At 42.3% G+C, this 57,671-nt stretch carries 53 protein-coding genes and 2 pseudogenes (1 of these 55 running past the window's edge); 30 read left to right on the forward strand and 25 right to left on the reverse strand.

The window, feature by feature from the left end:
- Positions 1-111: 111 nt before the first annotated feature.
- The 4 genes from V7K21_RS28410 (at position 112) to V7K21_RS28425 (ending at position 2,059) form a co-directional block, all read left to right on the forward strand.
- A complete protein-coding gene (locus tag V7K21_RS28410) occupies positions 112-606 on the forward strand; it encodes a phycobiliprotein lyase (protein WP_335179246.1) in 495 nt (164 codons plus the stop codon).
- Between the two features lie 266 nt (positions 607-872).
- Positions 873-1,199 (forward strand): RNA recognition motif domain-containing protein, encoded by a 327-nt coding sequence (locus tag V7K21_RS28415; RefSeq protein ID WP_190894729.1) that lies wholly within the window; start codon positions 873-875, stop codon positions 1,197-1,199.
- Positions 1,200-1,529: 330 nt separating this feature from the next.
- Complete coding sequence (locus V7K21_RS28420; RefSeq protein WP_190894804.1) at positions 1,530-1,754, forward strand: type II toxin-antitoxin system HicB family antitoxin; 225 nt, start codon at positions 1,530-1,532, stop codon at positions 1,752-1,754.
- Positions 1,754-2,059, forward strand: a complete 306-nt coding sequence (locus tag V7K21_RS28425; protein ID WP_335179136.1) for a type II toxin-antitoxin system HicA family toxin — start codon at positions 1,754-1,756, stop codon at positions 2,057-2,059. Before V7K21_RS28420 ends, V7K21_RS28425 begins: the two co-directional genes overlap by 1 nt.
- 343 nt (positions 2,060-2,402) lie before the next feature.
- Here V7K21_RS28425 and V7K21_RS28430 read toward each other — a convergent pair whose 3' ends face one another.
- Positions 2,403-4,115 (reverse strand): diflavin flavoprotein, encoded by a 1,713-nt coding sequence (locus V7K21_RS28430; RefSeq protein WP_335179138.1) that lies wholly within the window; start codon positions 4,113-4,115, stop codon positions 2,403-2,405.
- Positions 4,116-4,268: 153 nt separating this feature from the next.
- Positions 4,269-5,993, reverse strand: coding sequence for a diflavin flavoprotein (locus V7K21_RS28435; protein ID WP_335179140.1), 1,725 nt, complete (start codon positions 5,991-5,993; stop codon positions 4,269-4,271).
- Positions 5,994-6,103: 110 nt separating this feature from the next.
- Between V7K21_RS28435 and V7K21_RS28440 the strand changes: the two genes are divergently transcribed.
- The 3 genes from V7K21_RS28440 to V7K21_RS28450 all read left to right on the forward strand — a co-directional run bounded on the left by V7K21_RS28440 (position 6,104) and on the right by V7K21_RS28450 (position 7,993).
- The gene (locus V7K21_RS28440) at positions 6,104-6,955 is read left to right on the forward strand and encodes a pantothenate kinase (protein ID WP_335179142.1); all 852 of its coding nucleotides are present in this window, start codon (positions 6,104-6,106) and stop codon (positions 6,953-6,955) included.
- 82 nt (positions 6,956-7,037) lie between these two features.
- A complete protein-coding gene (locus tag V7K21_RS28445) occupies positions 7,038-7,520 on the forward strand; it encodes a hypothetical protein (RefSeq protein ID WP_335179144.1) in 483 nt (160 codons plus the stop codon).
- Positions 7,521-7,528: 8 nt separating this feature from the next.
- Positions 7,529-7,993, forward strand: coding sequence for a hypothetical protein (locus V7K21_RS28450; protein WP_335179146.1), 465 nt, complete (start codon positions 7,529-7,531; stop codon positions 7,991-7,993).
- On the opposite strand, the gene V7K21_RS28455 is transcribed toward V7K21_RS28450, so the two are convergent.
- Together V7K21_RS28455 and V7K21_RS28460 are read right to left on the reverse strand one after the other, a co-directional pair.
- The gene (locus V7K21_RS28455) at positions 7,985-8,827 is read right to left on the reverse strand and encodes an alpha/beta fold hydrolase (protein WP_335179149.1); all 843 of its coding nucleotides are present in this window, start codon (positions 8,825-8,827) and stop codon (positions 7,985-7,987) included. The genes V7K21_RS28450 and V7K21_RS28455 overlap by 9 nt on opposite strands.
- An 83-nt stretch (positions 8,828-8,910) precedes the next feature.
- Entirely contained in the window at positions 8,911-9,405 is a 495-nt protein-coding gene (locus tag V7K21_RS28460; protein WP_334797961.1) for an NUDIX hydrolase, read from the reverse strand.
- 339 nt (positions 9,406-9,744) lie between these two features.
- On the opposite strand from V7K21_RS28460, the gene V7K21_RS28465 reads away from it, so the two are divergent.
- Together V7K21_RS28465 and V7K21_RS28470 are read left to right on the forward strand one after the other, a co-directional pair.
- The gene (locus tag V7K21_RS28465) at positions 9,745-9,975 is read left to right on the forward strand and encodes a hypothetical protein (RefSeq protein ID WP_335179151.1); all 231 of its coding nucleotides are present in this window, start codon (positions 9,745-9,747) and stop codon (positions 9,973-9,975) included.
- 265 nt (positions 9,976-10,240) lie between these two features.
- Complete coding sequence (locus V7K21_RS28470; protein ID WP_012412073.1) at positions 10,241-10,408, forward strand: hypothetical protein; 168 nt, start codon at positions 10,241-10,243, stop codon at positions 10,406-10,408.
- A 70-nt stretch (positions 10,409-10,478) separates the two neighbouring features.
- On the opposite strand, the gene argH is transcribed toward V7K21_RS28470, so the two are convergent.
- The 6 genes from argH to trmD form a co-directional block, all read right to left on the reverse strand.
- Positions 10,479-11,867, reverse strand: a complete 1,389-nt coding sequence (gene argH / locus V7K21_RS28475) for an argininosuccinate lyase (RefSeq protein WP_335179153.1) — start codon at positions 11,865-11,867, stop codon at positions 10,479-10,481.
- An 89-nt stretch (positions 11,868-11,956) separates the two neighbouring features.
- Positions 11,957-12,163, reverse strand: a complete 207-nt coding sequence (locus V7K21_RS28480) for a hypothetical protein (RefSeq protein ID WP_334724762.1) — start codon at positions 12,161-12,163, stop codon at positions 11,957-11,959.
- Between the two features lie 107 nt (positions 12,164-12,270).
- Entirely contained in the window at positions 12,271-13,059 is a 789-nt protein-coding gene (gene larB, locus V7K21_RS28485) for a nickel pincer cofactor biosynthesis protein LarB (RefSeq protein WP_335179156.1), read from the reverse strand.
- A gap of 77 nt (positions 13,060-13,136) precedes the next feature.
- Positions 13,137-14,921, reverse strand: a complete 1,785-nt coding sequence (locus tag V7K21_RS28490) for an ABC transporter substrate-binding protein (RefSeq protein ID WP_335179157.1) — start codon at positions 14,919-14,921, stop codon at positions 13,137-13,139.
- Between the two features lie 452 nt (positions 14,922-15,373).
- Positions 15,374-15,859, reverse strand: a complete 486-nt coding sequence (gene ispF, locus V7K21_RS28495) for a 2-C-methyl-D-erythritol 2,4-cyclodiphosphate synthase (protein WP_335179159.1) — start codon at positions 15,857-15,859, stop codon at positions 15,374-15,376.
- Positions 15,860-15,883: 24 nt separating this feature from the next.
- On the reverse strand, positions 15,884-16,606 hold the full coding sequence (gene trmD, locus V7K21_RS28500; protein WP_335179161.1) for a tRNA (guanosine(37)-N1)-methyltransferase TrmD: 723 nt from the start codon (positions 16,604-16,606) through the stop codon (positions 15,884-15,886).
- Positions 16,607-17,144: 538 nt separating this feature from the next.
- On the opposite strand from trmD, the gene V7K21_RS28505 reads away from it, so the two are divergent.
- Positions 17,145-18,008, forward strand: coding sequence for a cyanophycinase (locus V7K21_RS28505; RefSeq protein ID WP_334797970.1), 864 nt, complete (start codon positions 17,145-17,147; stop codon positions 18,006-18,008).
- A 163-nt stretch (positions 18,009-18,171) separates the two neighbouring features.
- On the opposite strand, the gene V7K21_RS28510 is transcribed toward V7K21_RS28505, so the two are convergent.
- Positions 18,172-18,360, reverse strand: a complete 189-nt coding sequence (locus V7K21_RS28510; protein WP_335179163.1) for a hypothetical protein — start codon at positions 18,358-18,360, stop codon at positions 18,172-18,174.
- A 254-nt stretch (positions 18,361-18,614) separates the two neighbouring features.
- Between V7K21_RS28510 and cphA the strand changes: the two genes are divergently transcribed.
- Entirely contained in the window at positions 18,615-21,320 is a 2,706-nt protein-coding gene (gene cphA / locus V7K21_RS28515; protein ID WP_335179165.1) for a cyanophycin synthetase, read from the forward strand.
- Positions 21,321-21,389: 69 nt separating this feature from the next.
- On the opposite strand, the gene V7K21_RS28520 is transcribed toward cphA, so the two are convergent.
- The 3 genes from V7K21_RS28520 to V7K21_RS28530 form a co-directional block, all read right to left on the reverse strand.
- Positions 21,390-21,563, reverse strand: a complete 174-nt coding sequence (locus tag V7K21_RS28520; RefSeq protein WP_335179248.1) for a Sec-independent protein translocase subunit TatA/TatB — start codon at positions 21,561-21,563, stop codon at positions 21,390-21,392.
- Positions 21,564-22,045: 482 nt separating this feature from the next.
- Positions 22,046-23,131 (reverse strand): DNA-methyltransferase, encoded by a 1,086-nt coding sequence (locus V7K21_RS28525; RefSeq protein WP_335179167.1) that lies wholly within the window; start codon positions 23,129-23,131, stop codon positions 22,046-22,048.
- 383 nt (positions 23,132-23,514) lie between these two features.
- Positions 23,515-24,918: a serine/threonine protein kinase gene (locus tag V7K21_RS28530; protein ID WP_335179169.1), complete on the reverse strand. Its 1,404-nt coding sequence runs from the start codon at positions 24,916-24,918 to the stop codon at positions 23,515-23,517.
- Between the two features lie 94 nt (positions 24,919-25,012).
- On the opposite strand from V7K21_RS28530, the gene cbiT reads away from it, so the two are divergent.
- Both cbiT and V7K21_RS28540 read left to right on the forward strand, forming a co-directional pair.
- The gene (gene cbiT / locus V7K21_RS28535; protein WP_335179171.1) at positions 25,013-25,615 is read left to right on the forward strand and encodes a precorrin-6Y C5,15-methyltransferase subunit CbiT; all 603 of its coding nucleotides are present in this window, start codon (positions 25,013-25,015) and stop codon (positions 25,613-25,615) included.
- 149 nt (positions 25,616-25,764) lie between these two features.
- Positions 25,765-26,652: a phosphatidate cytidylyltransferase gene (locus V7K21_RS28540; RefSeq protein ID WP_335179173.1), complete on the forward strand. Its 888-nt coding sequence runs from the start codon at positions 25,765-25,767 to the stop codon at positions 26,650-26,652.
- Positions 26,653-26,941: 289 nt separating this feature from the next.
- Here V7K21_RS28540 and V7K21_RS28545 read toward each other — a convergent pair whose 3' ends face one another.
- Positions 26,942-27,655, reverse strand: a complete 714-nt coding sequence (locus V7K21_RS28545; protein WP_335179175.1) for an LmeA family phospholipid-binding protein — start codon at positions 27,653-27,655, stop codon at positions 26,942-26,944.
- Between the two features lie 134 nt (positions 27,656-27,789).
- Between V7K21_RS28545 and V7K21_RS28550 the strand changes: the two genes are divergently transcribed.
- Together V7K21_RS28550 and V7K21_RS28555 are read left to right on the forward strand one after the other, a co-directional pair.
- Entirely contained in the window at positions 27,790-28,548 is a 759-nt protein-coding gene (locus tag V7K21_RS28550; protein ID WP_335179177.1) for a pseudouridine synthase, read from the forward strand.
- A gap of 29 nt (positions 28,549-28,577) precedes the next feature.
- Positions 28,578-29,390 (forward strand): helix-turn-helix domain-containing protein, encoded by an 813-nt coding sequence (locus V7K21_RS28555; protein WP_335179179.1) that lies wholly within the window; start codon positions 28,578-28,580, stop codon positions 29,388-29,390.
- Between the two features lie 143 nt (positions 29,391-29,533).
- On the opposite strand, the gene malQ is transcribed toward V7K21_RS28555, so the two are convergent.
- A complete protein-coding gene (gene malQ / locus V7K21_RS28560; protein WP_335179181.1) occupies positions 29,534-31,042 on the reverse strand; it encodes a 4-alpha-glucanotransferase in 1,509 nt (502 codons plus the stop codon).
- A gap of 186 nt (positions 31,043-31,228) precedes the next feature.
- Here malQ and V7K21_RS28565 point away from each other — a divergent pair, with 186 nt between their 5' ends.
- The 3 genes from V7K21_RS28565 (at position 31,229) to V7K21_RS28575 (ending at position 33,615) form a co-directional block, all read left to right on the forward strand.
- Positions 31,229-31,660 (forward strand): NUDIX hydrolase, encoded by a 432-nt coding sequence (locus V7K21_RS28565; protein WP_335179249.1) that lies wholly within the window; start codon positions 31,229-31,231, stop codon positions 31,658-31,660.
- A gap of 98 nt (positions 31,661-31,758) precedes the next feature.
- Positions 31,759-32,949, forward strand: coding sequence for a Rid family detoxifying hydrolase (locus tag V7K21_RS28570; RefSeq protein ID WP_335179183.1), 1,191 nt, complete (start codon positions 31,759-31,761; stop codon positions 32,947-32,949).
- Between the two features lie 192 nt (positions 32,950-33,141).
- Positions 33,142-33,615, forward strand: a complete 474-nt coding sequence (locus V7K21_RS28575; protein ID WP_335179185.1) for a hypothetical protein — start codon at positions 33,142-33,144, stop codon at positions 33,613-33,615.
- A gap of 105 nt (positions 33,616-33,720) precedes the next feature.
- Here the strand turns inward: V7K21_RS28575 and V7K21_RS28580 are convergent, their stop codons facing one another.
- Positions 33,721-34,002, reverse strand: a complete 282-nt coding sequence (locus V7K21_RS28580; protein WP_335179188.1) for a hypothetical protein — start codon at positions 34,000-34,002, stop codon at positions 33,721-33,723.
- Positions 34,003-34,134: 132 nt separating this feature from the next.
- Here V7K21_RS28580 and V7K21_RS28585 point away from each other — a divergent pair, with 132 nt between their 5' ends.
- Positions 34,135-36,705, forward strand: a complete 2,571-nt coding sequence (locus V7K21_RS28585) for a tetratricopeptide repeat protein (protein WP_335179190.1) — start codon at positions 34,135-34,137, stop codon at positions 36,703-36,705.
- 645 nt (positions 36,706-37,350) lie between these two features.
- Here V7K21_RS28585 and V7K21_RS28590 read toward each other — a convergent pair.
- The 3 genes from V7K21_RS28590 to V7K21_RS28600 form a co-directional block, all read right to left on the reverse strand.
- Complete coding sequence (locus V7K21_RS28590) at positions 37,351-37,773, reverse strand: hypothetical protein (RefSeq protein WP_335179192.1); 423 nt, start codon at positions 37,771-37,773, stop codon at positions 37,351-37,353.
- 303 nt (positions 37,774-38,076) lie between these two features.
- Positions 38,077-38,730: a (2Fe-2S) ferredoxin domain-containing protein gene (locus V7K21_RS28595; RefSeq protein WP_335179194.1), complete on the reverse strand. Its 654-nt coding sequence runs from the start codon at positions 38,728-38,730 to the stop codon at positions 38,077-38,079.
- Positions 38,731-38,803: 73 nt separating this feature from the next.
- Positions 38,804-39,052: an Asr1405/Asl0597 family protein gene (locus V7K21_RS28600; RefSeq protein ID WP_298918066.1), complete on the reverse strand. Its 249-nt coding sequence runs from the start codon at positions 39,050-39,052 to the stop codon at positions 38,804-38,806.
- Between the two features lie 449 nt (positions 39,053-39,501).
- Between V7K21_RS28600 and V7K21_RS28605 the strand changes: the two genes are divergently transcribed.
- From V7K21_RS28605 to nblB, 7 genes are all read left to right on the forward strand, one after another.
- Positions 39,502-40,056: a Dps family protein gene (locus tag V7K21_RS28605; protein ID WP_335179196.1), complete on the forward strand. Its 555-nt coding sequence runs from the start codon at positions 39,502-39,504 to the stop codon at positions 40,054-40,056.
- A 609-nt stretch (positions 40,057-40,665) separates the two neighbouring features.
- Positions 40,666-43,932 (forward strand): carbamoyl-phosphate synthase large subunit, encoded by a 3,267-nt coding sequence (gene carB, locus V7K21_RS28610; protein WP_335179198.1) that lies wholly within the window; start codon positions 40,666-40,668, stop codon positions 43,930-43,932.
- A 557-nt stretch (positions 43,933-44,489) separates the two neighbouring features.
- Positions 44,490-45,446: an RNA polymerase sigma factor, RpoD/SigA family gene (locus V7K21_RS28615; RefSeq protein WP_335179200.1), complete on the forward strand. Its 957-nt coding sequence runs from the start codon at positions 44,490-44,492 to the stop codon at positions 45,444-45,446.
- 231 nt (positions 45,447-45,677) lie between these two features.
- A complete protein-coding gene (locus V7K21_RS28620) occupies positions 45,678-46,022 on the forward strand; it encodes a DUF760 domain-containing protein (RefSeq protein ID WP_335179202.1) in 345 nt (114 codons plus the stop codon).
- Between the two features lie 639 nt (positions 46,023-46,661).
- The gene (gene mutT, locus V7K21_RS28625; RefSeq protein WP_335179204.1) at positions 46,662-47,078 is read left to right on the forward strand and encodes an 8-oxo-dGTP diphosphatase MutT; all 417 of its coding nucleotides are present in this window, start codon (positions 46,662-46,664) and stop codon (positions 47,076-47,078) included.
- 212 nt (positions 47,079-47,290) lie between these two features.
- Positions 47,291-47,755: a CBS domain-containing protein gene (locus V7K21_RS28630; RefSeq protein ID WP_335131165.1), complete on the forward strand. Its 465-nt coding sequence runs from the start codon at positions 47,291-47,293 to the stop codon at positions 47,753-47,755.
- Positions 47,756-47,817: 62 nt separating this feature from the next.
- Positions 47,818-48,483, forward strand: a complete 666-nt coding sequence (gene nblB, locus V7K21_RS28635; RefSeq protein WP_335179206.1) for a phycobilisome degradation protein NblB — start codon at positions 47,818-47,820, stop codon at positions 48,481-48,483.
- Between the two features lie 160 nt (positions 48,484-48,643).
- Here the strand turns inward: nblB and V7K21_RS28640 are convergent, their stop codons facing one another.
- Both V7K21_RS28640 and V7K21_RS28645 read right to left on the reverse strand, forming a co-directional pair.
- Positions 48,644-49,255, reverse strand: a complete 612-nt coding sequence (locus tag V7K21_RS28640) for a PEP-CTERM sorting domain-containing protein (RefSeq protein ID WP_335179208.1) — start codon at positions 49,253-49,255, stop codon at positions 48,644-48,646.
- A gap of 549 nt (positions 49,256-49,804) precedes the next feature.
- On the reverse strand, positions 49,805-50,323 hold the full coding sequence (locus V7K21_RS28645) for a DUF456 domain-containing protein (protein WP_335179209.1): 519 nt from the start codon (positions 50,321-50,323) through the stop codon (positions 49,805-49,807).
- A gap of 215 nt (positions 50,324-50,538) precedes the next feature.
- Here V7K21_RS28645 and V7K21_RS28650 point away from each other — a divergent pair.
- Positions 50,539-51,453: pseudogene (locus V7K21_RS28650) on the forward strand (M48 family metallopeptidase).
- Between the two features lie 364 nt (positions 51,454-51,817).
- Here V7K21_RS28650 and V7K21_RS28655 read toward each other — a convergent pair.
- Positions 51,818-52,456, reverse strand: coding sequence for a cofactor assembly of complex C subunit B (locus V7K21_RS28655; protein ID WP_335179211.1), 639 nt, complete (start codon positions 52,454-52,456; stop codon positions 51,818-51,820).
- 76 nt (positions 52,457-52,532) lie between these two features.
- Positions 52,533-53,261 carry a response regulator transcription factor RpaB gene (rpaB, locus tag V7K21_RS28660; protein ID WP_273769721.1) on the reverse strand — a complete coding sequence of 243 codons (729 nt, stop codon included), beginning with the start codon at positions 53,259-53,261 and terminating at the stop codon, positions 52,533-52,535.
- A 170-nt stretch (positions 53,262-53,431) separates the two neighbouring features.
- Here rpaB and radA point away from each other — a divergent pair, with 170 nt between their 5' ends.
- From radA to V7K21_RS28675, 3 genes and pseudogenes are all read left to right on the forward strand, one after another.
- A complete protein-coding gene (gene radA, locus V7K21_RS28665; RefSeq protein WP_335179213.1) occupies positions 53,432-54,958 on the forward strand; it encodes a DNA repair protein RadA in 1,527 nt (508 codons plus the stop codon).
- Positions 54,959-55,054: 96 nt separating this feature from the next.
- A pseudogene (locus tag V7K21_RS28670) lies at positions 55,055-55,162 on the forward strand (Uma2 family endonuclease); the annotation flags it as partial.
- Positions 55,163-55,651: 489 nt separating this feature from the next.
- Positions 55,652-56,899, forward strand: coding sequence for a serine/threonine-protein kinase (locus V7K21_RS28675; protein WP_335179215.1), 1,248 nt, complete (start codon positions 55,652-55,654; stop codon positions 56,897-56,899).
- Between the two features lie 39 nt (positions 56,900-56,938).
- Here the strand turns inward: V7K21_RS28675 and V7K21_RS28680 are convergent, their stop codons facing one another.
- A protein-coding gene (locus tag V7K21_RS28680) for a c-type heme family protein (RefSeq protein ID WP_335179217.1) crosses the window boundary here: on the reverse strand, positions 56,939-57,671 show its 3' portion. 176 nt of this gene lie beyond the right edge of the window; only the last 733 of its 909 coding nucleotides appear in the window; its start codon lies beyond the right edge, outside the window — the gene reads right to left on this strand; its stop codon occupies positions 56,939-56,941.

The following is a 57,671-nucleotide window of genomic DNA, read 5'->3' on the forward strand; positions in this document are numbered from 1 at the left end:
TCTTCATATAGCTCGTGACTTCATTCTGGAACAGCTTAAACAACAGGTAGGCTTGAATGCACATAGTCAAATTTCTGTCAATGCGTAAGTCCTGCTACAGATGAATCCCAGATTTCGGAATTTTTCCAGGAATCAGCGGGTAAGTGGCGATCGCAACGACGCTATTACACCCTACCTCAGGGAGAAACCAAGGAGATGGAGAGTATAGTTACGATCAATTATCTAGAGCAGGGCTGTGATCAATTGCAAAAGCTAGCTCAGATGCACGATTTGCCTGATACAGTCAGTTTGATCTGTGGTGCAGCAGTTACATGGGATACGGATGTGCCCAAGGCCAGGAAAGAGTCGCAAGGTTCAACGATATTTGGGGCTATGGGAAACATTTTGTATCGCGATCGCGGTTTTGCCATATCGAAACCAGTCACCGCCCAGTATTATTTCTCCAACCCGAAAACACTGTGTTTGCGAACTGAATACAACGGTTCAGTGTTTGAAGAAGAGTTAAAGCTAATTGGCAGCAAATACCGCACCAGACAGACCATCATCTCCCGTGCTGGTGAGCAGTTGATGATTGGTCAATATTTAGAAAAGAGAGTGGAGGATTAGTTTATCGGGTGGGTGTGGCTGGCAGCTATAGCTTCACCCGTTTTGGTATTACCCAGCACTTAGCTATTAACTGCTATATAACTTTTTATAACATTTTGTCAAACTTTACTCCAGAAAATTAGTTGCCATGTCATCATGGGAAGTGAAATGAGAATTAATTCGGCGACAGTGTTTGTTTTTAGTATTGACAGGCTTTTTCCTCTTGGTATTACAGACTTCTCTCCGAAATCTAAATCTCTACAAACTTATGATTTTGGAGACATTTAATGTCAATTTACGTTGGTAACCTCTCCTATGAAGTTACACAAGATGCGCTGAGTGCTGTTTTTGCAGAATATGGTGCTGTAAAGCGTGTTCAGTTGCCTACTGACCGTGAAACAGGTCGTTTACGCGGCTTTGCTTTCGTGGAAATGAGTTCAGAAGATGAAGAAACAAAAGCCATTGAAGCTCTTGATGGGGCTGAATGGCTGGGTCGGGACCTGAAAGTAAATAAGGCCAAGCCCAGAGAAGACCGAGGTGGTTCCTTCGGTGGTGGTGGTAATCGTGGCGGTGGTGGCGGCGGCTACAACCGTGGCGGTGGTGGTCGCTACTAAGCTAAATAGGCGAAAGCAACTTAGTTGAATCTAGAAAAGGCTCAGGCAGCAATGCTTGAGCCTTTTCTATGCAAAACTTGAACTATGAATAATTTCGGACAGTTACTAATTATACCGCGTTCATCAGTGAGAGGTCAAGATAATTTTACTTTTGTCAATTAGAAATTATGCTGAAAATTTAGGATAAACACAGGTATGAAGTTAACTCTTGTATTAACTTATGCGGCAAGAATGAATCATGCGTATCAAGATTAAGCGTAGGCGTAGCCCGCCGCAGGCATCGCCTATAAAATATGCAAGTTAAATGAAATAGGACTACAAAGAAAATCAATGAGAGCAATCAAAATTATTGTTGAAAAACATAATGACGGTTACGTAGCCTATCCGTTGGGTATCAAGGGGGTTGTAGTTGGCGAAGGTGACAGCTATGAAGAAGCTCTAGCTGATGTTAAATCTGCTATCCGCTGTCATATAGAGACATTTGGTCAAGAGGTTTTAGAAGAGGAATCACCAGTGCTAGAAGCTTTTGTGGCGGAAGCTGAGGTTCCTATTTAATGGTTAAATTTCCAGTAGATGCACCTAAAGTTAAAGTAATTAAGACATTGGAATTTCTGGGATTTACTGTTATTAGAGAGCGAGAGCATATTGTTATGGAGCGAGAAAACGAAGATGGAAAAAAAACTCCACTGACTATGCCTAACCACTCTCAAATTAAAGGTTCGACGTTGAGATCCATCTGTACTCAAGCGGGTATCTCAAGAGAGGATTTTTGTCTGCTTATGAGCAAATCTGAAAGGCTGCATTCTGTCTTCACTCAAAACACTTTAAAAGATACAGTCACAAATAAATTTTTGAACTAGGCGATCGCATCTCTCCAGACAAGCTTACCAATAGGCGATTCGTGAAAACAAGATGATATGCGATCGCTCTCCAAACTTCTACTTTTTACCTAGAACTCGGAACTCCGAGTTCTGAACTCGACACTTCAAGCTGAGAACTCGGAACTTCAGTTTTATAGAGAGTACTGGAGTTTAGACCAGGACTTACGCAAAATCATGAAAAAACGAACCGCATTCGCGCAGCGTCTCGTAGAGAAGAACGCAAAGAAATAAGACTTTCAGAGGGTTATTGCCTAAGTCCTATAGACAATAGTTTTACACTACCCTCTAGCATCTCACTTCATGCCCCATGCCCCATTCCCAATTAATAATGAGTTGCCGACTTGCGATGATGTACGGCTGTAACGCCATCTTGATTTAGCACTTTGCCACTCTCAACGGTTGCATAAACCAACCAATGATCGCCAGATTCCATCCGGTTTTGTACGGAACATTCTAGATATGCTAATGCATCGGTAAGTATGGGAGAACCGCTTTCAGTTTCTTGGGTGGCGACATCTGCAAATCGGTCTTGTGCTGGGCCAAAAGGTTTGAGGAAATGCTTCATCAACCCCAAGTGATTACCTTCTTTAAGGATATTGAGGACAAATTTATTGCCGGAGTGTGTTAATGTTTCTACTGCGCGTTCTTTAGCTACAGCTATAGTTAAACCAGGTGGACTAAAGCTGGCTTGAGACACCCAAGAAGCTAACATGGCACTGGATCGATCGCCTTCTTTTGCTGTGAGAACACAAAGAGAACCGACAATCCGACCAACTGCTTGTTCTACACTTGTTGCAGGTTGCCTTGGCGATCGCACTTTTCTAGCTTTCTTCAGTGCTTGAGCAAAGTCGGTTCCAGCTTCTTCACATAATTGCAAGGTGGCATCGTTAGGTTTGAATTTTACGCGGATGGTGTCAAAACCAAACCGATAGCCAGCATCTTTCAATTTACCTTCGATTAAATCAACTGCTTCCCCACTCCAGCCAAAGGAACCAAAAACACCTGCGAGTTTATTATTAGTAGCGGTAGACAGCACAATTCCTAAAGCTGTTTGCACAGGTGTGGGTGCATGACCGCCAAGGGTAGGAGAACCCATGATGAAACCATCGGCTTTTTCCACAGCCGCCCGGATTTCTTCTGGTTCAGTAAATTCGCAGTTAATCGATTCTACGGCAACACCAGCTTTTGTGATCCCACGAGCGATCGCTTGGGCTAATGTGGCTGTATTCCCGTAAGCTGATGCATAAATCAACGCTACTGTCAAGTCAGCAGATGTTTGCTGTTGACTCCATTCCCGATAAGCTTTGGTCAGGTCGATTAAGCCATAGCGTACCAAAGGCCCGTGTCCATTGGCATACATTCGCACGGGAAAATCGGCAAGTTTATCCAGCGCTGTTTCAACTTGACGGGCATGGGGAGCCATCAGGCAATCAAAATAGTAGCGCCGATCTTCGTTATATATTTCCCAACCTTCATCAAATACCTGGTCACCGCAAACATGCGCCCCAAATAATTTATCTGTGTAGAGAATCTCTGTTTGCGGATCGTAGGTGCAAAGTTGATCTGCATAGCGGGGATTGGGGGTAGGAATAAATTGTAAATTATGCCCATTGCCCAAATCTAGAGTTTCTTCTCCCCGCATGACAAGAATTTGCAAATCTGGATTTTCCAGCGCCCCACGTAAATTTTTTGCCCCCGGATTAGAACAAACAAAAGTGATTTGCGGGGCAATTTCCAACAAAGCTTTTAAAGTCGCAGCGCGGTTGGGGTTGACATGTCCCAAAATTACATAATCTAACTCTTCGACATGGAAACGCTGCTGTAAAGCTTGTAAATAAATTTCAGTAAAGGTTTCCCCTGGAGGGTCAATTATGGCAGTTTTATTGCTTTCTATTAAATAAGAATTAGCAGTTGTACCCTTAGCAAGAGCATATTCAATTTCAAATCTCAGCCTTGACCAACTGCGCGATCGCAGTATTCTTGTATCTGTAGCTATTGGATAAACTTGAACGTCACGGGCTTTATTTGTTGACATGGCTGAAATAATTTTAGATTTTAGATTTTGGATTGTTAATTAAACATCAAAATTCTAGATATTAAGTAGAGAGTGCCATTTTACACAAATGCTTTCCTGAATGTTTATGGATTTGGGATTATTAATCTAAAATCCCAAATCCCAAATCCCAAATTAATAGTGGTTTCCGACTTTACGGTGATGTATAGCAGTCAAAGCATCTGGCTTAGAAACCCGTCCGGCGTAAACGGTGCTGTATACTGCCCAATGGTCGCCGCAGTCCATTCTACTGACGACTTCGCACTCCATGTAGGCGAGGGCGTCGTTGAGGATGGGGGCACCATTTTCGGCTGGCTGGGTTCTCACACCTTCAAAGCGATCAGCGCCAGGGGCGAACCGCTTCAAAAAGTGCTTCATTAGTGGTTGGAAATTACCTTGTTCTAAGATGTTAAGAACAAAGCGATCGCCTACTTGCATGAGTGATTCAATTGCCCGATCTTTGGCTACTGCAATGGAAAATCCCAAGGGTTTGAAGCTGGCTTGATTTACCCACGAGGCTAGCATGGCACTGGAAACATCACCTTTTTTAGCAGTGATAATATATAGTCCGCCGCTGAGTCTACCGAGTGCTTTATCCAAGTCAGCACCCAGAGATTTCATGACTTTGATACTGCGATCGCGTGTTACCCATTGACCTAAGTCTGTACCCGCTTCTTCACACAGCTTGTAGGTATTTTCTGTGGGTATTTGTTTAATCCGAATTGCTGGAAAAACTGTTGTCAAACCCAAATTTCGGAATTTACTCACCAACGGATCTATCGGCTCATCATCGCCACCGCCAGTTTCAAACACGCCGATGGCTTGCTTTTCTTTGGCAGATCCTAAAACTGTGCTGAGTGCAGCTTGGATGCTAGCAGCGCCAGAAGCCGGAGGTAGACCAACGACCAGTCCAGTACAGCGGCTAACTAGTTCCCGCAGTTCTTGTAAATCGACTTCAGATCCCAAATCGACAATTTCCACGGCGACACCAGTTTTCCCGATACCGTTGGCAATTGCTTGAGCAAGGCGATCGCTATATCCGTATTCGGAAACGTAAAATATCCCAATTGTTGTTTCTGCTTTGGTTTGTGTTTGGCTCCAAGTGCGGTAACGTCCAATTAGTTCCTCAACATTATGGGATAATAATGGCCCATGTCCTGTAGCAACCATGCTGATGGTTTTCAATTCCGCCATCCGCTTCAGGGCAGATAAAACTGACCGCGCATTCGGTCCCATCAAGCAATCGTAATAGTAATGAAAGTCCTCTTCGATAGCCGCCAAGTCTTCATCAAAGGTGCTATCTGAGCAATAGTGCAACCCAAAAGCATCGCAAGTATAGAGAATTTTAGTTTTGTGGTCAAAGCTGAAAATGGTATCCGGCCAGTGTAAATTTGGAGCAATCACGAATTCAAATTCATGACCATTGCCCAAATCTAAGCGATCGCCATTTTTCACAATCCGCCGTTTGAATGGCTGATGTATCAAATCTTCCAGAAACTGAATCGCCACCCTAGAGCCGACAACGGTAATTTCAGGAGCCATTTGCAGCAAATCTTTAACTAAACCGCTGTGGTCTGGCTCGGTGTGGCTAATAATCAAATAATCAATCTCTGTTGGCTTGATTAGTCCGGTAAGCGTATCAAAGTATAGTTGACGAAACTTTTCGTGGGAGGTATCAACTAAGGCAGTCTGCTCCCCACGGATGATAAACGAGTTATAAGTAGTACCGTTTTGCAGACCAAACTCAATATCGAAGCGATCGCGATCCCAATCTAATGACCGAATAGCCGTCGTCTCTTGAGCGATTTCCACAGTCTGTATGGTGAGCCGTTTTTCAGTTTTTTCGGTGAGCGCTACCATAACTCCCCTCCTTGACAAATTGAGTATTTATTCCCCTAGTTTTATTGTTACACGGCTTGAATGTTAATTTTTATTAAAAAACCTCTGACTGACTTAAAAAAGTTAAAACAGTGAAACCGCATAAGCACTCAGAACACACAGAGAATGTTTGGCTAGCTTTGGAAATTGGGAATTCTCGACTGCATTGGGCATTATTTCTAGGCGAGAAGCTTTCCTCAGCTTGGGATACCGACTATATACCAGAGTCTCTCATACAGCAGTTGACTAAGTGTCAAACCCTGAATGATTTACTAGAGAAAATTTTTCCAACCGAGCGGAAAACTGATGAACAACAAAAACATGCAGACAATTCCTTCCCTGCGTCACCACCTCCCCTGGTCCTTGCCTCCGTAGTTCCCAGCCAAACTGCTATTTGGCAAACTTATCCCAATGTTCGTGTTATTAGCTTAGATCAAGTACCACTAAAAGGTGTTTATCCTACATTAGGAATTGACCGTGCTTTAGCTTTGTGGGGTGCGGGGAAAACTTGGGGTTTTCCAATGTTGGTGATCGATGCTGGGACAGCACTGACTTTTACGGCTGCGGATGATAATCAGTGTCTGATTGGAGGTGCAATTCTGCCAGGACTAGGGTTGCAATTTGCGGCTCTCGATCAACAAACAGGACAATTACCATTAATAGAAATGCCAAATTTTGCCTCTTTACCACTACGTTTTGCGCTGAATACTACAGAAGCAATTCAGAGTGGAGTCATTTACACTTTACTAGCTGGAATCAAAGATTTTATTGAAGCGTGGTGGCAATTATTTCCTAATGGTAAAATTGCGATTAAAGGGGGCGATCACACTTTATTACTAAACTATCTACAAGCCTTATATTCTGAAATAGCAACACATTTAATTGTGGAACCAAATTTAATTTTTTGGGGAATGCGGGAAATAGTAATGGAGCATAAGGAATAGAAATCAGAATTTTCATGGCAAAGAGACAAGCCAAAGCCCAGAGAGCATAGAATTAAAAGAGAAGTTTACCCTTAAATAAAATATGCTCAAAACTTCACAACTAGATGTGATTATGCAGCAATTGGATGCCTTTTCTTCAGCAGAATTACTAGCAGTTAGGGCAAGAGTCGATGCTTTGATTGAGGGACAATCGTTGCCATTGGGCAAAGGTCAACCACCTTTGCTTCGTTGGCCTAACGTTCAGATTCCGGAAAGTACTACATATTATAGGAGTTTTAGTAGATTTACATTCATTCGTAATGAGAATAACGACGTAGACATCCTTGCTGCACCTGCAATTATAAACACACCAAGAACAAATGCAACAAATCCCTTGCCAACCTGGTTACGAGGATTAAGACAAAATCAAGTTGCCCAATTTTTGGAATCGGAATCAAAAGGAGATGATTCCTTAGAAAAAGTCATAGAACTGGTTGACGAATGGATGGCTGATGAATCGGGATATGATCAACAAACATACCCACAGATTGAGACAGGCTTGAATCAGAATCGGATGTCAGTGTAAAAACGCAGATGAGTAGAGCCGTATTGCTAGACACTCATCCTTTGAGTCAAGTAACGCATCCACAAGTAAACCTAAAAGTCCAACAGTGGTTACAATCGTTAAGGAAAACCGAAACTATTATACGTGTGCCGGAAATAGCCGATTATGAACTTCGGCGTGAACTATTGAGACAAGGAAAACAAAAGAGTATAGATCGCCTTAACAAACTTAGTCAAATTTGTCTCATACCACTGACTCCCGAAACGATGCGAAAAGCAGCCGAACTATGGGCATGGGTACGAAACCAGGGGAAGTCTACGGCAAGCAATGACAGCTTGGATGGTGATGTAATTCTTGCTACTCAAGCAATTCTCCAATTGAAGAGTTTTAATCAGGTGATAGTTGTGACAACAAATTTAAAACACATATCGCGGTTTGAAAGCGAAGGAATATGTGTATTAGATTGGCAGCAAACTCTGAATGAGCTAGTTTAATTGGTTAAAATTATGGCTTTTTAAGATAGCTTTAATAAACTCCCGAATCTCGATCGCCACAACCCCAGCACAAGATTCTGGTAAGTCGTTTCCAGCATGGGTAATCATTTTCAACTCGACTTTCGGCATTAGTTGAGCATAAACACGACTCTTTGCTAAAGCATCTGATGTGTCTTGGCCACCTTGTAAAATAAAAACTGGGACATCTATCATGTAAAGCCGCTTTTGCACTAATTCAGCTTCAATTTCTGCTTGTCGCCGTCTGAAAAGTAACTTGCAACCTATAGGATACGGCAATAGCGCTTGACGCAGCTGCAAATCTTGTGCACCTTTTTCATGCCAACCTAAGATTTTAGTCAAAGGAGTGAGCGATCGCAACAATTTAACTATTAGTGGTGGATAGTTCAGTAATCGGCGCATCTTTTGGTAATACTGTTCTTGTCCTGCTATTTCTACGCCCTCTGGTGCTAGCAGTACCACACCATCAACTTTCTCTGGATACTTTAAAGCATAGCTAGCAGCAATCCAACCCCCAAGAGAATGCCCTACTAAATACACCTTTTCTAGCTTGACAGCTTGGAAAAATTCAGCTAAACATTCCACTTGTAAATCTATCGAATGGTGGATATTAGGATTCTCTGACTCACCAAACCCTAATAAATCAGGTGCGAAGCAATGGAAATCTTGTGCAAGAGACTCCATCACAGATAACCATTGACTGCTCTCATTCCAGGCACCATGTAAAAAAATTATAGGAGTTTTTTCACCGACTTCACGCCAGAATATCAGCCCTTGAGAGAGCTTTATCCGGGAGTTACGGAATAGTATACCCATTTTATTTAATAGTTAACTTTTAGCACCATAATTAATAGTCATTAGCATCTGACAAAAGACAAATGACTAATGACAAAATATTATTATGCCAATGTTGTCAAGCCTTTTAAGTAGTCTTGCAACTGCCGAGTATGATCGTGAGACATTTGTCCTAAAGGTAGAAAATTGGGACAAAAAGCTTGGATTTCCATGACTTCTAAAGTATCCTGAATTTCCATTGTCCCATGTACCTCAGCTTCAACCACAATACAAATTGAGTGAATTCTAGGATCACGGTCTGGTGCGGAGTAAACTCCTACCAAACGGTTAATTTTCACCAATTCTAACCCGGTTTCCTCCATCAATTCCCGGTGGACTGTGTTGGGAATATCTTCTCCCCAATCTACTATCCCTCCAGGCAATGCCCAAAGACCATCATCACGTCGCCGGATCAGTACTATCTGACCATCGGGTAAAATTGGGATGATACTAGTGCCAGTAATGGGATGACGAAATATGATACCCAATACTGTTTGTCCAATACGCCATAAACTACGTGTGGACTGCACAGCTGCCGGAAAAAAAGCAATAACGTTCAATCTTTAAAATTTCTATGTTGTATTCTATAGTTCCCTACCACTTACATAGGCTCAACTAATAAAATTTTTGTTGAGTTTCGTTTTATACAAAAATGTCTGTGGTTTGAGATTTTATTCTGACGATTTACGTAGAATATTATTAATACTAACATCAAGTTTCAAGAGAAGCACTGTATTCATATATACATGATATTTTTTAATCAGAAAACTTTTCAGTTTATAACTAACATTAGCCTTGCCCAAATCAGCTATCACTAATAGTTTTTCAGTACACATTCAAAAAATTAATCTGAATAATAAGTCTAAATTCTGAATTCTGAAGAGACAATTAAGCGGCGTTTGACATTGCAACCTGTAGGGACTCCAATACCAGGAAACGAACCTTTTGATGTTGATAATTTAATTAGTCTGAATACTCAACAGTTAACAGGTGATGGTTTTGGGTATCCTACATCGGGGGGAAACTATTCTAATCCGCTTTTCGCTAGTTTCTTGCCAACAGCAAGTTATTTAGAGGTTTTTTCTGCGCCACCACTGACACCAAGGTTTGAAAATTTTGGGACGTCTTGATTGGTTTATTCTAAAAACAACAATTAGTTAGCTCATTTACATCTGTTTGACGTATTTTAATCTAAAAAAAGGTATTTTTCGTCTAGCTGGTGGGGAAAATTCTAAATCGTTATTGACATAACAAGTTGAATGCGGTAGACTAGTAAATTGTTTAAAGCGTATTGATTGCTGCACTAGGGTAAAAGTATATCAATAACATTGGTAGCTGATATTGCCTACGTGATGCCTAGTTGCTGCTTTTTTGTTGTTTATTAATGAGGTGAACATGGCCAAGCGCCGTAACCCGAAAAAAGAAAAGGCGCTACGGAACCAGGCGTATGCCAGAAAGTTTCGTAAACGGACTACTACAGGAAGAATGCAGAGAAGGTTCCAACAAAGACCACCAAAGAGTGAAGAAGAAGAAGGCGCAGCAACAGCTGCTGACACTGACTAAGCTGTCTGCTTAAATTCTTGTTATTTAGATTATTTATTTTTTAGGGCGTACATTTGTACGCCCTTATTTATTACTCGACAGCAATTTGAGTGCGGGCAGCTATGAGTGCTTTACTTACCTGTACAAAGCCAGTACCACCGTAACTATTACGGGCTGCCACAACTTGACGAGGGGATATAGCCTCATAAATATCTGCTGCAAATGCCGGATGTAGTTCTTGCCACTCTTGCAATGTCAAATCTTTCAGGAGTTTACCTGCGGCAATGCTAGTTTTTACCACCTTACCCACAAGGTTGTAAGCTTCCCGAAAAGGGACGCCCCGTGCTGCCAAATAATCTGCTACATCGGTAGCATTAGAAAAATCTTCTGCCACAGCTTCTGCTAAACGCTGGGTACGAAATTCTAAGCCTTCCCTGAGCAAAATCGTCATTGCTTCTAGAGAGGCTTTGATTGTGTTGACGCTATCAAATAGACCTTCTTTATCTTCTTGCAGGTCTTTGTTATATGCCAGGGGTAGCCCCTTCATAATCACTAACATCGCTTGGAGATGACCGAATACACGTCCCGTTTTCCCTCGCACCAATTCTGGTACATCGGGGTTTTTCTTTTGGGGCATAATACTGGAACCCGTGGCACAGCTATCTTTGAGGGTGACAAAGCGGAATTCTTCAGATGACCAAAGAATGACTTCTTCTGCAAGGCGGCTGAGGTGAACCATAATCAAGCTAGCAGCACACAAGAATTCGATCGCAAAATCGCGATCGCTCACTCCATCGAGGCTATTAGCATAAATATCGTCAAAATCCAAGAGTTTGGCTGTGTAGTGGCGGTCAATCGGGAAAGTAGTTCCTGCTAAAGCACCGCATCCCAAAGGTGAGATATTCACGCGGCGAGAAACATCTCCCAAGCGTTCCCAGTCGCGTTGCGCCATTTGAAAATATGCCAAGAGGTGGTGAGCTAAACTCAGGGGTTGGGCGCGTTGTAGGTGAGTATAGCCAGGAATCAGGGTTTCAACGTGCTTTTCGGCTATATCCAGTAAAACACCTTGAAATTCACGCAATTCGCTTTTGATTTGTTGGATTTGGTCGCGCAGGTAGAGTCTGGTATCGGTGCCAACTTGGTCATTACGCGATCGCGCCGTATGCAGCTTTTTACCCACATCGCCGACAATTTCTGTCAGTCGTCCTTCAACTGCAAAATGGACATCTTCAGCATCGACACCAGGCTGAAATTTCCCCTGGCGATACTCTTGGCGAATTTGTTCTAAACCTGCAACCAATTGCTCCCCTTCTTCTTGGGAGATAATGCCCGTGTGAGCTAGCATTTTGGCATGAGCTTGAGAACCAGTAAGGTCATATTCTATTAATTCAATATCGAAACCTATACTGGCATTAAAACGAGCGATCGCCGGATGCAAAGCTGATTCAAATCGCTGACTCCAAGTTTGTTCTTTGGTCATAAATATGAGGGGAGTGGGCATCAATTTTGGATTTTAGATTAATCATCAATCTAAAATCCAAAATCCGAAATCCAAAATCTAAAATTACTTTAACCGTAACTAGTTAAATTCCGAATCATATAGCCAATGAGTAAACCAATCAACAATGCCCACACTTGACCCGTTTGTATAAAGTGGCTCCAAGCTTTTTGCATCTGACCCATAACGTCTGGGTCGGTGATTGTTGGTGCTAGTGCTGTCAAATTTACAGGCAAATGCCAAAGTAACTGAGATGTCAAATCGCTGTAATTGCTCATCTTTGGTGATTAAGAAGTTAGGGGTGGCAAATTTCAGTATCAGTTTATTATTTACATTAATTACTGATATTTACTGAAATATTTGGATATAACTTCAATGTCTTAACTCAAGATGCAGGCGATGCCAACCGCAATTTCTCGGCAGTCCGCAAAATCTGCCCAGCCAAAACTGCTGCACCAAAACCATTATCGATATTTACTACGCCTACTCCCGCTGCACAAGAGTTAAGCATTGTCAATAAAGGTGCTAAACCACCAAAACTTGCGCCATAACCGATGCTGGTGGGTACGGCAATTACAGGACAACTTGCTAAACCAGCGACAACGCTGGGTAAAGCGCCTTCCATCCCTGCCACGACAATCAACACTGATGCTGATTCAATCAGGTGACGGTTACTTAATAAGCGGTGAATCCCAGCAACACCAACATCCCAGAGGCGCTGGACGCGAAAACCAGAAAGTTCAGCAGTGACAGCAGCTTCTTCGGCAACGGGTAAATCGGCGGTACCAGCAGAAAGAATGCCAATTTCACCCCAGAATTGCGGTTCGATAATAGGAGGAGCGATCGCACAAATTCGTGCCGATTCGTAATATCGCAAACCGCTAACTCTTGATTGCAGTGCGGCATAAACTGCTGGTTCAATGCGAGTTGCCATCACCACCGGATTACGGAGGCGCATCACCTCCATAATTTGAGCAATTTGATCAGGAGTTTTACCAGGGCCCCAAATCACCTCTGTGAAACCAGTTCTTAGCTGGCGATGGTGGTCAATTTTGGCAAACTCACCCACAGATTCATAAGCTAAATCTTTGAGTGAGTCTAATGCCGTATCTGGCGTAACTTTACCATTGGCAACCGCTTCAAGGAGCGATCGCAAAGCTTTTTCATCCGTCATTAGTCGTTTGTCCTTTGTACTTTGTTATTTATAATTAGCCATTAGTTAATGGACAACTAATGACTAATGACTAATGACTAATCAATTGCTTTAATTTCATAAATGTTCCATAATGCGCCACCAAGGGCGGAGAATCTGATACCTTCAAAACGATTACGTACAGCTGACAGTGACAAGGGGTTAACTAGATAAATAAACGGTAAATTTTCCTGGGTAATCCGTTGGGTTTCGGCATAAATTTCTTTTCGCTTCGCTTCGTCTAACTCCTTTGCTCCTTTAATATAAAGCTTACCAATTTCTGCTTCCCAAGCAGCCACCTCCCGACCCTCAATCGGCTTTTGCCCTGCTTGGGGTTTTTGATTAAACATATGCAATCCACCTTCGGGAGACCAGACGTTAGCCCCATCATTCGGTTCTAATCCACCTGTCAAACCCAGCATCGAAGCTTCCCAGTCTAAGGAGTTAGAAAGCTTATCTGTATAAGTATTCCATGCCAGTGGAGTGAAATCGACTTGAATCCCGATTTTACTCAAGTCTTGTTTAATCTGCGAGCCAATTGCTTCGCGGATCTTGTTCCCAGCATTAGTGAACAACGAGAAGCGGACGCGATTCCCCTGAGCATCTATTAGTTGGTTTTTGTCGTTATATCTGAATCCTGCTTTTAATAGTAGTTCTTTCGCTTTTTGCATATCGTAATTATAAACTTTTAGCCCTTCCTTACGTGAAAGGTAATAGGGGCTTTGCACAGAGATTGATGAATCTTGTGGAGTACCTAAACCGCGAAAAGTGTTGTTAATCATTGTTTGGCGATCAATAGCATAAGCTACTGCCTGCCGAAATTCCACAGTGTTGAACCAACTCGACTTGACTGGATTTACCAGGGGTTTTCCATCCCTTTTACCTTTATTCAAATTAAACAAAATAAACGTCGTACCAGTTGCTGGTCCACCATTGTAAATTTTAAAATTACCCTGCTTTTCTTGCGCCTTCAGCAAAGAAAAGTATTCTGGTGAAACTCCTTCAGTATCTAAACTGCCAGAACGAAATTGTAACAGTGAAGTATCTGTTGATTCCACTATTGGCCACACTATCCGTTCAATATAAGGTTGGGGTTCTCCTTTTGGTCCTTTGCGCCAATAGTAAGGGTTGCGTCGGAAAATCACACGTTGACTTGTGTCATAGCGCTCTAACTTATAAGGACCGTTGACAACAATTTGATCGGGAGGAGTATCAACGCCCCACATTGATAGAAATGTTGGCTTACCCTCCTGGTCTTTTGTCTTTACAGATTTTTCTAAACTATGGGCAGGTAAAATTGGTAATCCTATAGTCACCAAGAACGGCGCAAACGGTTCCGGATTAATGAATTCAACTTGCCGCGCATCAATTTTTCGCACCTTGGGTAATGCACGACTTTCACCAATCCGTAAGACATCTCTAGCATCCGTCGGAATTGCTTCATTGAGGTAAATATCATTAAAGGTAAACACCACATCATCTGTCGTTAATGGCTGACCATCAGACCATTTCAATCCCTCTCTTAGGGTAAAAACAAATCGCAATTTGTCGTCAGAAATTTGCCATGATTGGGCTAAGTCTGGCTCGATTTTCCCAGTTATAGGGTTTTGGTTAGTTAATCCTTCATAAGTCAGTCCAAAAATATTTGGTGACTCTTGGCTAAGAGGGTAGTTAAAGGTTTTGGGGTCACTCAGAATACTATCTACTAATTGAGGTACTTGAGCAGCCGAGGTTTTCAAGTTAGTTAGGTTACAGCCACTAACTGTAAGTGCTATAGCTGAAACCAGAATTATTACAAACCAAAAGCGTTTAATTAAAGAAATAATAATATTAGTAATTTTCATAGTTTGAATACATAAATACTGTAATTAATTTTCCTGATATTGTAACCAACAAAGAAAGTTTTAGATCGAAAAACTGAGTATCAGTATTCTGTAGAACCTCTACAACTTTCTCTTTACTGAATTTATTAGAACTTTTGTGTGCATATTTGCGGGATGATTTATCTCACACATAGGCACAGAGAGGATAAGAAGTTTTAGAATTCAATACATCAAATTTAATTCCTTGATCCAGCGAGCCAGAATTTATCCTACTTGTATTTATTCACGATGTAAATATGCATAGTTAATTATGCACTCTAAAATAAACTTATGTACAATGCTTTTTTCTATAATAGTTCTATTTAAGCTTTCATTCAGGATGCTAATAGATAATGTAATCATTTCTGCTTGGTTGTTATCTCATATCAATCTATTAATTTAAATCCTCACGATTATGATGCACCAAAAACAAGTTACTCAAAAGCAACTAGCAAGACAATAGCATAAGCACATATACCTTCTTCTCGTCCAACGGGCCCTAATTTTTCATTCGTAGTAGCTTTGATGCCAATTTGATTTGGTTGTAATTCTAAAACCGCCGCTAGTTTGTCGCGCATATTGTGAATATGCGGTTTTAATTTTGGACGTTCTGCTACTACTACCGAGTCAATATTTCCTACCTGCCAACCTTGATCCCGAATCAGTTGATGTACTTGAGTTAATAGTACTAAACTATCTGCTCCCGCCCATTTAGGATCACTAGGGGGAAAATAATGACCAATATCCCCCAAAGATAATGCCCCAAGCATCGCATCCATAATTGCATGGGTTAGTACATCAGCGTCACTGTGACCTAATAAACCCAGTTCATGGGGAATTTGAATTCCACCTAAAATCAAAGCGCGATCGCTTACCAATTGGTGAATATCGTAGCCGTTACCAATCCGAATTTTTGTCATTTGTTATTTATTATTGGGGATTGTTTAGTAGTTATTTTCAATCTCCTTCATCTTCCCCTGCTCCTCCTGCTCCAATTTTTTCAAAAGATCAGGGCGGCGATCGCGGGTTTTTTGAATTTGTTGTTCGTAACGCCACCGGGCGATCGCTGCGTGATTTCCACTGAGCAATACATCAGGCACTTTCAAACCGCGAAAATTGGCCGGACGAGTATATTGGGGATAGTCTAACAACCCCTCCTCAAAACTTTCTGCTGTCAGAGACTCTGTTTTGGCAACGGTTCCTGGTATTAGTCGCACTACACCATTAATCAAAGCCATTGCTGGAATTTCGCCGCCAGTCAGAATAAAATCGCCTAAAGATACTTCCCGAGTTACCAAATGCAGCACCCTCTCATCCACTCCTTCGTAATGCCCGCAAATAACTACTAACTGGTCATAATTTGTCGCCAATTCTTTCAAAAGAGGTTGATCAATTGTTTGACCCTGTGGACTCATCAAAATTATTTCTCTTCGGGGTAGAGTCGGCAGCGACTCCACAGCGGTAAAAATAGGTTCTGGCTTCATTAGCATCCCTACGCCACCGCCGTAGGGTTCATCATCCACCTTCCGGTGTTTGTCAGTGGTAAAGTCCCGTGGATTAATCAGATGCACTTGGGCAATCTGTTTGGCTAAGGCTTTACTCAGTAACCCAGAATTGAGAACAGAGTTAAAACAGTCAGGAAAAAGTGTAACTATATCAAAGCGCACAGTTATTCGTATTCAAGGACACTAATCTTAAATTTGGATGTCTAGCAAACACCGCCAAGCCAAGGTCGAGTCAAACTCCAGTTAAACTTTATCAATAGTATCTAAAACTACCAGGTCTCTTGGATTTTAGATGGGCTCAAAAGTTTTTCTAATTACTTAATTTATGTTTAAATGTTGTCACAAGTACATTTAAATTAATAATCATATCAAGTTAGCAACTTCCAGGATGCATCGAGCCAGCCTCAGAAAAAAGCATAGTCTTAACTGCTTGTCCCCAGCCCCAGAGGGGGAATTTAGCCCCCTAAAGACTATTTTGCCCTGCTGCAAGTGGACAGGTGAAAAACAAGGCTCTGGCTTTGAAGGATGGGAACGAAGACGTTTAGACTGAGGCAACGCGAGCGTTAAGCGAGAATTTGGAGAGCGGCTGATCCAGTTCCAAACTTCCAAAAAGTGTCCTCTCAAAGAAGCAAAGCGCAAAAATCATGGCTGCAACTGATCCTTGTTAAATTCACCTGAAGTTGTTGACAGGAGAAACAAAATGCCGCAATTACAAGCTAAATCGCTGGAAATGAGGACACCCCAAGCAACTAAAACCGCCGTTCTGGTTATCGGAGGCGCAGAAGACAAAGTTCATGGGCGCGAAATCCTACGAACTTTTTTTGGACGTGCCGGTGCTAGTAAGGCTTATATTACAATTATTCCATCTGCCTCTCGCGAACCCGCTATCATCGGTGGTCGGTATATTCGCATTTTTGAAGAAATGGGTGCCCAGAAGGTAGAAATTTTAGACATCCGCGAACGGGAACAGTGTGAAGCCTCCCAAATCAAAGCATCCTTAGAAGCCTGTAGTGGGGTATTTTTGACAGGAGGAGACCAGCTGCGTCTCTGTGGGGTATTGGCAGATACACCAGCAATGGAAATTATTCGGCAGCGAGTCAGGGCGGGGCAACTTACCTTAGCAGGCACTAGTGCCGGAGCGGCAGTGATGGGGCATCATATGATTGCTGGCGGCGGTAGTGGAGAGACGCCAAATCGTTCCCTAGTCGATATGGCAACGGGTTTGGGATTTATTCCGGAAGTAATCGTTGACCAACATTTTAACAACCGGAATCGGATGGGGCGGCTGATTAGTGCGATCGCAGCTCATCCTGATCGCTTAGGTATTGGCATTGACGAAGATACTTGTGCAGTGTTTGAACGTGATGGTTGGCTACAAGTTATGGGTAAAGGCAGTGTCACCATTGTTGATCCCACTGAACTCACCCACACTAACGAACCCCATGTTGGTGCTAATGAACCGCTAACCGTGCATAATTTACGTCTGCATATCCTCAGCTATGGCGATCGTTTCCACTTATACCAGCGCACTGTATTGCCTGCTGTACATCGAATCTCCAGCTGACGGGATAGAGTATCTGAGGTTACACTGAGTTGACCGCAAATTTTAGATTTTGGATTTTGCGAAAAGTTGTAAGGAGGAGCAACTGCGTTGCACGGGTTAAGGACGTTGTTGCAAGTGGTAAACCAGCGCACCCAAGTTGGTTTCCTTCTGTAGGCGACTGGTGTTAGCGCAGCGTTAGCGAGTCTTCTCCCTTGGCGCTAGCCTCTCCCTTTGGGAGAAGGGGAGACGCCAAAGGCGAACGAGCGTCACCCGAAGGGCGTTGGTTTCTCTCCATAGGAAACTTTTCCAGACGGATTTTAGATTCAAAGAGCTTTTCGGCACATGCCGCCAGAAAGTGGGCAAAACAAATCAAAAAAAACCTCAAACTTGTTAACGCTACGCTATCGTCAATCTCAAATTCCCACAGCTAAGTACCCTAATTGTCTCTTTCAATCCAAAATCATAAATCTAAAATCCAAAATCGGTTGACCGCACATTTATTTCTTATTGTAGAAAAATGATGAGAATACTATGTAAAAAGAAAAAACTGTTCATTACAAACAGTTTAGCGGTCAATTCCAGTAAGAAACTAGAATTTTGGTTCCGAATCTCCATCTACCTATTCCCATGAGAATCCTCAAGATCCAGACCTTACGCGGCCCAAACTATTGGAGCATTCGACGCCACAAGCTGATCGTCATGCGCCTCGATTTAGAAACCCTTGGTGAGACGCCCTCGAATGAAATCCCTGGCTTTTATGAAGGATTAGTTGAGGCGCTGCCGAGTCTGGAGGGTCACTATTGTTCGCCTGGCTGTCGTGGTGGTTTTCTGATGCGAGTCAAAGAAGGCACTATGATCGGCCACGTTGTGGAACACGTAGCCTTAGAACTCCAGGAATTAGCTGGAATGAATGTCGGCTTTGGTCGCACCCGTGAAACTGCCACACCCGGAATTTACCAAGTAGTGCTTGAGTACCTGAATGAGGAAGCGGGACGCTACGCTGGACGAGCCGCGGTGCGCTTATGCCAGAGTATCGTTGATCGAGGCCGTTATCCCAAGGCAGAATTAGAGCAAGATATCCAAGACCTGAAAGACTTCACCCGTGATGCTTCCTTAGGCCCTTCCACTGAAGCGATCGTCAAAGAAGCAGAAAAAAGAGGTATTCCCTGGATATCTCTGGAAGCCCGCTTTTTGATTCAGCTGGGCTACGGCGTGAATCAGAAGCGGATGCAGGCCACAATGACGGACAACACCAGCATTCTAGGCGTAGAACTAGCTTGCGATAAAGAAGCCACTAAACGCATCCTCGCTGCCGCTGGTGCGCCAGTACCTAGAGGTACAGTGATCAACTTCTTAGACGATTTGGAACAAGCCATTGAATACGTTGGCGGTTATCCCATCGTTATCAAGCCCGTGGATGGCAATCATGGACGTGGGATCACCATTGATATCAGAACTTGGGAAGAAGCTGAAGCCGGATACGAAGCTGCTAGACAAGTTTCCCGGTCAATTATTGTCGAAAGATATTACGTTGGACGCGACCACAGGGTACTGGTAGTAAATGGCAAAGTAGTAGCAGTAGCCGAACGCGTTCCGGCTCATGTGATTGGCAACGGCAGATCTACCATTGCCGAACTGATTGAAGAAACAAACCTTGACCCAAATCGCGGTGAAGGACATGATAACGTCCTAACGAAGATTGAACTAGACCGCACCAGCTACCAGTTGCTAGAAAGGCAAGGCTATACCCTAAATAGCGTGCCACCCAAAGGAACCCTTTGTTATCTCAGAGCAACGGCAAACTTAAGTACAGGTGGTAGTGCCGTAGATCGTACCGATGAAATTCACCCAGAAAATCTCTGGTTAGCACAACGGGTAGTTAAGATTATTGGTTTGGATATCGCCGGACTGGATATCGTAACCACAGATATTGGTCGTCCGTTGCGGGAAGTGGATGGAGTGATTGTTGAAGTTAATGCCGCTCCCGGTTTCCGAATGCACGTCGCCCCAAGCGTGGGTATTCCCCGCAACGTCGCTGGCGCAGTCATGGATATGCTATTTCCCAACGAGCAATCTAGCCAAATTCCAATCCTCAGCGTTACTGGTACTAATGGCAAAACCACTACTACCCGATTACTAGCACATATTTATAAACAGACGGGGAAGGTAGTAGGTTATACTACGACCGATGGAACATATATCGGTGATTATTTAGTAGAAGCTGGCGATAACACAGGCCCCCAAAGTGCCCACGTCATCCTCCAAGATCCCACAGTGGAAGTAGCGGTACTGGAAACGGCTCGCGGTGGAATTCTCCGTTCTGGATTGGGCTTTGAAGCAGCAAATGTAGGGGTGGTATTGAATGTAGCCTCCGACCACTTAGGAATAGGTGATATAGATACCATTGAGCAGTTAGCTAACCTCAAGAGCGTAGTAGCGGAAGCTGTATTCCCTGATGGCTACGCGGTACTTAACGCCGACGATCGGCGCGTCGCCGCCATGTCAGAAAAAACTAAGGCTAATATTGCTTACTTCACAATGAACCTCGACTCGGAATTGGTGCGAAAGCACATCCAAAAGGGCGGAGTAGCGGCAGTATATGAAAATGGTTATTTGTCAATTGTTAAAGGTGATTGGACACACCGCATAGAAAGAGCAGAAAATATACCTTTAACAATGGGCGGACGTGCACCATTTATGATTGCCAACGCTTTAGCAGCAAGTTTGGCAGCATTTGTACAAAACGTGACGATTGAGCAGATTCGTGCTGGTTTGAAGACCTTCCGGGCTTCAGTTAGTCAAACGCCAGGACGAATGAATTTATTTAATTTAGGAAACTACCACGCTTTGGTAGACTATGCCCACAACGCAGCCAGTTACGAAGCTGTAGGTTCTTTTGTTCGGAACTGGACTACAGGACAACGGATTGGCGTAATTGGTGGACCCGGCGATCGCCGCGACGAAGACTTTATTACTTTGGGCAAATTAGCAGCGCAAATTTTTGATTACATCATTGTCAAAGAAGACGATGACACACGGGGACGCCAACGGGGTTCAGCCGCCCAGTTGATTATTCAAGGCATCACCCAAGTTAAACCGGATAGCCGCTATGAATCAATTCTGGATGAAACCCAAGCGATAAATAAAGGCTTAGATATGGCTCCCAATAACAGTCTGGTGGTAATTTTGCCAGAAAGCGTCACTCGCGCTATTAAGTTAATTAGGGCGCGTGGTGTAGTGAAGGAAGAGACACATCAACCAAATCCTGGCACAACTGCCATCGATTCCCAAAATGGGATCGCACCTTCTTCTGTTGTTAATACACTCTTGTAGTCAGGAGAAGACAGCGCTGGCTCCCCAACGCACTGCCTCCTCCTGACTCCTGTATTCTGACTACTTTAATTATTGTTCTTCTTGTTCCGAATTGGTTTCGTCACTGGGAGTTTTCATCTCCTCCTTAAAACCTCGTAGGGTTTTGCCCAGTGCGGTCCCCAGTTCGGGAATTTTTTTAGGGCCAAAAATTAGAACCGCGACTATGGCAATTACACCGATTTCTGGCCATCCCAGTCCAAACATATAAATTTCCTCTAAGGCATCTTTAATTAAATATAGACATTGATGGCTCAAATCCGATGATTTAGCCACTTATAGGCGCTCGACCCTCTTGCAGAAACAGGGTATAAAGAAAATGAATAGAAATAAGTCTTTTTGTCCTCAAAACTTTTGGCAAAGCAACTTGGGATAATCTGCCAAAGTGGCTCAGTCTGTGATTGACGAACTCAAATCCGTGAAAAGTACGACTAAATCTCCTCAGTCTATTCAACAACACAATCTATACTAATGTAAGTATCTTGTATTAGAAACAATATTAAATAATTATTAAATAATTTTGGTTGTTCTTTGAAAATCAATTTGTAAAATTATTCTCCCTCAAAATTCATTTGAATCTCAATTTTAAAATTTAATGTTAATACATTTTTGTTGAGGAGTTGAAATCTCTACACGATGAGCAATTTCAGTCCTTAAAAGTAATAAGAATTAATTTGATAAAGCCTTTTTTAAAACAGTCCTAACTGTACTCCGTAGTTTTTATTATCAGTATTTTCTGTTATTATTGGTGGTAAATCTGCTGGAGGTTCAACAACCAAAGGAGCATTTTCTTCAAATCTCAGTTTTGAGCTTATGATGTAGTTTTCATCAATCTCAAAAGCTAACCAGCGTCTTTGTAAAGTTTCTGCAACTCGACCTGTCATATTAGAACCAGCAAAAGGTTCTAAAACAATATCACCTGGTTCTGTACAAAGATTGATGACAAACTCTGGTAAAGCTTGAGGAAATCTTGCCGGGTGTGGCTTAAAACCTTCTTCTTTGCAACGTCTTTGGTAATAATCGTTAGAAGCAGTATTCGAGGCAGAAATCACATTTACGGGCTGGACTAAATCTTCAAATAAAATTTCTTGTATAAGAGTCTGTTGCCCTATTTCTTCTTTGTCTGTACTACAACGTCCATCAATAATATTCGGGGGAATAGCTCCTCCCCTGTCCTTCCCAAATTTATCGGAAATATCATGACCTGATGGTCTAACTTTGGGTTGATAGCCATTCTTCAGAAGGTTTTTCATTGCATCACTATAAGGCTTTAAAACCCTTCTATTATTAGCTTTAGGATGCGGTTCTTTTGATAGCCACCAAATTGTATTTACCGAATCTTTAACTCTTTCCCTGCGAATTGTTACCCATTCGGCAGGGGTGGGTAATTTTGCTGGATTATACCAATACAATTCTTGTGCCAGATAAAATCCCAGTCCACCTTTTTCTTTTGCTTTGCACAAAGCAACAACCAATTCAAAATGATAAAGAGAACGAACTGGCATCCCCTTAATCCAACTACCACCAATATCAATAACCAGTGAGCCTGTTGGCTTAAGAATACGGTAAAACTCAGCCGCATAATCTTTAAACCATTCAACATATTCATTGGCATCAACATTTCCGTATTCTTTTTTACGAACCAGTGCAAATGGTGGAGAGGTACAAATTAGATCGATACTTTCGTCGGCAATACTTGCCATTAATTCTAGGCTGTTTCCCAAATAAGCAGCACCAAATTTTGTTTCGTAGTAAGGGTTACAATTAAGTCTCATCTAAACTTTGTTAGTACATTTGTACAGATAAAAACAGTATTATCCATAAAAGCATAAGTTTTTCAACTGTTAGCTATTTTTTTTGATTAATTTAGGACTTACGTACACTCTACGAATTCTTCTTTTCTCTATGAAAGGCTGCGCCAACGAGACGCTTTGCGTTCACGTAGTGTCTTTAAGAGTTGGCGTGTTGGCGGTAGCCTGCGGCAAGCCACTATGTGTCTCCGATAAACTCAGCTTTTTGGCGATTTTTGCCTAAGTCCTGTAATTTGCTGGATGAATAGGGCAATGTGCCAAGTATCTGCCCAAATAGTACATCTGTCCTAAATAGAGCATGGCCGAGATAGAACTGGACAACTTGAACAAAGTGATCATTAACGCAACTAACTTCTAATTGGATTGGTAATTGGCAAACCTAACCAATCGCTTAATTCATAAGCTAGCCATTCCAGTTCTGCTTCAGATTTAATAACACCACTAATACCACCAAGTTGATATTTTTTTACTCCTACCCAAATATCCAATTGTGCTGGAACGGCAATTCTAGTGCCTTCAGAATCTTTAGTAAAATGTTTGGGAATGTAAACTAACTTAGTAATACTTTGTCTTGGTGATGAACGGGGACGATAAAATTTCCAAGCAAACAACTCCCAGGTTAGGGCAATTTCTTTGGGATTCAGGCGTAAGCAGATGCGTCCAAACAAGTTAAAGAAAAATTTATACACCATCATAAAGCCAGCACCCCAAAAGGGAAGTGAGAACATGGCAAAGGGGATGTTGACAGGAAAAGGGGCCGAAAGAGCAACAATTGTCCAAATTAGGATAAATGAATTCCAGGCAATCGCAAATACACCTGTGAGTATTATTGATGGATGGAAACCAGATGGTGGAATGATAATTTCTAGAGAATCCCAATTTTTGGTTAATTGAATCTTACTGCCATCTGGTTTGCCAACAATTAAAGCAGGCAAGTTTGTCGGTTGTGGTTTCTCCAAGGCTGCGATCGCAACAGTAGCAGAACTAAAACGCCGTTCTAAACTGGGTTCAATCATCCACTTTAGCCAATTGCTAAAGCTGGGACTCAGATTAGCCACTTGTTCAAACTGAATGCGAAAATCCTTTTGGGGTAAATCGGCTGGGTAAGTACCCGTCACTAAATAAATTAAAGTTGCACCTAAACTATAAATGTCAGAAGCAGGAACGGTACGCCCACCAAATTGCTCCTGTGGCATATATCCATAAGTACCCACCACAGTCCTAGTCCCAGTTTCTGCACCGAGGACAGTTTGCACTGAACCAAAATCTACTAGATAAACTTGACCAACAGTATTACCAGAACGCTCTCCCAATAAAATATTGCTAGGCTTAATATCACGGTGGATAACAGGCGGATACAGCCCATGTAGGTAAATGAGAATTTCTAAAACTGCCTTGGCTATTAGTTTGATTTCTGCTTCTGTAAAAGTCCGTCCAGTTTGTAAATATTGCTCTAAAGTTTGGGCGCGGATATAAGTTTGTACTAGGGCAAATCCTTTGAGGGTTGATAAATTTACCTCAAAATAGTTTAAATAGTGAGGAATTAAGGGATGTGACAAAGATTTTAAAGTTTCAGCTTCTCGCTCAAACAGCTTGAGTGAATCCCACTCAAAGTCATCACCAAAAGAGAGTAACTTGATGACAACTAATTCCTGAGTTTTCAAATCACGAGCTAGCAACGTCCGCCGCCCTGCTTTTTTTCCTAATAGCTGCTGAACTTCGTAGCGATCGCCTAATATTTCGCCAATCATTATGGTTTCTGATAACGCTGCGGTTGAAAAGTTTTTATAGCTTATGGCTTTTCAGTTTGGCAAACCGATATCTTTAGTATAATTGCGTAGTTTTATGCCCTCCCAACTTTGGCCTTATATTACCCCTGGTATTCCCGATGATTTATTCGAGCACTTGCCAGGAATTCCCCTGAGCCAGCGAGAAGTCCGACTACTGTTAATTGCCCAACTACGGCTAAAACCAGATTCTGTGTTGTGGGATATTGGCGCAGGGACAGGTACAATTCCGGTAGAGGTGGGGCTATTATGTCCAAAAGGACAGATTATCGCTATAGAAAGGGATGAAGAAGTAGCTAATCTGATCAAGCGTAACTGCGATCGCTTTGAGGTGAAAAACGTCGAAGTAATTGAAGGTAGCGCCCCGGAGTGTTTACATGATCTTAAGATTACTCCTCACCGCGTTTGTATCGAGGGAGGACGCCCCATTCAGGAAATTCTGCAAGCAGCTTGGCATTATTTGCCACCATCCGGTCGGGTTGTAGCCACAGCTGCTAATCTAGAAAGTCTGTATGCTATTTCCCAGAGCTTTTCCCTGTTAAGAGCTAGAAATATCGAAGTCGTCCAGTCTGCGGTTAACCGCTTAGAGACACGCGGTTTTTCTCAAACCTTTACCGCCGTTGATCCCATTTTTATCCTCAGTGGTGAGAAACTAGACTAAATCAAAAAGATTTTAGATTTTAGATTTTAGATTTTAGATTGGGGATTTAGGTCATAGTTCATAACAAACCAAGCCACAATTACCAATCCCTAATCTCGAATACCTAATCTCTAATCCAAAATCCAAAATCCAAAATCCAAAATACTTTTATGCCTTGGCCTCGGATTATTAGTGGAATTGTTGCGATCGCTCTTGCTCTTTGTGTGACCCTTTTGGGGGGTTGGTACTTTACCATCATGTTTGCGATTATCGTCTTTTTGGGTCAAGAGGAATATTTTAATTTGGTGCGAGCCAGAGGTATCGCTCCCGCCGCTAAAACCACTATGGCTGTCAGCCAAGTCTTGCTGGTGATTTGTACCCTTGATGGCAGTTTAGCTGACGCTGTAATGCCCTTAGCTGGTACACTTATTTGTTTTTACCTGCTGTTTCAACCCAAATTTGCCACGATCGCTGATGTTTCCGCTTCTATTATGGGGCTATTTTACGTAGGTTATTTGCCGAGTTACTGGGTGCGGTTACGAGCTATTGATAGTGCTGCTTTTAGCAATCTCCCTTTTGGAGGTTACTGGCCCATAACCTGGACAGATTTCTGGCAAAAGGCAAATTCGGCGTCTTTACCACAAGGTTTTACAGCAACACTGCTAACTTTTTTGTGTATTTGGGCAGCTGATATTGGCGCTTACACTATTGGCAAATTCTTTGGGAAAACCCGTCTGTCTGATATTAGCCCGAAAAAAACTGTAGAAGGTGCTGTCTTTGGCATTACTTCAAGTGTTGCTGTAGCCATAGCAGGAGCCTATTATCTCCACTTGCCCAGATCCCTTTTTACTGGTTTAGCATTGGGTTTGTTGATTGGCATTGCTAGTCTTTTAGGGGATCTTACCGAGTCTATGCTCAAGCGGGATGCTGGAGTCAAAGATTCTGGACAATTAATCCCCGGTCATGGTGGTATTTTAGACCGTACTGATAGTTATATTTTTACAGCTCCTCTGGTTTACTATTTCGTAACACTACTTTTGCCGCTGATAACAGAATAGATGAGTTGGGCATTGGGCATGGGGAATAAAAAATGAGTCTTTAATACTCGTGGACGAGTCTTTGATACTCGTGAATGAGTTAGGACTTACGCAATAACCCTCTGAAAGTCTTATTCTTCGTGTCCTTTGCGTTCTTTGCGGTTCGTTTTTTCATGATTTTGCGTAAGTCCTGTGAGTTTTTGATACTCGCTGACAAATTTTTGAACCCTACTCCTTTGCCCCCCTGCCCTTATTTCGAGAAGCGTTATATTATTTAAAACAAGTAATTGGTATTTTTAATTTTTAATCATCAAGGGTTAACGTTAATCCGCCCACGACACACTAGTTTGCCTGGGATCAGCATTAGTTCTTGGATATCAACATCTGAGCCAAGATCCAAATTGTACTCATGATTGTCCTCTAATATATTTCCTTGGTCGGGCTTGATTTGGATATTTGTCAGTCGCAACTCATGGCCATTAAGTAATTGTAAGCCCAGACAAATCTCTAGAGGTGTTGTTTGACTATTGGTTACTTTGATGCCTCGCAGTATAATTTTGTTGTTCTGAAGGAGAATTTCTTGCCAATTAATTGGTTGTGGCTCTAGGTAATGTGTTGGTGAAACCTTAACCAATAGATCACTCAAAGCAGTTGATAATAAGTTAGATGAGAGAGAAGCATTGAGATCCTTCTCGTCTACGATCAAATCGCCAATTACTGGTACTGTTTCTAACAGTCGCAGTGGCTGTCCCTTGACTATTGAGCCGATATTTATCCGAATATTTTCTGCCATTAATTGAATTTTTGTAATCAGGAGACCTTGATAAACAGCATGAGTAGCAAATATAGATACCAAGGGAATGCGTCCAGAGATAATTTGGCGATCGCTCGCTTTAATCTCCACTTCTAATTCAGATATTTGGCTGACTTGCGTTCTCAACCAGAGCTTTAGGGCTGTTGTGAGTACTTGCGTAATTATGCGGATTTTATTAGTATTTGTTGTTTGGGAATTTTGCTCTGGCATCTAACTAATCTATTTATGAGTATTTGCTTAACAACCGAACATAAATTAAATAAGTCTTAAATTTAACATTTATGCCTACTCACTACAAAATACAAATATCATTTAATTGTTAACAGTAAATAAGCAATTTCCACATGGAGGCACGGTTACAAAAAATTCTCGCTCAATGGGGTATCGCCTCACGTCGTGAAGCCGAAAAAATGATTAGGCACTCACGGGTGCGAATTAATGGGGTAGTAGCACATTTAGGTCAAAAAGTTGATCCTCAAAAAGATGCGATCGCGATCGATGGTAAGCCTATATCCGAAAAGCAGCGTCCGGCTTTAATATATCTATTGCTGCATAAACCAGCAGGCGTGGTTTCTAGTTGCTACGACCCTCACGGCAGACCAACAGTCCTGGATCTACTATCTAAAGAATTACGAGAGGGTTTAGGTATTCACCCAGTTGGGCGTTTAGATGCAGACTCTACAGGAGCATTAATCCTGACAAACGACGGAAATCTAACATTTGGACTAACGCATCCACGCCACAGCATTTCCAAGACATATCATGTTTTGGTAAAAGGACATCCTCCAGAAGCGATACTGCAAATGTGGTGTCAGGGTGTGATGTTGGAGGGTAGAAAAACCAGGGCCGCCAAGGTACACCTCATAGAACGTCGTGCCGAGCAAAGCTTTTTAGAAATCGTGTTGCAGGAGGGAAGAAATCGCCAAATTCGCCGGATAGCTCAACAGTTAGGATACCCAGTGATCAAGCTGCATCGGACTGCTATCGGCCCAATTCAATTACAAACTCTAAAAGAACCCTTTTTATCAGAGGGTAAATATCGTTCCCTCAAAGATCAAGAGATTCACTTTTTGCAAGAACAGATAACGCAACCTAATTATTGATTCAGCGGAGTTAAGGAGTGTCAGCAGGCATGAAATGGCTAAGAAAGAAGAATAATCACCAGCCATCAATTTCATTAGAGCAAGAACGAGCCGAAAAGTTGGCAGAATTGGGCGCTCAACTTTGGGCATTGCGTCAAGAACAGGGTCTATCTCTAGAGCAAGTAGTTGTATCAACCAGGATTTCTCGGCGATTATTGCAGGCGATCGAAGAAGGTAATTTAACCGAGCTGCCAGAACCAATCTATATTCAGGGTTTGATTAGGCAATTTGCCGAGGCACTAGGTTTGAATGGAGTAGAATTTTCTGGCACTTTTCCGATCAGTTCTGCACAAGTGAACCCCCAAGTTAAAGGGAATACTTCACCTTTAAGTCAACTACGTCCGATTCATCTTTACTTTCTTTACATATTCCTAATTGTATGCTCTGTAAATGGCTTATCTCAGTTATTAAATAATGCTGTACTACAAGCAAATAATAGTCAAAACCAGCCATCTCCAAAACAAAAATCTGTCGTTAAACCAGAAATAGCCCAACTAAAAGAGTCAGTGAAAATTCAGCCTGTCAGCGATACCCTTAGCAGCGTCAAACAGGGACAGGCTGTACAGATTGGTGTTACTTTGAAAGCGTCATCTTGGATTCGCGTAGTAGCTGATGGCAAAACCAAGTTTGAAGGTATTCTGCCAGAGGGAACTCACCGGGTTTGGAAAGCTCAGAAGCAACTGACAGTGAAAACTGATAATGCTGGTGGTGTTTTAATGAGCGTCAATCAAGAGAAAGCCAAGGAAATGGGAGAGCCTGGGAAAGAGGAAGAAGTTAGGATTGCTGCCAAGCCTAAGTTTTGAAATATGGGGTATGGGGCACTTGTACTGAGCGAACGCAAGAGCGTCTCTAAGAGTTGCCGTAAAGCCTACGGCATAGCTACGCTTAGGGCGCAGCCTTTCCAAGAGTTGTATTGGTTATTCTTTCTTCCCCAGCTCCCCCTGTTTCATTGTTCTTGCGGGGCGCGTCCATTGAGTTCAGTAAGAACTTTCAAGCGACCGCCTAATTCCTGTGTCAACGCTGCTGCTTGATAGCGCCACTCCCAGTTACCTTCAGGAATACTGGGAAAATTCATCCGTGCTTGGTTCCCTAATCCCAAAATATCTTGCAAGGGAATAATCGCTTGGTTAGCTATAGAATTCAAAGCTAGGCGAATTAAATCCCAGTGGATGCCATCAGGACTGATAGAACCTAAATAAAGCAACAACTTTTGCTTTTCCTCGTCGCTAGCTGTATCAAACCAGCCTAAAGTTGTATCATTATCGTGAGTCCCAGTATAAACTACAGAGTTGCGCGGATAATTGAATGGTAAAAATGGATTAGCGGCATCAGCACTAAAGGCAAATTGCAAAATTTTCATCCCTGGAAATTCATACTTGTCTCGCAGCGCTTCTACCCCCGGTGTAATTACTCCCAAATCTTCTGCTAAGACGGGTAGCTTGCCCAACTTTTGCCTAATCACTTCAAAAAAAGCATCTCCAGGTGCTTCCACCCATTTACCATTGATGGCAGTTTGTTCACCTTGCGGCACAGCCCAATAAGCCTCAAAGCCCCGGAAATGGTCAATGCGAATTATATCTACATAATCCAGCATTGCCTCAAAGCGCTGTACCCACCACTTAAAGTCTTGTTTTTGCAATTCCTCCCAGTTGTAAACTGGGTTGCCCCACAATTGACCGGTGGCGCTAAAGTAGTCTGGTGGGACTCCTGCCATTTGGGCGGCAGCTCCTGTCTGTTCATCTAGACAAAAGATGTTGGGATGCGCCCACACATCAGCGCTATCATGAGCTACGTAGATGGGGATATCGCCGATAATGTCAATACCGCGCATATTGGCGTAGCTTTTAAGCTCTGACCACTGGCGGAAAAACTCAAATTGGATAAACTTGTAATAAGAAATCTCTTCATTGAGCCGCTCCTGTACTTGCTCCATTGCTTGTGGATCACGCTTGACAAGTTCTGACGGCCATGTGTGCCAGTTTGCATTCTCGTTGGCATCTTTCAACGCCATAAATAAGGCGTAATTATCTAGCCAATAGGCTTTGCTGTCGCAAAAACCTTCAAACTCTTTTTGTAAGATGGGTGTGGCATTGGCTCTAAAATGTTCATAGGCTTTTTTGAGTAGCCCAATCTTAATCGGCACAACCTCCTTGAAATCTACCTTTTCTTCCGGAAATCCTGGTAAATTAGCAAAGTCTTCTTCTGTTAGCAAACCCTCATCTTGCAGTTTTTCTGGGCTAATCAGCAGGGGATTTCCCGCCATTGCCGAGTAGCACATATACGGTGAATTACCGTATGCAGTGGGGCCCAAAGGTAAAACTTGCCAATATTGTTGATGGCTTTCTTTGAGAAAATCGATGAAGCGATAGGCTTCTAAGCCTAAATCGCCAATGCCAAATCGACTGGGAAAAGATGTGGGATGCAGCAAAATGCCACTTGATCTAGGAAAAGGCATATTTAACCTGAATTATGGGAGAAAGCGATTGTCTGAACGACACGCTAGGCGATCGCATCGAATCTATCACAGAACAGCATTTGTAGGGTAAATCAAGTAAACTCATTTTGTTTGTCCTTTGTCATTTGTCCTTAACTACTGACCAATGACTAATGACCAATGACTAATGACCAATGACTAATGACTATGACTTACCGAAATCCTACACCGACAGTTGATATCATCATTGAACTAGTAGATCGACCTCATCGGCCAATAGTGTTAATTGAAAGACATAATCTACCCTTAGGTTGGGCTATTCCTGGTGGTTTTGTGGATTATGGGGAAGCCGTGGAAGTGGCGGCCCGGCGAGAAGCTGAGGAAGAAACGGGTTTGCAGGTGGAGTTAGTTGAACAATTACTGGTGTATTCTAACCCCGATCGCGATCCGCGTCAGCATACGATTAGCATTGTGTTTTTGGCGACAGCGACGGGGGAACCGATAGCTGGGGATGATGCTAAAGGGATAGGCATTTTTGAGTCTTGGCGTGTGCCTGGTAATTTATGTTTTGACCACGATCGCATTTTGCAGGACTATTGGCGATATCGGCATTATGGAATACGTCCGAGGTTGGGGTAGGAGGGACGAACCGCAGAGGCGCAGAGAGCGCGGAGAGGAATACCTATGACACAAAGTTTTTGTGATTATACTGTGTCAGTGGTATTTAAAGGTGCGTTATGGACGCTGAGGAACTTTTAAAACAATATGCAAAAGGTCAACGGAAGTTTGATTCAGTAAATCTGAGAGGAGTAAATCTCAAAGGTGCAAATCTGAGTGGAATAGACCTAACAAGTGCAGATTTGACGGGAGCGGATTTAAATAATGCCAACATCAGTAAGGCATGTCTCAAAAGTACAAATCTCACCAGGGCTTCTCTAAAAAGTGCAAACTTAAGTGGTTTAGTGGAAAGTTCTCATTTAAATTTGAGTTGGGCAGACTTAGATAATGCCAATTTGAGTGATGCTACGCTAAAATCTGCCAATCTAACTGAAGCTTCTTTGAAAAAAACAAATCTCGTGAGAGCTAACCTTGGTAATGCAAATTTAAGTGGGGCTAACTTGTCTGAAGCTGATTTGAGTCAAGTAAACCTAATTCAGATACAACTCAAAGATACCAATTTGCAGGGAGCTAAAATTCGGGGTGTTAATTTATCTCAAAAGAATTTGTCTGGTATGAATTTGGCTGAGGCTGATCTAGGTGCAGCAAATCTCAGAGCTACAAGTTTCAGAAAAGCTTGTCTAAAAGAGACAAATTTAGAGAGAGCGGATTTACAACAAGCGGATTTAATGAAAGCAAATCTGAATGGAGTAAATCTTAGAAAAGCTGATTTAACTGGAGCAAATCTTTACGGAGCTAATCTTCAAGATGCAGACCTGACTGGTGCAATAATGCCAGATGGAGAAGTCTATAAACCGATCGCAGCTGAAGCGGAAATCGGTAAACAGGAAACATCGTTAGAGAAAGTAATATCTATGATCCGTAAAGTAATTAATACTGATAACGCACCCGCACCAGTCGGCCCTTATAATCAAGCGATCGCAGCTTCTGGTCAATTTGTATTCATCGCTGGACAAATTGCCATCGATCCCCGCCTTGGTGATGTCGTCTACACTGATGATGTCAAAAAGCAAACTGAGCAGGTTTTAGCTAATCTTGAAGCCATTCTCACAGCCGCTGGTGCGACTTTTCAAAATGTGGTGAAAACCACTGTATTTTTAGCTGACATGAATGATTTTGCGGCGGTGAATGCCATTTATGCTAAATATTTTCCGGAAGATACAGCCCCAGCGCGGGCTTGTGTCCAGGTATCGCGTTTACCTAAAGATGTGTTGGTAGAAATTGATGCGATCGCAGTGATTAGTGATTAGGAGGAACGTATCAATGAGCAAAATCTTAATGGTTACATTAGTTTGAGTTATCATGATTTGAAAAATTAGAACTTCAACAGCAGAGTTGGGAATTGGCAATTGCAAGTATTTTGAGTGTTTCCATCTAATGAATGCGATCGCTTCTATAACTTTGGGAATACTGAAACTAAGTATCCTAAGGGAGTATTAAAAATGCCCGAAAATCGTATCAGTGCCAACTTAGCCCCAGCAGACAAAGAAGCAGTCATGCAGGCGATCGCTACAATTAGAGAAAAGTTACCGTTTTTGGTTGATTTGACCACCGAAGAACGGCGAACAATGTTGAAGATGGGAGATAAAAGTCGGGCTTTTGTAAGCAAAGCCTTAGAAGTGGCGACACAGAACCCTAACTTTTTGCCCCGTTCTTTTGATTTAGAAGAGATGCGCCGAGATTTAACGCTGTTTGAGGCCTTGTATCCCGTGCTTTTATCTCTAACGCAACTGCAAGAATTGGTGGATGATACCTGTATAGCCTCTGCTAGTGAAGCCTATGCAGCAGCATTAGCAGTTTATAGCTATGCCAAAGCTAGTGGTGATGTCACAGGTTTAGATGGAGTAATTGATGAGATGGGACGCAGGTTTAACCGCCGTTCTAAGAAAAAGCAACCCGAAGTCCCAGTTAGCTAAACCTTAAAACCGCCAATTATACCAGTTATCAATTTGATAAAATACACGTCATTTGTAGGGGCATAACAATGTTATGCCCTTTTCGCATCTTAAATCTAAAGATTTTTAAAACCCGCGCAGGCGGGTTTTGTCTGTATAGCCGCGACTTCTAGTCGCCAAGGCATTTTTGAGCCTCAGAAGGTCAACATCGAGCTTCAGAAGGTCAACATTGAGCCTCAGAAGGTCAACATCGAGCCTCAGAAGGTCAACATTGAGCCTCAGAAGGTCAACATTGAGCTTCAAAAGGTCAACATTGAGCCTCAGAAGGTCAACATCGAGCCTCAGAAGGTCAACATCGAGCCTCAGAAGGTCAACATTGAGCCTCAGAAGGTCAACATCGAGCTTCAAAAGGTCAACATTGAGCTTAAATCAAGGTTACACGTAAAAATTACCTAAATAACATTTAGTAAATTCTGAAATACAGCGTGGGCATTGAGTAGTTATTCTGTAAGCATTAACACCTCAAAATTAAATCTGGTCATGAACCCACAAAACAAGCCCAAGAGTCTACAAGATATTCTTAAGCAGCGCCAGCAATCAGGTTTTGTGGATCGTGAAGACCAGGTAAACCAATTTTGCCAAAATCTAGATTTACCGTTAGAAGATGATCACCGTCATTTTTTATATAACATTTGGGGTGAAGACGGGGTTGGTAAAAGCACACTTGTACGACAGTTTCGCAAAATTGCTGAAGAAGCAAAAAATATTACGGCTTATATAGATGAAGCTGAAAAAACTGTACCAGAAGTTATGGGTCGTCTAGCTGAAGACTTGGAACGGCAAGGTCACAAACTAACGCAGTTTACAGAATGCTACAAAGTTTACCGTCAAAAGCGCCAAGAATTAGAAACTGATCCAGAAGCTCCTCAAGGCTTTTCGGCTTTTGTAGGCAAAACTGTAGTTAAAACTGGTGTGCGTCTGGCGCGTCGAGTTCCCGTTGGCGGTGCTGTCTTTGACTTTGTAGATGAGGATGCTTTGGCTACTCAAGCCGGAGAATGGGCATCTTATGTTGCAAAGAAAATAACAAATAAAGATGAAGTGCTATTAGTTCAAGAACCTGTAGAAATCCTAACCCCGCTATTTTTGCAAGATATTTTTAAAATTGCTAAAGAAACTGCTGTTGTTTTGTTTTTTGATACCTATGAACGCACTGGGGAATTCCTAGATAACTGGCTACGAGAAGTTTTGGAGGGTCGCCACGGTGAAGTGTCTCTCAATATATTGATAACCATTGCCGGTCGCCAGGAATTAGATAAAAATCATTGGGCACCTTACGAGGGGTTAATTGTTCGTTTCCCTCTGGAAGCCTTTACAGAACAAGAAGCCCAACAATATCTAACTCGCAAAGGCATTACAGACAATCGCATTATTGAAGTGATTTTGCGCCTTTCTGGAAATTTGCCGTTGCTGATGGGAATGCTAGCAGATGCTCATCCCAATGACCCTAACCAAGTAGTTGAGGCTAGCAGCAATGCTGTAGAACGCTTTTTAAAATGGATTGATGACCCCAAGCGGCGACAAATTGCTCTCGATGCTGCCATTCCTCGGTGCTTGAATCGAGATGTTATAGCCAAATTAAGAGGAGAACAAGAAGCTGATGAGCTATTTACTTGGCTGAAAGAAACATCCTTTGTCAACGAACGCTCTGATGGCTGGGCTTATCATGATGTTGTTAAAACCCAAATGTTACGCCACAAGCGCCTTTCATCTCCGCAAGGTTGGGCTGACATACATGGTAAGTTAGCAGACTATTATGACAGCCTGCGGAACGATCTGCAATTGGACGAAGAGAATAAACAGCGCGATCCTAGCTGGCAAAGTTATACATTAAACGTGTCATACCACAATTTATGTCAGTCACCGCAAAGGAATTTATCTGTATCTCTCAATGAATTTCTTGCTGCACTCAAAAATCAACGCAAATTTGCCCAACAATATGCAGAAACAATGCTTCAGGCTGGTAAAGATGCGGATTCTGCTGAAGTTCAGCGTTGGGGTGAGCAACTAGCTAATGGGTTAAAAGCTTATGAGGAGAAGCTTTATCAAGTTACATTAGAAATGTTTACCGCAGTCCTACAAAATTCTAGGATTGAAGTTAAATGGCAACCAATTGCTCTAGGTTGGCGCGGTCAAACTTACCGCTTAATGAAGCGTTACCCAGAAGCCTTACAAGATATTGACCGCGCAATTGAACTTAACCCCAAACTTGACTGGGCGATCGCACGTCGCGGTGAAACTTATCGCTCAATGAAGCGTTATCCAGAAGCCCTACAAGACTTTGACCGCGCAATTGAGCTTAACCCCAAATATGACTGGGCGATCGCACTTCGCGGTCTAACTTTCTGCTTAATGGAGCGTTACCCAGAAGCCCTAGAAGATATTGACCGCGCAATTGAACTTAACCCCAAATTTGACTGGTCGATTGCACATCGCGGTCTAACTTATCACTCAATGAAGCGTTACCTAGAAGCCTTACAAGATTTTGACCGCGCGATTGAACTTAACCCCAAACTTGACTGGGCGATCGCACATCGTGGTGAAACTTATCGCTTAATGAAGCGTTACCCAGAAGCCCTAGAAGATTTTGACCGCGCGATTGAACTTAACCCCAAACTTAACTGGGTGATCGCAAGTCGCGGTCAAACTTACCTGATGCTAAAGCTATACAATGAGGCTCTTGCAGATTTCAACCGCGCTATTGACTTAGATTCTGACAGTAATTGGAGATTGTATAATCGTGCTTTAGCCTACCAAGCCCTCAACCAACCAGATAAAGCATGGGCTGACCTAGCACTTGCCATCAAGCTTGCTAAACAGCATTACGAAAAAGATGCTAAAGACTGGTCTAATACTTTTAACTTAGCCCTTTACTATTTAGCTGCTCAATATCATCAACCAGCAGAGCGGTTATATCTCCATGTTTTATCTCAAGGTGCTTCCTCAGAATCTATTCGTGAAGCTATCCAAGACCTAAATGACTTTTTAACCGTGTTCCCTGACCATATGCAGGCTACATCCATACGACGGTTGTTGCAGTCTTCTCTAACTTAGGTCATGTAATTTCCAACCTACCCGCCAAGAAGCGCGTAAGTCCCAGGAACTATTCAAATCCCTAACCAAAGGTGTGATAGATGGGGTCTTAGGTAAGTGGGAAGAGGTAGCCAAAGATGCAGTGGAAGATACAGCAGGACTAGGTTTAGCAGCACACCAGAGGAAGTTGCTTGGTTACTAATTTACCGTTCTTTGGTAGAAGCAATAGTTAGTTTGGTAAAAGGAAATCAAGATCACCTGGTTTGAAAAATCAAACCAGGTGATCTTGAGCTATTATGCGATCGCCTCAACGATTCCCTAGAAAGTATAGAATTGCCTACTAGATACTTTCGATGCGTTACGCTCCTGCTAGCGCACTCTATCAAACCAGCGATCGCTCAAGGTAATTGCATAAAAATATTAAGTGATCGCCTTTACAACTGTGCCTTTCTAATCAGAGGCTGTAGGCGATCGCTCAATGTAATTCTGTATAAATATAGCGCTTGCAGCTTGCGTCAAATATAAGCAATGCCTATGGCGGGCTACGCCTACGTAATGCTGTGCCGCTAGCGTGTATAGGGCGCTCTAAGAGGGAAAATTCAAAGTCTCTCCTTTTAGGAGAGAGAAATAGAAGTGAGGTTTTCCACATCTTGTGAAAAGTCAAGTCTAAATCCACTCAAATCCCTGTGCAGCTAAAAATTCTTTAGCTGGTTCCAAAATATCTTTGCTTAAAATCAGCGTGACTTTTGGGGAATTAAGATACAAACGAAAACGCTTAATAATAAATAGTTCGTTAGCAGGTTCAATTTTTTTAATAGCACTCCAGGGAATCAACAACGGCGTAAGTCCAAAGCTAAACAAGAAAATACTCAGATAAATCCCTTGAGGAGTTGTACCAACATTTAAAGTTCCTTTGTAGTACACCAAACCCACAGAACCGCTTTCCATTCGGGAGAAGTTTTGTGGCGGCGCTTCTTTGGTGCGGTAGAGTTTAGCAAGGCGATTCCAGTCATGACGGAATAGAAAAATCATCACTATCGTGGAAAATGTAAAAAAAACGATGTATATCCACTGAGGGGTATGTGGCATTTGTTTTTAAGTCACTGATGATTGACGCTTCCACTGTAAGCGATGTCTAACGACAAGCCTCTGTGCGTCTACGGACTCACCAATCAACCACGTTCCCTTGAATCTTTACAAATTATGGAAGCATCCCGGTTAAAAATTGCTCAATAAAGACTCTATTAACTCAAAAAACTGGCCTTAATTAAAGCCAGTTTTTTGATTTTATTGCAAACTTTTAGCAAAGTTTACAGCCGAGTATCAATGGAACACACTTGAAAAGCTATTATTAAACCTTCTTATTAAAATGTCAAGATTTCACCATTTATTTCAGGAAAGCTTGCCATTGCGTATCACCACTTCCCTTAAATTCTCAGGCTGTGCTGACATGTTGTCACCAAAATACTGATTCATCAGTGCAGGGACAAGTGAAGCTTGAATTCGGCTATGGCGCGTTTTATCCGGCATAACTAGATTAGGCCCAGCTTTACAGTTCTTCATACAACCAGTGCCCTTGATTGTAACTTGGTCTTCTAAACCGCGATCGCTTAAAGCCGCCTCCAACGCTTGACAAAGTGCTTTGCCACCGCGTTTTATACAATCAGACTTTTGACACACCAAAATCGTAGCTTTAGTCTTAACTGGTTTTGCCTTGGCATTATCAATTAATGGGGGTTCTTGTACTGGAGTAGGCGTTTCAACTCTCCCCATCTCAGAACGCACCGCCATCACCCGTTCAGCTTTCAGTATAACCGTGCCATCCTTTAAATCATGCATTTTGTAACCAACAACTTGCAGCCAAGTCCCTGGTGGTAAGCGCAAGTCAAAAGCAGCCCGTAAATGTTTAGCAAGTTTAATATAAAATTCACCCTCATGAGTCGCCAGCAGTAAGCCTTTGAGCTTATAGCCATCTTTAATAACAAAATTTATAAATCTACCTTCAAGACAAAATTCTGATACTTCCATTTTGTGAGATCCACCCATTTTTTTGACCTCCTTTTAACTAATACAAGCTACTAAGTGAGATATTTTCAGCAGCAGCTAAAGATTATAACTGTTAGTAGCGACTTTGCCAGCAGTACTCAAGAGTCCAAATCTGGTCTTGACGGGAAGCTGTTAATTGCCGTATCACACTCCAAAGTTGAACAGCTGCTATAGGAGAGCCAATTTCAACTTTCAATGGCTGGTTAGCCGTACAACTACAGGGAATGTCTAATTCCTTTAGGCGTTGATAGACTTGCCAGCGATCTGCCCAATTCACCTCTACAAGGTGCTTTATTTCTATTTCTGAACTAAACGATTTCAAGAGAATTGCCCTCAAGTGCAACAAACTTGCAGTAACTACCGTGATTTAACTCCCGGCTTTTTAAAAGTCTTAGGAGTGTAATCTCTTAAAACAGCATACCTTAAGTGCAAAGAATTCTCAGTAATTTTGAAAAAAAAATCAAATTTTTACAGCGATCGCATATTCAAAAGGGGATAAGGCAGATCGGGAAGACAAGGAGGATAAGGTAAAATTTTCTCTCACTGCTCATCTCTGAGACAATGCATATTTAAATTCAAATGTCAATAATAATGATAAATACATGCAACTTGATAAGGGTGCCATCATCCAGCAAACAATAAACTTGAGACTTTTAGTAGGCAAAAATACAAAACCTTGTAATGGCAAATCGGCTTGTTATTATTATTAAAATGTTAATATGTAAGGAATAAGCAGTTGAAACCTATAACTGCTAAAGAGCGAGGAGAACAATGTCTGAAACGCAAACTTTGTTACGGAATTTTGGTCATGTATATGACAATCCTGTGTTGCTGGATCACAGCGTAACTGCTCCAGTTACAGAAGGATTCAACGTTGTATTAGCCAGTTTCCAGGCACTATACTTGCAGTACCAAAAGCATCATTTTGTAGTTGAAGGCTCAGAATTTTACTCTCTGCATGAGTTCTTTAACGAAAGCTACAACCAAGTACAAGATCACATCCATGAAATTGGAGAACGCTTGGATGGACTAGGTGGTGTGCCAGTAGCTACCTTCAGCAAATTAGCAGAATTAACCTGTTTTGAGCAAGAATCTGAGGGCGTATATTCCTCTCGCCAAATGGTGGAAAATGACCTGGCCGCAGAACAAGCCGTTCTGGGCGTGATTCGTCGTCAAGCTGCTCAGGCAGAGAGTTTAGGCGATCGGGGTACACGCTATTTATACGAAAAGATTTTGTTGAAAACAGAGGAACGTGCATATCATTTGTCTCACTTCCTCGCCAAAGACAGCTTGACCTTAGGGTTTGTCCAAGCTGCTCAAAGCTAAAACTCTCATCATCTAGATTTGTCTACCTAGACTGAAAGAAAAAGTTGGCACCACTAACTCTTAAAATATTATAAAAAATGGCAGAGAATGATATCTTTATCTCTCTGCCATTTTTTAATCTAAGTAAATATATTCACATAATATTTAACGTTGAAAATATTTAGCAATTAGCAAGTTAATAAATATTTTTAGCTAAGAAATTTATTTGTACTGAATAATTAGATACATATATGCCAGAATAAATCACCATCTATTACAAAGTCTTACAAAATTAAATAACAAAGATTCGCAAAAGCTTTAAAAATTTGAGCATCAGAATTAAATAAAATTAGGAATACAAAATAATCGTTGGGCATTGGCAAACCCCTTTAAAACCTCGTTTCCAATTAGAGGCTGGAAATGTTCCTCATTGCAGCTCTGCCGCGAGTAAGGGAGGCAGAGCCTCAATCAAGGGCATTCCCAGTCAAAGACTGGGAACGAGGTAATCCCCCATTCCCCACTCTCCTCTCTGTAATCAAACTTAGAAAACTTAATAATAAAAAGGACGATAGAGGGTAAAGACCCTTAAAATAATCAGGATTTGTATTCTCGTATTCCAAGGCAACGACTATGCCCCGCCGTGACGACCTCCGGAAGATTCTACTGTTAGGCTCTGGTCCAATTGTGATCGGACAAGCCTGTGAGTTTGACTACTCTGGCACTCAAGCCTGCAAAGCGCTGCGAGAAGAAGGCTATGAAGTGGTTTTGGTCAACTCCAACCCTGCAACGATTATGACCGACCCGGAAACAGCCGATCGCACTTACATTGAGCCGCTGACACCGGAATTGGTCGAAAAAGTCATCGAGAAAGAACGCCCTGATGCTCTCTTGCCAACGATGGGAGGACAAACCGCCCTCAACCTCGCCGTTGCTTTAGCCAAAAATGGGGTGTTGGAAAAGTACAGCGTTGAGTTAATCGGCGCTAAACTACCAGCCATTGAAAAAGCCGAAGATCGAAAACTTTTTGGTCAAGCAATGGCAAGGATTGGGGTAGCCGTGTGTCCCAGCGACACAGCCGAATCTTTGGAAGAAGCCAAAGCTGTTGCCCGTCAAATTGGTACTTATCCCCTAATTATTCGTCCAGCTTTCACAATGGGTGGAAGTGGCGGCGGCATTGCCTACAACCAAGAAGAATTTGAAGAAATGGCACAGGTAGGTATAGATGCCAGCCCGGTTTCGCAAATTCTCATTGACCAGTCTTTACTCGGCTGGAAAGAATACGAACTCGAAGTGATGCGTGACTTAGCAGATAACGTGGTGATTATCTGCTCCATCGAAAACCTTGATCCTATGGGCATCCACACAGGAGACTCGATTACCGTCGCTCCCGCGCAAACCCTCACTGATAAAGAATATCAAAGGCTGCGGGATATGGCAATTAAAATCATCCGCGAGATCGGTGTAGAAACTGGCGGTTCAAATATCCAGTTTGCCGTCAATCCAGTTACAGGGGATGTGGTTGTAATTGAGATGAACCCCCGTGTTTCCCGCAGTTCGGCTTTGTCTTCCAAAGCCACGGGTTTCCCGATCGCCAAAATGGCAGCAAAATTGGCTGTGGGCTACACCCTGGATGAAATTAAAAATGACATCACCAAGAAAACTCCCGCATCCTTTGAGCCGACAATTGACTATGTGGTGACAAAAATCCCCCGCTTCGCCTTTGAAAAGTTCCCCGGTTCGGAACCAGTGCTGACAACTCAAATGAAGTCTGTCGGGGAAGCAATGGCAATTGGGCGGACGTTCAACGAATCTTTCCAAAAGGCGCTGCGATCGCTAGAAACAGGACGTGCTGGTTGGGGTTGCGACAAAGCCGAGAAATTACCCAGTGGTGAACAAATTCGCGCCCAATTGCGGACACCTAACCCCGATCGCATTTTCTCCGTGCGCCATGCCTTGCAGCAAGGGATGACTATTGAGGAAATCTACGAACTCACTGGTATTGACCGATGGTTCTTGGATAAATTGCAGCAACTGTTAGATGTGGAGAAATTCCTGAAGCGGACACCTTTGCAGCAATTGACAAAAGAGCAACTTTATGAGGTGAAGCGGGACGGATATAGCGATCGCCAGATTGCCTATGCCACCAAAACTACCGAAGATGAAGTTCGCGCCTACCGCAAACAACTAGAAATTATCCCAGTTTACAAAACAGTGGATACCTGCGCCGCTGAGTTTGAAGCGTTTACCCCTTACTACTATTCTACCTACGAAGAAGAAACAGAGGTCTTACCAGCAACCAAGCCAAAAGTGTTGATTTTGGGTGGTGGCCCCAACCGCATTGGGCAGGGAATTGAGTTTGATTATTGTTGTTGTCACGCCGCCTATGCTTTGAAGGAAGGGGGGTATGAGACGATTATGGTCAACTCTAACCCAGAGACAGTTTCGACAGACTATGATACCAGCGATCGCCTTTACTTTGAGCCGTTAACAAAAGAAGATGTTCTTAACATTATCGAAACTGAAAATCCAGTTGGGGTAATTATCCAGTTTGGCGGACAAACACCGCTGAAGTTGGCTCTCCCGTTACAAGAGTTTCTTAGCAATGATACCTCAGAACTGATTACTAAAATTTGGGGTACATCACCAGATTCCATCGACATGGCAGAGAACCGGGAGCGGTTTGAAAAGATTCTTCAACAATTGAATATTGCCCAACCGCCTAATGGGATTGCGCGGAGTTACGAAGATGCGCTGATTGTCGCCAAACGCATTGGCTATCCAGTGGTGGTGCGTCCCAGCTATGTGTTAGGGGGACGGGCAATGGAAATCGTTTATTCTGATGCCGAGTTGGAACGCTACATGACCTTTGCGGTACTAGTGGAACCAGAACATCCGATTTTGATTGATAAGTTTTTGGAAAACGCGATTGAAGTGGATGTAGATGCGATCGCCGATCACACAGGACGGGTAGTGATTGGTGGCATCATGGAACACATCGAACAAGCGGGGATTCACTCAGGAGATTCCGCTTGTTCTTTACCTTCCATTTCCCTATCACCAGCAGTTCTCAATCAAATTCGCACTTGGACGGTGCAGCTAGCACAAGCGCTGTCAGTCGTGGGGTTGATGAATATTCAATTTGCCGTTGTGGGCGCAAGTAGTTATTCTCCCCAAGTTTACATTTTGGAAGCCAACCCCCGTGCCTCCCGCACAGTCCCATTTGTTTCTAAAGCGACGGGTGTACAATTGGCGAAACTAGCATCCTTAATTATGTCGGGTAAAACCTTAGAGGAGCTAGGCTTCACCGAGGAAATCATTCCCACACATATTGCTGTAAAAGAAGCAGTATTACCCTTTAATAAATTCCCAGGAACTGATACAATATTGGGCCCAGAAATGCGATCTACTGGTGAGGTGATGGGGATTGACAGCGACTTTGGCCGGGCCTTTGCCAAAGCGGAAATGGGTGCTGGGGAGCGTTTACCACTGACGGGAACTGTATTTGTATCAATGAGCGATCGCGATAAAGCGTCTGCCGGTGCTGTGGTGAAGGAATTTATCGATTTGGGCTTTAGAGTGATGGCTACTCTTGGTACACGCCGAGTTCTTCTCGAACAAGGATTAAATATTGAATTAGTGTTAAAACTCCATGAAGGTCGTCCCCACGTCCTAGATGCAATCAAAAACCAGAAAATCCAACTTATTATCAATACACCCTCAGGGGAAGAAGCCCAGACTGATGCTAGGTTAATCCGCCGCACAGCTTTAGCTTACAAAATTCCCATCATTACTACCATCGCCGGCGCAAAAGCTACTGTCGCCGCCATCCATTCTTTACAAAATACGACTTTGGATGTAAAAACCATTCAAGAGTACTGCCCGATTACCAGGGAGTAGGAAGTGGGGGGAAAAGAGGGGAAAGAAGTAATTTTAATTCTCCCCCTTGCCCCCAGCAAGAACTGTCCCTCTGCCTCTTGTGCCCAATCTCCAAGAAAATTAAGTAATTGTTATAAGAGAATGACTATAGTTCTCATTAGAGATACCTTAACAAATATGAGGAAGCTTATGTCAACCAAATAATTTCTTAAATTGACTTCTAGTCAGCCTTGAGAGAAAGCACAATATTGGATGAACTGGAACAACCAGGAAATTTAATGTCGGCATATAGCCAAAATATTCTCATAAATGTTACAATTGTTAATGAGGTTTCTATAGAAAAATGTTTAAGAAGTTACCTTTTATCTAACTGTAGATACTTGTGAGAACTAGGAAATAACTGTAACTTTTAGCAGTTAAGAAGCCTAAATTTGATTATTATGAGCGCTACGTATTTATCGGGCGCGTAAATTGCAAACCATAGTATGGGTTCCCAGTCTGACTGGGTAGCACCCTAATAAAGCATCTATCCCTTAATGACCCTACCGTCAAACCCATCATTACCAAAGAGTAGCGCCATGAAGACCGCTCAGACAGCCACAGACCTCGTGCGGACTTACCTGCGTGAGATTGGCCGTGTGCCACTCTTAACCCACGAGGAAGAGATTTTCTATGGGAAACAGGTGCAACGTTCCTGCGCTTTGCACGACTCAAGAGAATCTCTTGCCACGCAGTTAGGTCGTCAACCGACTTTAGAAGAGTGGGCCAAAGCGACAAAGTTAGAACCAGCAGATTTGAACGAAGTGATCGCTGATGGTGAAATTGCCAAGCGTAAGATGGTAGAAGCCAATTTGCGGCTGGTAGTCTCTGTTGCCAAAAAGTACATAAAACGCAATGTCGATTTACTGGACTTGATCCAAGAAGGTAGTATTGGTATGCAACGGGGTGTAGAAAAGTTTGACCCTACCAAAGGGTACAGGTTTTCTACCTATGCCTATTGGTGGATTCGGCAAGCGATCACCCGTGCAATAGCCGAAAAAGCTCGTACCATTCGGCTGCCTATCCATATCACTGAAAAATTAAATAAAATTAAAAAGGCACAGCGCCAATTGTCTCAAAAGTTGGGACGCGCTCCGACAGCTGGTGAGCTAGCTCATGAATTAGAATTGACTCCCAAACAAGTGCGAGAGTATCTAGAAAAGGCGCGTTTGCCCCTTTCTTTGGATTTACGGCTGGGTGATAATTATGACACAGAACTCGGAGAAATGCTAGAAGATCCAGGAGCATCTCCAGAAGAGTTTGTCATGCAATCTTCCCTATCTTATGATTTAGATCGCCTGATGGGCGACCTCACGTCACAGCAGAGGGAAGTGATCACGCTGCGCTTTGGCTTAACTGATGGGCAAGCGCTGACTCTGGCTAGAATCGGTGAAATACTGAATATCAGCCGGGAACGAGTCCGGCAAATTGAGCGGGAAGCCTTAACCAAACTTCGCAAGTCTAAAGCCAACATGGATGAATATTTGGCAAGTTAGGGGAAAGTTAGGAGTTATGAGTTTTTAATTAACTCTTCACTCCTGACTTTATTTATTAGGGTGAGAAAATACGCTGATTTTGGTACGGTTACACCTACTTCGACTCTTACGTTAGGCTGTTAAATTAGTTGGCAGGAAGACAAAATAGCTAGCTAAGTCAAATCCAAAACAGGCATTTAATATTCAAATCACAAGCACCGCAGCCAGCAGTGGTAGTTAAGGAGCTAAAAAATGAATAACCCGTCCAATCGTGTCTCAGAATTTTTCAATAGCGAATCAGAAACTAGCGATTTACTATGGCAGTACGTTAAATCTTTGAATCCGGAAACAGTTACCCAACTATCCAAACCCACATCTGCCGAAGTGTTTCAGGTAATGGAACGGAATATTACAGGACTATTGGGTAATCTACCCTCAGAACATTTTGGCATCAGCGTAACCACCAGTCGGGAAAGTCTGGGTAGGCTTCTGGCTTCTGCGATGATTAGTGGTTATTTCTTGCGTAACGCTGAACAGAGAATGAATTTTGAAATCGCCCTACAAGGGACTCAAAGCAATAACAGCGAAGTTGACTAGAAAGATAAAATTTGGGAAATTCAATATTGTTAGGCTGATAGCTACTCACAGTCACGGCGATCCAAATTAAACATAAACCTCTGCAAAATCTTCGCCGCTAATTCCCAGTCATGCATCAGCTAAATTTTTTAAATATCCAAAAATAGTGACAAATTAGGGTTGAAATTTAAATGCATAGACGCTTGCCTTCCGACGGTTAGGAGTGCAGAGGTTGGCATAGAGTAACGCGGAGTTTTTGAATTTGGTTATTTATGAACTTCTGTAAGTTGTTGATTAGTTCAACTAGAGGCGTATTGCTAAATGATTAATACACATTTGTGGATAAACTAAAAGCGGTAGACGACCTTCGTAATAAATCAAAACTCGGTAGAATTTAAACCAATCTGCCGAGTTTTTTGATTAGAAGTTAGTATCTCTTATCATCTAATACGCTTCGGTTAAAGCTAAAACTCTGTGATAAAAGTCAATTTTTTAACGAACCATTTACACTTACTTAAGCTATTCAAAATCTACACCAGATTTTCCGAGGTCTTAATATTTTTGTCTTTTCTAATAATTATTAATATTACCTTTGTACGGATATGAATAGTACATGGATTTATCGTTAGCAAAAGTAGTTCCTTATCTCCCCAATCAATTATGAGTGAAACCAGTTTTTTGCCACCCCATAAAATTATTGGTGTTGCAGTAATTTGGAATGACCAAAAGCAAATTTTAATCGATCGCCGTCGTCCAGAAGGAGTGATGGGTGGTTTGTGGGAATTTCCTGGTGGTAAAATTGAGCCTGGTGAAACTATCAGCGAGTGTATTCAACGGGAAATTTCCGAAGAACTGGGAATAGTAATTGAAGTGGGAGAGCATCTGATTACTATCGACCACAGTTATACAAACTTGCGTGTTACCCTCACAGTACATCACTGCCGCCATGTTACAGGTGTTCCCCAACCTTTGGAATCCGATGAAATTCGCTGGGTAACTTTGGAAGAACTGGAGCAGTTTACTTTTCCTAAAGCAAATACTCAAATTATTGCTGCCTTAAAAGGGACTGGGGACTAGGGGGTGGGGAGTAAGCGGGGGAGCAGGGGGAGAAGACTATTAGATTATTGCCTAATGCCCAATACTTCTCTACGAGAGGCTGCGCGAACGCTCGGTACAAGTGTCCAATGCCCAATGCCTAATACCGTAACAATCTATTAATTGCATCAGGTTGAGTCCCGCAATTTTCTACAATAGGCGCAGGGACTTTGATTAAAGGTGTCAGCAAACAAATGCCTAAAACCGTTGCCGATGTGATGAGCCGCGATCCAGTTGTCGTTCGGACAGAAACTCCACTCAACGAAGCTATCCAAATTCTTGCAGAACGCCACTTTAGCGGATTACCTGTTGTGGATGATGTCGGTAAATTGGTGGGCATTATTTCGGAAACCGATTTAATGTGGCAAGAAACTGGTGTTACTCCACCTGCCTACATTATGTTTCTTGATAGCGTTATCTATTTAAAAAATCCTGCTACATATGAACGTGACTTGCACAAGGCACTAGGGCAAACCGTTGGGGAGGTGATGAGTAAAAACCCGATCGCTATTTCCCCTGATAAAACTTTAAGGGAAGCCGCTACAATCATGCACGATCGCAGTGTTCACCGATTACCAGTACTTGAGGGCGCGGGTGAAGTAATCGGTATCCTCACTCGTGGTGATATTATTCGGGCAATGGCAGCAAGTCAAGATTAGTCAGTTAACAGTTATCAGACTGTTAACTATTTTTTACACCTTTGAAAATCAAGGATAATTAAATGAGTATTAATGCGGAGTCTGTTAAGCAATTGCTCAGTTCTGAGGATTTAGGCGATCGCTTACGTGCAGTAAATCAAATCCGCCAACTGGAACCTGCGATCGGCTTTGAATTAATTCAAAACGCTATTGGCGATAGCAATTCTCGTGTCCGTTACTCAGCGGTGAGTCAAATGGATACACTCGGAACACAAGATTTACAATTATCCTTGGATATCTTGCGCGATCGCTTGCTTCATGACTCTGAAGTAGATGTACAAGCAGCAGCAGCAGACTGTTTGGGTGCTTTGAAGTTACATGAAGCTTTTGAAGACTTGCAACAGCTTTACCATACAACTGATGAATGGCTAATCCAATTCAGTATCATTGCTACATTAGGAGAGTTGGGTGATCCACGAGCCTTTGAACTACTCAAAGAGGCGCTCTCATCAGAAAACGAATTAGTGCAAACTGCTGCTATTAGTTCTTTGGGTGACTTGGGAGATTCACAAGCAGTTACCCTCTTGGCTCCTTATGCTACCAATCCAGATTGGCAAATTCGTTACAGAGTTGTACAAGCCTTGGCTCGTTTGGGTAGTGCAGAAGCCAAATCTATATTAGAAACTCTGGCTGATGATCAAGTAGAAGCAATCGCAACTGAAGCCAAAAATTCTTTGCAATCAGTTTAAGTCTATCTTAGGTTAAGAAAAGTCATCTTTAAATAGATTTGTCTGACAGGATCAAAAAATTTAACCTGGTTAAGAAAATTTTGCATTCCAGCCAGATCGAATAGATAAATTAGAGTTACTTTTAGAAACTAAAAGTAACTTTTTTATATTTAGAATAGGTCTATTGAACGACACTTTTGCGGCGGCGAGACATAGCCATCACTCCACCTACTGCACCCAAGCCTAATAATGCAGCTGGTTCGGGAACTGTACTTACCGCAAGACCTGTGAAAGTTCCAGAAATTGTTCCACCATTCTCGTAAATTGCTTGTGCAGCAGTATTTTGAATAGCAAAAGTGATATATCCTTCTGCTTTACTTCCATCTTCAAAGAGTCCCTTGAAAGCCAAGTTTATATCTATTCCTCCAGGTTGTGAAGTAAAAACTGCTGGAGCGAGACTGGTTAAACTAAGGAGTTTATTTCCGTCCAAAGCACCAACATCAATAAACGCAGAAGAAATGAATGGATTTGTTTGGAAGCTTTTAATAAAACCTGTAGAACTAGATGCAAAATCTCCTGTCCGATGTGTAAGTAAAATTGCTCCTGGATTGGGAATAAAGTTTACAGAGTTTTGGCTAAGAGTGACATCAGTTGCCTCATCAGTAGAACTATTATAAGATGGAATGTAGTTAAAGCTACCAGTGTATGCTTGAGCAGACCCAGCAGTAGCTAAAGGGATTGCAGCAGTAATAGCTAATATTGTATTTAGTAATTTATATTTAAAACCAATCATTGTCGTTTGAGGCTCCTAGTAATAACCTTAAATTAGAGCGATCGCTTTGCTTTTAATCTCAGTAATTTATGGAAACTACTGTCAGTGAAAGCGAAAGTTGCCTGATATATTTATTATCTCCATGAAATCACATAGACTTAGAGCCTGCAAGATTTACTTAGTGGTCTTCATCACATCTTTTAGGCATTACTATGCTTCATGAAATTTTAATTAGTTACATACCTGTGCTTCGTATATCTTTTATTTCACAGGGTTTAAATTGTTGGCAATAGCTCTAACTTGAAGAAAGGTAATTTTCGTATAAATACAATGGATATTTTTAATACTTAAACTTACCCAACCATATTTTAGATAAAAAGAGTATGCAGTGTATCTATAATATCTCCAGTTACTAATATTTACTGAAACGGTTGCTCTCAAAGAATAAATGGGAGGAACCGCTGTATTTGTTTACTATGGATAGTCTTTGTTATCAAATTGAATATTTGTAATAAATAGCTAACTGCTAGCTGTTACCGCTCTTCTCAAATCTGTCAGATTTTTCAAATGCTAAGAGCCAAATACCTGTGGCCAAGTTGTCACAACGAAAACTACAACTGCGGCGATCGCTAACAAACCTTGAATCAAATTTCCAACTAAAGACCCGACTATAATTCCTATACCCGCCTTAACCGCCAACCCTAATTCACGTCGGTAAAGGTATTCACCAATAATTGCTCCCAAAAGCGGCCCTAGTAAAATTCCTAACAGTGGCCCCCCAAAAGGTAGTGTTGGTAATAATCCCAAAAATCCCACAACCAAACCGACAATTGCGCCAATTTGCCCCCACTTGCTAGCTCCAGCTTGTCTTGCTCCCACATAGCTAGCTAAAAAATCCACTCCGACACTGAGCAGTAAAACTATAACTGTCACAATTAGTGGAATCTTGATAGCTGCAAAGGAACTACTGACGATTCCCCAAACGATAATTGCAATTAAAATTAAGCTGCTACCAGGAATGGCTGGAACTACAGCACCGATAACACCCACAACCATTACGGCAATTAATAACCAATAAGTAATTTGCATAGATCAATTGTAAATTTCCTCGTAAGGGCGCACAGCCGTGCGTCCCTACTGTATATTCTATCTGGGCAAGATGGTGACAAATGCTTAGTACGCTGTAGTGGAAGTTTGCCTACTTTTAACCAGTTTGCGTAAGTCCTGTCTTAATTGAGATGGTAGCTGGATTTATGCCATATCGCCTAATGCTTCCTAAACTGCTATTTTAAAGCTCAAAACCCATGACGAGAAAAATATTAACTGGACTAAGTTCTAAAACCTACGAACACCCCTTTGATCGCAAAGCTTTGGCTTCTTTACAAAATATGCCCGGTGTTTCCCTGCTACTCAAAAAAGTTAACGAATACGGCATTGATCGCTTACTCAGATTGCAAAGCCTTGGTAGTGAAATCAGAATTTAGCCGCGTAATTTTCCGCAATTGCATCAAACATTTGTAGAAACCTGCCAAATTCTTGATGTTGCTCCACTTCCTGAACTGTATCTGTTTCAAGGCACAGGTCACATTCAAAGTTACATTGTTGGGGTGGAAAAACCCCTTGTTGGTATCAATTTAGATGGAATGGAGTGGCTTGATCCAGATGAGTTACTTTACGTTTTTGGACACGAAGTTGCTCGCATCAAGAGTCAGCATATGGTTTATCACCAAATGGCAATTGTGATGCCGACTTTGAAAAATTTGTTGAGCAGTACCACACTGGGTGTGGGTGGCTTAGTAGCCAGTGGAATGGAACTGGGTTTGTATAATTGGCGGATGATGGCTAGGTTCACTGCTGATCGGGCTGGTTTGCTGGCTTGTCAGGATATTGAGGTAGCAACCACTACACTGATGAAACTCGCAGGTTTACCAGACGAGTACTTGACTACTGCTGTAATCGAAGATTTCCTCGGACAAGCCCGTGAGTTTGCATCCAATAACTTTGATAGTGTTGATCAGATCACCAAAATATTAAGCTATACAGAATCTGGGCTTTCCTGGGTGGTTATGCGGGCTGGCGAGTTATTAAAATGGGTTGATTCAGGAGAGTATGATAATTTAATTCAACAGAAAAATTTAAAGATACCGGAAGATCCCGAAGAAAAAGAAGGAGAGACACCACAGGAAAAGGAAGGTTGGAATTTTTTGACTTCTTGGTAATTGAATTTTATATTTTATACTTCGGTAACTCTTAGAGACGCTTTTGCGTTCGCTCAGTCCTTCGACTTCGTTCAGGAACCATCGAACGATTTTGGATTGCTGATGTAGCGTAAAGCCTGCGGCATGGCAACTCTTAGAAACGCTCTTGCGTTAGCTTAGAGTGAGTTTGCGTACTCCTACGGAGAAGCAAGCTACGTGCAGCGTCTCGTAGAGAGCGTCTTTTAGATGAAATTTTTTAATCAAAAATACGTTCGTGACGCTCAATGACTTGTAATACCGATTACCTGTGATTTTGCTCCAGAACTTAGGGATTTTGCCCCAAGTTCTGGAGCAAAATTGGCTGATTTCTAAACTAGCGAATAACCTAAGTATTAAGAGTAACGGCTAATTTATCAGCAATTCCCGCAATCCAGTTTTCATCTTGTTTGGTGTAACTGCGAGGAGCATTCGCTCCCAAAATAAGCGCACCTTTATTGCCAATAGGTTGACAAATTACACCTTGAGTATTTTCTGGTAAATAATCAAATTCAAGCTTACCTGGATATATTTTTAGAGCAACTAGATAAATTGGCTTTTGTTTTTCAAGTACCTGTTTTAAGATTACTCCTGGTACAACCTCAGATTTAGTACCCAGAATACCGCGACGCAACAAAACTTTACCTTGATAAAAAACTACCAGCGATCGCGTTACTGTATTAGTCAATAATAAGTGAGATGCCCAAGCTAACTCTGTTTTCACAGCTTCAGGTAAATCTGCTGCGAGGACAAAACCTTCTTCTCCAATTAGTTCTACAGTATCAGGCGATCGCGGCTGAACTTGCTGCCAAATTAAACCTGTCAAAATTAACACCGCACTTAAAATCACGCCTACCACATCACCACGCGATTGAGATTGGGTTAGTTCTGGTGTCAATAAACGGTTAAGCAACAAAAGCACAGCGCCTAGCCCACCCACAACAATAGGCAGACGCCGCAAAACTCGATTAGGATCAGATTTAGTCATTGGGCATTGTGCATTGGACAATAATCAATTGTTCTTTTTCCCCCGCTTCCCCTGCTCCCCCTGCTCCCTCATTTTCTCACTCCTCCCCTGGTTCAATAATCCGCTGGAAAAGATAACCAGTACCCCGTGCTGTGAGAATCAATTCTGGGTTGCTAGGATCATCTTCTAACTTTGCCCGTAAACGGGATATATGCACATCTACTACACGGGTATCTACATGACGTTCTGGTGTGTAACCCCAAACTTCCTGCAAAATTTCCGAACGGGAAAAAGCTTCTCCAGAGCGACTTACTAACAACTCTAATAAGCTGAACTCCATACCTGTCAATCGAATGCGCTCATCGCCTTTGTAGACTTGTCGCTTATTCGTATCGATTTTAATAATAGCGACATGAATTACCCCAGAACTGGGAATACCAGATCCACTGGTTTTGTCTACCCGCCGCAGCACCGAGCGAATTCGAGCTTCTAGCTCCTTTGGGGAGAATGGTTTAACTACGTAGTCATCAGCACCTAATTCTAGCCCAGTGATGCGATCGGCTACATCCCCTAAGGCTGTTAGCATAATAATGGGGACATCTGATTCTTTTCGTAATTCTTGACATACACCATAGCCGTCTAGCTTTGGCATCATTACATCCAAAACTACCAGGTCAGGATCAGTTTTGCGAAAAGTTTCCAAAGCTTCTTCCCCATCGCCAGCTGTAACTACATCGTAGCCAATCATGGAAAGGCGCGTTTCCAAAATCCGGCGAATGCTGGCTTCGTCATCTACCACCAAGATTTTTTCTTTATGGCTTTCCAAGTTTTTCAACGCTCCTTCAGTAAAAATTTACATGATTAATTTTTAATACCATAATATTAAGATATCATTCCATCAATTGATTTGGAAAAAGCTCTAAATACTACTATTATTGGTTTTTAGTTTTTCCCAAGAACTAAGCAAATATTAAGAATATATAATAAGATTTAAGAATGGCAAAGCCAAAAACCTTTTACGTTTGTAACGAATGTGGAGCAGAATCGCCCCAGTGGTTTGGTAAGTGTCCAGCTTGCGGCACATACAATTCTCTAGAAGAACAGATCACTATCCAGTCTTCAGTAGATGTACCCAGTCGAGGGGGAGTGAGTAGTTGGCAATCAACTCAAACCAATGGCAAATCTCACGCTAAACCAGCTAAAGCGCGAGCCTCTTTAACATTTGACCAAATTACCGATCGCCAAATTGCTCGATGGGAGTCTGGTTATGGAGAATTGGATCGGGTGCTTGGTGGTGGAGTTGTCCCAGGTTCTATGGTGCTGATTGGTGGTGATCCGGGTATTGGTAAATCGACTTTATTGTTGCAAGTATCAAATCAATTAGCACAGAAATATCGCATCCTTTACGTAACTGGTGAAGAATCGGGACAGCAGGTAAAATTACGAGCTTCTCGTTTGGGAGTATCAAAAAGCGTAAATCTGGTTAATGAGCAGAAGGTAACAATGGTAGTAGATACTACATTACCCATAGACCCTGACAGTATAGGTGCAGATTTATATGTATTGCCAGAAACAGATTTAGAAGAAATTTTACGGGAAATAGACTCTCTAAAACCAAACGTGGCTGTGATTGATAGTATCCAAACGGTGTTCTTTCCGGCGCTGACTTCTGCGCCCGGTTCGGTGGCTCAGGTACGGGAATGTACAGCAGCATTGATGAAAGTGGCGAAGCACGAAGATGTCACTATGCTGATTGTGGGACACGTCACCAAAGAAGGAGCGATCGCCGGGCCAAAAGTTTTAGAACATTTAGTAGACACAGTGTTGTATTTTGAAGGCGATCGCTTTGCCTCCCATCGGTTATTACGGACAGTGAAAAACCGCTTCGGCGCAACTCACGAAATCGGCATCTTTGAAATGGTAGCCGAAGGATTGCGGGAAGTTGCCAACCCCTCAGAGTTATTTTTAGGCAATCGTGACGATCCTGCGCCTGGTACTGCCATTGTCGTTGCTTGCGAAGGCACTCGCCCGATAGTTGTGGAATTGCAAGCTTTAGTGAGTGCTACCAGCTACCCTTCCCCCCGGCGTGCAGGTACTGGCGTAGATTACAACCGCTTGGTACAAATTCTCGCTGTCTTAGAAAAACGGGTGGGAATTCCCATGTCCAAGTTAGATTCCTACGTTGCTTCTGCGGGTGGGTTGAATGTGGAAGAACCAGCCGTAGATTTAGGAATAGCGATCGCGATCGTTGCCAGTTTCCGCGATCGCATCGTCGATCCCGGTACAGTATTGATCGGTGAAGTTGGGTTAGGCGGACAAGTGCGATCGGTTTCCCAAATGGAACTGCGGTTGAAAGAAGCTGCTAAGTTGGGATTTAAACGAGCGATCGTGCCAAAAGGGACAAAATTTCCCGATCTTAATATTGAGATATTACCAGTATCCAAAGTAATAGATGCAATTATCGCCGCCATCCCCCATCAGGAACTGACAACCGACGATTTAGAATTCGATGAAGATGAGTAACCATAGCCCCTTTTTTTAAGGGGGTTGTGGGGATCTAAATAGAGTCAAACACCAGGGTAAAATCCGAGATAACACCACACCAAAGGACAACCCACCATGACAGCCCTTACCCAAGATTACCAAATCACTTGGGAAAAACTACCTGATGATTACAAACTGCCAGACGATCCAGTGGACAACATCAACCAACCAGCTTTAGCAGCTATATCATAAGGATATTCGCTCCCAGAAAGATTAACTTTTGAGAGCGATCGCATATTCAGCACTTGAAATACATATAAGATTCCCTTTGGGAAGTCTATAGCAACCTTAGTTTTCTGAAAAACTATAATGTCACGCTATATCCTTACTGTTCCAAAACTCAGTGCCAATTGAGTTGCTAGGGGTAAGATGTGGTTCAGCAGCAAATCTAAAAGGCGATGCCCTGAACACTCGCACATATTACCGCAGACACTAATTATGTTCCGGCTGCTAAAATACGTAAGTATGAGTAGTATGATCGAACTACTCAAGTAAAAATTGTCTATTTGGTCACATAAGACCGGATAAAGATGTAGAAAAGTGTGTTTTCCTGTATTGATAGTAGTGCTAACCTCAATTTTAAGGATGTTATCAGCCTTTATCTGCTAGAGTTTCTGACTTTCAGCAAACAATATAATCTATCAATAATAAAATCGCTAGGAGTGCGATGAGATGTCACAGCCCCCGATGACAAGACCAGAAATAACTGCTGGAACTCTAATTGATAACCGCTATACTATCCAAAAACTTCTAGGACAGGGAGGATTGGGACGAACTTACTTGGCGTTTGACACTCGTCGGTTTAATGAAGCTTGTGTTCTCAAGGAGTTTGCACCCATTGGCACAGGGGAGAGTGGACTGGAACAATATCGCAACTTATTTAAAAGAGAGGCAAAAATTCTTCATCAATTGCAACATCCTCAAATTCCCAAGTTTTTAGCTTGCTTTGAAGGAGATAATCGGCTGTTTCTAGTACAAGAGTATGTTGACGGTAAAACATATTCTCAACTGCTGGGAGAACTTCAACGTCAAGGAAGAAACTTTTCCGAAGAGGAAGTTATAGAGTGGCTAAAGAATCTACTGCCTGTTTTGGAATATGTCCACCAACACAACATCATCCATCGAGATATTTCTCCTGACAACATCATGTTACCCGATGGCAAGGCTCTGCCAGTGCTAATTGATTTCGGTGTAGGCAAGCAAATTGCTGATATCAACGAGGCGAGAAGTTCTAACCATCAGGTGACCTTTGTTGGCAAAATGTCCCTTGTAGGCAAAGTGGGATACGCTCCCCGCGAACAGATTAGCTTGGGTTTATGCTCCCCCTGTAGTGACCTTTATGCTTTGGGGGTAACAGCTATTGTATTACTCACAGGTAGAGATCCATCTTTACTAATGGATCAATACTCATTAGAATGGGGCTGGCGTTATTATACCTATGTTACTGAGGATTTGGCTCAAGTACTTGATTATATGTTGGCAGATAGGCCTAACAACCGATACCAAACAGCCAGGGAAGTTCTTATAGATTTAGAGCGGATTGGAGAACCAGAAGTGGCAATGTCTCCTCCAATCATAGTTGATGATTTGCCTGCGACGATATTTAATCCTGAATTTCAGGCTATGTCGGCAATATCGCCATCATCCAACCAACCTAGAGAAACAATTTTTAGTTCACCTAGTTCACCTATTAATCCGCAAATTGGGCGAATTGAACAACAACCTTCACTCAAACCAGCATTTATCAAACATTGTCAGCAAGAGTTAGCTTACCACATCGGACCAATGGCAAATCTGATTATAGAAGAAATATTAGCTGAAAATCCTTATATTTCGCCTGACCAATTTGTTGAACTCATCATCAGGGAAATTCCTGATTTTCAGGCAGCTTTTGAATTTAAAAAAAGCTTATTTTCATAGACATTTAGACCACCGTTAATTTAGAGACTTTTGAATTTTTTAATCCACTGTACCTCCCTGAGTGCGTTTGATTCTTTTCATTGCCATTTCTAAACTTAACTGCATCCGTTTAAAAGCTTTAGCTAAATTACCGATTTCATCATTAGACATCTGCTCAAATTCAACTTCCATATGTCCTGTACTGACTTCTTCAGCTATGCGAGTCATGCGTTTGAGAGGCAAAACAACTTGTCTATTCAAGAAAAAGTTGACTAACAGGATAGTTGCTATAAATATAGTTGATACAATTAAGATAATGAGTAAAGAAGACTGATTAGCTTTGCTGATGACATTATTCGCCGGCACTGATATAATCTGAGCGCCAACAATTTCATTCAGCTTCCACCCAAATCCATTAGCTGTACCATACTGAGTAATCATACTTTGAGGTGCAGCTTCAGGTACGCTATGACATACGAGACAGCTTTGTTCAGAAATTGGTAGCGGACGAGCAATGTAAAAGATATCCCCACCAGGAATTGAACGAAATCCACTCACTTCTTTAAGGTCTGATTTATTTCTGAACCTTTCTACAATTTCCGTCTCAAAACTGTCAGCCTTATCCCGAAGATTTGTGGGATTGAGAGTTGCTTCTTTATAAAAGAAGTCATGGTAATCTGTCGTTTTTCGTAAAATTTCAAATACCTCGCGTGCTGAGTATGCAGGCACACTTTGCGGCAAAAACTCAGTTGCCAATTTATCAGCTAGCTCTGGATTAACTTGAGTACTAGTG

Origin of the sequence: Nostoc sp., from assembly GCF_036919595.1 — a bacterium.
GTDB lineage: Bacteria > Cyanobacteriota > Cyanobacteriia > Cyanobacteriales > Nostocaceae > Nostoc.

Coding starts and splice junctions, on each gene's coding strand:
- V7K21_RS28450 (WP_335179146.1), top strand. CDS start 7,529: ATGAGTAGAGCCGTATTGCTAGACACTCATCCTTTGAGTCAAGTAACG.
- V7K21_RS28545 (WP_335179175.1), bottom strand. CDS start 27,655: ATGCCAGAGCAAAATTCCCAAACAACAAATACTAATAAAATCCGCATA.
- V7K21_RS28555 (WP_335179179.1), top strand. CDS start 28,578: ATGAAATGGCTAAGAAAGAAGAATAATCACCAGCCATCAATTTCATTA.
- V7K21_RS28655 (WP_335179211.1), bottom strand. CDS start 52,456: ATGACTAAATCTGATCCTAATCGAGTTTTGCGGCGTCTGCCTATTGTT.
- mutT (WP_335179204.1), top strand. CDS start 46,662: ATGAGTGAAACCAGTTTTTTGCCACCCCATAAAATTATTGGTGTTGCA.
- V7K21_RS28585 (WP_335179190.1), top strand. CDS start 34,135: ATGAACCCACAAAACAAGCCCAAGAGTCTACAAGATATTCTTAAGCAG.
- larB (WP_335179156.1), bottom strand. CDS start 13,059: ATGACGGATGAAAAAGCTTTGCGATCGCTCCTTGAAGCGGTTGCCAAT.
- V7K21_RS28430 (WP_335179138.1), bottom strand. CDS start 4,115: ATGTCAACAAATAAAGCCCGTGACGTTCAAGTTTATCCAATAGCTACA.
- V7K21_RS28490 (WP_335179157.1), bottom strand. CDS start 14,921: ATGAAAATTACTAATATTATTATTTCTTTAATTAAACGCTTTTGGTTT.
- V7K21_RS28530 (WP_335179169.1), bottom strand. CDS start 24,918: ATGATTGGCGAAATATTAGGCGATCGCTACGAAGTTCAGCAGCTATTA.
- V7K21_RS28640 (WP_335179208.1), bottom strand. CDS start 49,255: ATGATTGGTTTTAAATATAAATTACTAAATACAATATTAGCTATTACT.
- ispF (WP_335179159.1), bottom strand. CDS start 15,859: ATGACAAAAATTCGGATTGGTAACGGCTACGATATTCACCAATTGGTA.
- carB (WP_335179198.1), top strand. CDS start 40,666: ATGCCCCGCCGTGACGACCTCCGGAAGATTCTACTGTTAGGCTCTGGT.
- V7K21_RS28620 (WP_335179202.1), top strand. CDS start 45,678: ATGAATAACCCGTCCAATCGTGTCTCAGAATTTTTCAATAGCGAATCA.
- V7K21_RS28565 (WP_335179249.1), top strand. CDS start 31,229: ATGACTTACCGAAATCCTACACCGACAGTTGATATCATCATTGAACTA.
- V7K21_RS28645 (WP_335179209.1), bottom strand. CDS start 50,323: ATGCAAATTACTTATTGGTTATTAATTGCCGTAATGGTTGTGGGTGTT.
- V7K21_RS28520 (WP_335179248.1), bottom strand. CDS start 21,563: ATGTTTGGACTGGGATGGCCAGAAATCGGTGTAATTGCCATAGTCGCG.
- cbiT (WP_335179171.1), top strand. CDS start 25,013: ATGCCCTCCCAACTTTGGCCTTATATTACCCCTGGTATTCCCGATGAT.
- V7K21_RS28550 (WP_335179177.1), top strand. CDS start 27,790: ATGGAGGCACGGTTACAAAAAATTCTCGCTCAATGGGGTATCGCCTCA.
- V7K21_RS28505 (WP_334797970.1), top strand. CDS start 17,145: ATGCCGCAATTACAAGCTAAATCGCTGGAAATGAGGACACCCCAAGCA.
- V7K21_RS28570 (WP_335179183.1), top strand. CDS start 31,759: ATGGACGCTGAGGAACTTTTAAAACAATATGCAAAAGGTCAACGGAAG.
- V7K21_RS28415 (WP_190894729.1), top strand. CDS start 873: ATGTCAATTTACGTTGGTAACCTCTCCTATGAAGTTACACAAGATGCG.
- V7K21_RS28425 (WP_335179136.1), top strand. CDS start 1,754: ATGGTTAAATTTCCAGTAGATGCACCTAAAGTTAAAGTAATTAAGACA.
- V7K21_RS28575 (WP_335179185.1), top strand. CDS start 33,142: ATGCCCGAAAATCGTATCAGTGCCAACTTAGCCCCAGCAGACAAAGAA.
- V7K21_RS28595 (WP_335179194.1), bottom strand. CDS start 38,730: ATGGGTGGATCTCACAAAATGGAAGTATCAGAATTTTGTCTTGAAGGT.
- V7K21_RS28455 (WP_335179149.1), bottom strand. CDS start 8,827: ATGGGTATACTATTCCGTAACTCCCGGATAAAGCTCTCTCAAGGGCTG.
- radA (WP_335179213.1), top strand. CDS start 53,432: ATGGCAAAGCCAAAAACCTTTTACGTTTGTAACGAATGTGGAGCAGAA.
- V7K21_RS28615 (WP_335179200.1), top strand. CDS start 44,490: ATGAAGACCGCTCAGACAGCCACAGACCTCGTGCGGACTTACCTGCGT.
- V7K21_RS28525 (WP_335179167.1), bottom strand. CDS start 23,131: ATGAGACTTAATTGTAACCCTTACTACGAAACAAAATTTGGTGCTGCT.
- V7K21_RS28675 (WP_335179215.1), top strand. CDS start 55,652: ATGTCACAGCCCCCGATGACAAGACCAGAAATAACTGCTGGAACTCTA.
- V7K21_RS28590 (WP_335179192.1), bottom strand. CDS start 37,773: ATGCCACATACCCCTCAGTGGATATACATCGTTTTTTTTACATTTTCC.
- V7K21_RS28480 (WP_334724762.1), bottom strand. CDS start 12,163: ATGAGCAATTACAGCGATTTGACATCTCAGTTACTTTGGCATTTGCCT.
- V7K21_RS28470 (WP_012412073.1), top strand. CDS start 10,241: ATGGCCAAGCGCCGTAACCCGAAAAAAGAAAAGGCGCTACGGAACCAG.
- cphA (WP_335179165.1), top strand. CDS start 18,615: ATGAGAATCCTCAAGATCCAGACCTTACGCGGCCCAAACTATTGGAGC.
- V7K21_RS28420 (WP_190894804.1), top strand. CDS start 1,530: ATGAGAGCAATCAAAATTATTGTTGAAAAACATAATGACGGTTACGTA.
- malQ (WP_335179181.1), bottom strand. CDS start 31,042: ATGCCTTTTCCTAGATCAAGTGGCATTTTGCTGCATCCCACATCTTTT.
- nblB (WP_335179206.1), top strand. CDS start 47,818: ATGAGTATTAATGCGGAGTCTGTTAAGCAATTGCTCAGTTCTGAGGAT.
- V7K21_RS28445 (WP_335179144.1), top strand. CDS start 7,038: ATGCTCAAAACTTCACAACTAGATGTGATTATGCAGCAATTGGATGCC.
- argH (WP_335179153.1), bottom strand. CDS start 11,867: ATGACCAAAGAACAAACTTGGAGTCAGCGATTTGAATCAGCTTTGCAT.
- V7K21_RS28605 (WP_335179196.1), top strand. CDS start 39,502: ATGTCTGAAACGCAAACTTTGTTACGGAATTTTGGTCATGTATATGAC.
- V7K21_RS28540 (WP_335179173.1), top strand. CDS start 25,765: ATGCCTTGGCCTCGGATTATTAGTGGAATTGTTGCGATCGCTCTTGCT.
- V7K21_RS28435 (WP_335179140.1), bottom strand. CDS start 5,993: ATGGTAGCGCTCACCGAAAAAACTGAAAAACGGCTCACCATACAGACT.
- V7K21_RS28630 (WP_335131165.1), top strand. CDS start 47,291: ATGCCTAAAACCGTTGCCGATGTGATGAGCCGCGATCCAGTTGTCGTT.